We start from the raw sequence: 57,671 nt of genomic DNA, 5'->3' as shown, positions 1-57,671 counted from the left end.
CAACGTGCCTGCCTTTGCTCAACTGACCCTTTGGGAATTTATGCAGCATTGGCGTATATTTAGTCTTCCGCTGGAGTGGCAGGTTCAACTTAGTCTGCTCAGGAACAAAGGGGTTTTGGGGATTATATCCATCCCATAATATGGGGAATCAACAGGCCTGTATTTCGTACAACAATTCTCCGTAACATCCTGTTATCTAGGAAGCAAAGTTGCAATATGTACAATTTTCATGCCTATTGTACGTATGCGTGAAGCGGTAACCTTCAATACCCCCGGCGCTATAATGCCGGGGGATTTGCATGTCCTCTACGTCCGGCAATTGCCTCAACAGCCTCAGTAACCGCGTTTCCGGCGGTTCTCCCTCATATTCTCTTTTAAGTGTTCATATCTTTTATCTCCGCTTAAATTGTTTTTAATGTGACCTTAAGGTTTAAAGTACAAAATAAGAACAAGAAAACAAATAACACTTTGCCGGATGCGGCAGAGCGCGGGAGGAAAGAAAACATGGACGATAACAAAAACAATTACAATCGTGAGAACAACTTCAATCGTGATAATGAACCGGGACCGCAGCGGGAATGGGACAGTAAAGATAGCACTAACAGTAATTCATCAAACGAAGCAGGCTCTTCCTACTACTATTCCTATGGGCCGTTCAAATCCCTGAACAACGACGAGATGAATGGTGAAGATCCGCAGCACTATAACCGCCGGGAGCCGGAGCGTGTAGAGATCTCACCTCCGCAGCCGGTCAAGCCTTTACCTTACAGCACTTCGCTCCGTACCACAGGATATGACGGCAATGGCGGACGCGGCGGCAATCCTCCTGAGGGGGGCAATGGCTGGCAGTATAACCGTAAGCCGAAGAAGCCGGTTAAGGCGGTACTTATTTCTTTTCTTGCAGGAATGATTGTATTATCGGGTTCGATGTTCATGGCGGACCGGGGCAACTGGTTCACAGGCGATCAGGCAGTTACTGCTGCCGTTACGAATACAGCAGCTAAGACAGCGAACGGAAGTGCTACCATTACGCCTTCCACTTCCACAGCAGCACTGGTTACCGGATCGGGTGATGTATCCAGCGTAGTAGATGGGGTGGGACCGGCAGTTGTCAAAATTGAGACGCTGGTTAAATCAAGCAGCAGAAGCAGCAGTAATCCGAATATGAGCGATCCGTTCTCCCAATTCTTCTTCGGTGATCAGTTCGGCGGCAGCGGATCTTCCGGCTCCAATTCAGAATCCCAGCCGGAATCAAACAATTCGGATTCATCCCAGCTTACTCCTTACGGAATCGGCACAGGCTTCATTTATAATTCAGACGGTTATATTCTGACCAACCAGCATGTGGTGGATAATGCAGATGTCATTCAGGTTACGGTTGACGGCAATACCAAACCTTATGAAGCGAAATTGCTCGGCTCCAGCAAAGATCTGGACTTGGCAGTGCTCAAAATTGAAGGAACGGACTTCCCTACAGTGGCGCTTGGTGATTCCGACAGCATTAAGGTAGGTTCAGAAGTCGTAGCGATTGGTAACCCGCAGGGCTTTGACCACACCGTTACAGCAGGTGTACTGAGTGCCAAGGGCCGCAGTATTGATATTAATGAAGAAGACGGAAGCGGCACACGCAATTACAAGAACTTGCTGCAGACGGATGCTTCGATTAATCCAGGGAACTCGGGCGGACCGCTGCTTAACATGAACGGTCAGGTCATCGGGATGAATGTGGCGGTTAGCACAGACTCCCAGGGTATCGGTTTTGCTATCGCGGTCAATACCATTAAAGAAGTTGTAGAGAAACTGGAAGCCAATCAGGAAATTCCGAAAGAACCGGTACCATTCATCGGCGCTTCGCTGATGACCATTACCGATGAAGTCGCTAAGCAAATGGGCACTGACCTTAAAGAAGGCTCCGTAGTCGCCGAGATTGTCTTCAAATCTCCAGCGTATACCGCCGACCTCCGCCCTTACGATATCATCACAGGTGTGAACGGTACGAACTATGCCACCAGCCAGGATCTGATTACTTACATCCAGACGCTCAAAGTTGGCGATCAGGTGACACTGAATGTGGTTCGTGACGGTAAGAAGCTGGATCTTCCGGTAAAGATCGGCAATAAAAATGATTTTGACACGACTCAAACTCAGAAGCAATAAACACACCGGACGGTGAGCAGTACAGCGGAAGGGGAGACCCTTCCGTTTTTGCTGCATAGGCTGCGGGTAAACGGATTCATGATACAATATAGATATATGAACTGAACAATGGGGGCTGCTTGATGCGACCGAATATTCTAATTATTGATGACGATGAGAAAATTATATCCATGCTGCGCCGCGGGCTTGCCTTTGAAGGGTATGATGTCAAAACAGCCGCTAACGGGGCAGATGGGCTGCGTGCCGTTCTGAACAGCGATCCGGATGTGGTTATCCTGGATGTAATGATGCCGCAAGTGGACGGGTTTGAGGTATGCCGCCGTCTGCGTGAGGGCGGAAGCAGTGTTCCGGTACTTATGCTGACGGCCAAGGATGAGATTGAACACAGGGTCAAAGGGCTCGATCTGGGTGCGGACGATTATCTGGTGAAGCCGTTTGCTCTGGAGGAGCTGCTTGCCCGGGTAAGGGCACTGCTCCGGCGCAAAAGTGAGCAGGGCGGAGGCTCGGACCAGGCGGTTTCCTATGAGGATATCACACTGGATGTAGATTCGCGTGAAGTGACGCGTGCAGGCAAACGTCTGGAGCTGACGGCAAAGGAATTCGAACTGCTGCATCTGTTCATGCAGAACCCGAAGCGGGTGCTGTCCCGTGATCTCATCATGGATAAGATCTGGGGTTACGATTACAGCGGTGAATCCAATGTGCTTGAGGTATATATCGCAATGCTGCGCCAGAAGACGGAAGAGCATGGCGGCAAAAGGCTGATTCAAACGATCCGGGGAGCCGGCTACATCCTAAGAGGTGACTAATATGTCTATACGTTTGCGGCTGACTGCCTGGTATTCAGGGATTCTGGCCATAATGCTGCTGGCCCTGTCCGCGTTAATCTACGGGTTTGTCTATATTAATACGTACGGTGACTTGAAGGACCGTCTTAAGAATCAGGCCAATCAGATCGAACTGCAGCCGGTTACTTATTATGACGGAACTTCCAATCTGTATGTGGGCGGAAGTCTGGAAGGCCAGAATTTATTTGCACAGTTGTATATATATGATATTTCGCGGATTGTTCCCAATAATAACATGAAGACGTTTGATCTTCGGTTCAATATTCCGGAACAAGCCGCTATAGTCAGCCAACAGGGCTTTGTTAGAGAGAGCTACCAAGGAAATTCTTTCTTAATCTATCAGCGGGCTGTTGATATTCCGGGGTATGAAGGCAATCCTGCTGCAGTCCTGCAAATGGCCGCGTATACAGGTGAGCAGGATCGGCTGATGCTGAGACTGAAGAATATCCTGCTCGTTGGCTCTTTTGCGACTCTGATCGCAGCCTTCACCTTCGGGCTGTTCCTGGCCCGCAAAGCAATGAGTCCGATCGGCAAGGTTATTGAGGCGGCAAACGGGATACAGACCGGGACGGATCTGAGCTCGCGCATTGAATACGACGGACCGCAGGATGAGATCGGGCGGCTGATTGAGACGGTGAACAGTATGCTCGGGCGGATGGAAGGCTTCTATACGGGGCTGGAGGAGGCCTATGCCACGCAGCGCCGCTTCGTCTCGGATGCTTCGCATGAGCTGCGGACACCGCTTACAACGATTCGCGGAAATATTGATCTGCTGGAGAAGATATGGGAGATGGAGCCGGATGACAGCCGGATGACCGAGGCGGAAATCCGCCAGCTCTCCATTGAATCGGTGAAGGATATTGCTGATGAATCCAAGCGTATGAGCCGGCTGGTGGCGGATATGCTCTCTCTGGCCAGAGCGGATACAGGCCGGACCTTTGATATAGAGCCGGTAGCGCTGGAGCCGATGATGACCGAAGTAGCACGCCGTGCTTCCTTCCTGCCGCGTCAGGCGGAGTGGTCTGTGGGCGAAATGGGCCAGTTGAACGGCAAATATATTCTTGGCAACAAGGACTATCTGCAGCAGATGTTGTTCATCTTCATTGATAATGCTTTTAAATACACGCCTGCGGGTGAGGTTACGCTGGATGCCGTCTTTTATCAGAACCAGGTGGGAATCCGTATCTCGGATACCGGAATCGGGATGGATAAGGACGAAGTGCCGCACATCTTTGACCGTTTCTACCGTGCGGATGAATCTAGAGGAATTACCGAAGGGATCGGTCTGGGGCTGTCCATCGCCAAATGGATAATTGATGAGCACGGCGGTTCTGTAGAGGTGGTCACACGGCAGGGGGAAGGGACGACTTTTGTGATCTGGATGCCGCTTCTCTTTGCCCCGCCGCTGGAATAGGGTATAATTAAACGGTTCCTATTACAGCAGTCATTGACAGCAGAAAGCGGTGAATCATGGAAGTCATCAAAATTTCTCCCCGGGGCTATTGCTACGGCGTCGTCGATGCTATGGTAATGGCACGGCAGGCCGCACAAAATCTTGATTTGCCACGGCCGATTTATATATTGGGCATGATTGTGCATAACAGCCATGTCACGAACTCCTTTGAGGATGACGGAATCATTACGCTGGACGGGCATAACCGTCTGGATATTTTGGATAAAATAGAAAGCGGGACGGTTATTTTCACTGCTCATGGTGTGTCGCCCGAGGTACGCAAGATAGCACGGGCCAAGGGGTTAACCACAGTCGATGCCACTTGTCCCGATGTAACAAAGACTCATGACCTCATCAAGGAAAAGGTTGAAGAGGGCTACGAGGTTATCTACATCGGCAAGAAAGGTCATCCTGAGCCGGAAGGTGCGGTGGGGATTGCCCCTCAGCATGTCCATCTGATTGAGAAGGAAGATGAAATTGCCGGTCTCTCGGTCCCTTCCTCGCGTATTGTAATTACGAATCAGACCACCATGAGCCAGTGGGATATTAAGCATATTATGAAAAAACTGCTGGAGACCTTCCCGGGAGCCGAGGTCCATAATGAGATCTGTATGGCAACCCAGGTCCGCCAGGAAGCGGTAGCGGAGCAGGCCGGCCAGTGTGAGCTGGTCATTGTTGTCGGTGATCCGCGCAGTAATAACTCTAACCGTCTGGCACAGGTGTCGGAAGAAATTGCCGGTGTACCGGCTCACCGGATCTCAGATGTATCTGAGCTGAATAGGGATTGGCTGAAGGGAATTACCAAGGTAGGGGTAACCTCAGGCGCTTCTACGCCAACGCCGATTACCAAGGAAGTTATCAATTATCTGGAGCAGTATGACGAATCGAACCCCGAGACCTGGGAGATCAAACGTACGGTGAATATGGCGAAGCTTCTGCCGCCTGTGAAGAACAAGAGTACGAGTGCTACCTGACATGATAGCAATTATGAACTTATAGAATAGGTATAGCGGCAGTGTGGCCTGTAACCGGGTATGCTGCCGTTTTTCTCGTTCCTGGGCGCTAGCCGCTCCTGCGAGCATGTGCCGTGATAAAGTTAGTGAGTTATTGATTTTACCTCCGGCGGTTTTGTTATATATAGCCTATTGGGGTTGACTGGAACGGAAACTTGCGGTAAAATCACTTTAGTGCTTAAAAGCGTACACGCGTCGTAGCGAGATAGTATCAAATTTAAATTGATTGTACCCGTTTATAAGAATAAGTGTCCAAAAAGGGGAGCTATAATATGATCGTTATTACATCCAACCAAACACCGCAGGATCAGGTAAATGATATTATTGCCATAATTGAAAAAGAAGGCTTGCAGGTACATCTCTCAAGGGGAGCAGATCATACTGTGATCGGTCTTGTCGGCGGCGTGACGCCGAAGCTGGCCGAGCATCTGCGCCAGATGAAGGGCGTCGAGAACGTCGTGAAGATTACCAAGTCCTATAAGCTGGCAAGCCGTGATTTCCATCCGGAGGATACGGTTATCGATATCCGCGGGGTGAAGATCGGCGGAGAGAATCTCGTCATTATGGGCGGCCCTTGTGCCGTGGAATCCCCGGAGCAGATTGATGAAATCGCACGGCTTGTTAAGGCTTCCGGCGGCCAGGTGCTGCGCGGCGGTGCTTTCAAGCCACGTACCGGACCTTACAGCTTCCAGGGTGTGGGTGTAGAAGGTCTTACGATGATGGCTGAAGCCGGTAAACGCCACGGCCTGTTGACCATCACGGAAGTGATGACACCGGAGTATGTAGATATCTGTGCGGAGCATGCGGATATTCTGCAGGTAGGCACACGTAACATGCAGAACTTTGACCTGCTGCGCAAGCTGGGAACCTGCGGGCGTCCCGTCCTGCTGAAACGCGGGTTCAGTGCGACTTACGATGAGCTGCTGAATGCAGCAGAGTACATTCTCGCCGGAGGCAACCGTGATGTCATGTTATGTGAGCGCGGAATCCGGACTTTTGAAACCTACACACGCAATACGCTGGATCTCTCAGCTATTCCTGTGCTGCAGAACCTCAGCCATCTGCCGGTGATTTCTGATCCAAGCCATGGCACTGGACGCCGTGAGCTGGTTGCGCCTATGGCCAAGGCTTCGGTTGCTGCGGGAGCCAATGGTCTGATCATCGAGATGCACACCGACCCTGATAATTCAATGACAGGTGACGGAGTGCAGTCTCTGTTCCCGGAACAGTTCGACAGCCTGCTTAGAGATCTTGAGAAGCTGGCCCCGCTTGTCGGACGCAAGTTCTCTCCTTCACTGGAAGCAGCCCCGGTAGTTTGAATTTCAAGTGCGGATTAGCTTCTTACAGGCCCTCTTCTCCCGCTTTGGGCGGAGGAAGGGGGCTATTTTTATTGAATATAGGACAAAGGTGACATGGGAATCGGATGAACAGAGTTTTTTCACCAAAGCGTCAGAATATCTTACATTGTCGTAAGAAATACCTGACATAAGCATTGACGATGTTAGGTTTGAGATTTATAATGACGACAGCAAAAAAATAAAAACAAGAACATTTGATACTGTGAGCGGCCTAATGTTCGGAACTTGGGGAGGAATAAAGCATGTCGGTTGAAAAAGTATTGCAGACGATCAAGGAGAACAATATCGAATGGGTGGATTTCCGGTTTGTAGATTTGGGTGGACGTGCTCACCATATCTCGTTGCCAGCATCCGCAGTTGAAGAAGAAACATTTGAGAATGGTGTAGCATTTGATGGTTCTTCCATTACAGGTTTCCGTGGGATTGAAGAGTCGGATATGGTAATGATGCCTGATCCAAGCACTACATACATCGATCCTTTTACAGCTCACCCAACGCTTAACATCATGTGTGATATTTTCACACCGGATGGCGAACGTTACGAGCGTGACCCGCGCGGTATCGCTGTGAAGGCTGAAGAGTTCCTGCAATCCAGTGGTGTAGGTACAGTTGCATTCTTCGCACCTGAATCCGAGTTCTTCATCTTCGATGACGTTCGTTATGAGAGCGGAATGAACAGCTCCTCCTACTTCGTAGATTCCGAAGAAGCAGCTTGGAACACTGGCCGTAAAGACGAAGGCGGCAACCTGGCATTCAAAGTTGGCGTTAAAGGCGGATACGTGCCTGTAGCTCCAGTAGATTCCCAACAGGATATCCGCAGTGAAATGTGCCGTTTGCTTGCTGAAGCAGGCCTTGAAATCGAACGCCATCACCATGAAGTGGCGACTGCAGGCCAGGCGGAAATCAACTTCCGTTTTGACACCCTGAAGAAAACAGCTGACAATCTCCTAACTTACAAATACATTGTACAGAACACTGCACGCCAATACGGCAAGGTAGCAACCTTCATGCCTAAGCCACTGTTCGGCGATAACGGTAGCGGTATGCACGTTCACCAGTCGATCTTCAACGGCAGCGAGCCATTGTTCTACGAAAAAGGCTCTTATGCTAACCTGAGTGAATTGGCTCTGCACTACATCGGCGGTATCCTGTATCATGCTCCTGCATTGATCGCGCTGACTAACCCAAGCACCAACTCGTTCAAACGTCTGGTTCCTGGTTATGAAGCACCGGTCAACCTGGTTTACTCCAAGGGTAACCGTTCCGCTGCTGTCCGTATACCGGTAGCTGCTGTAACTCCTAAGGGCTGTCGTATTGAATTCCGTACACCGGACTCCACGGCTAACCCATACCTGGCATTCTCCGCAATGCTGATGGCGGGTCTGGACGGAATCAAGAAGAAGATCAACCCTGAAGAAATGGGTTATGGTCCACTGGACAAGAACATCTACGAATTGTCTGATGCAGACAAAGAGAAGATCCGCAGCGTTCCAGGTACACTGGACGAAGCGCTTGATGCTCTGGAAGCTGACTACGAGTTCCTTACAGAAGGCGGCGTATTCACTAAGGACTTCATCGATAACTACATCGCTCTGAAACGTTCTGAAGCGCAAGCCGTTGCGATTCGTGTTCATCCGCATGAATACTCCCTGTACTTTGATGTATAAGATAAGTTAACTTGAATAGAGCTTGATGAAGAAGCCTCCAGGATCATTTGATTCCGGGGGCTTTTTCTGTTGTGTTCGTACGGGAGTAACTGGTATGGCCACAAATGATTGTAGTATAGCGGCATTGGCGGAAACGGGCGGTTGCAAAGGCCGGGCTGCTGATCGGTCTGGGGCGGAGGATCATCAGTAATTTAACGCGGACTGAGAGGACTCTATTTCGTCAAAAAGCCTCCTAACGAGGCCCAAACAGACTGAGATTCCGTTATGTATTTCATTCGAGCCCGAAAGGAGGGGGAGATGCTTATATAAGCGAATCTGAATCCGCTTGGCAAGTGAATCCCCTGGATTTGTTCAAATAACGGATTCTCATTCCAACTCACTAACTTAGGGGATGTGGAGAGTCCAGTCTGGCATGGCCTGATGATTGGTCGCGATTTCGTAATTTTTCGTGTTATTTAATAGATTATATTCTATAAAATCTCAACTTGATTATATATAACGTTTACATTTCGCATGTATTTCAGATATGTGAAATTTCAGGCGTGTTTGTACTATATTTAGGCCAGATTTATATATAATATAAGTCTGATAACGAAAGTGGTTTCGTAATTGATGAAATACACATAAAAGGCTGTGATATCAGCTTTTATGGTAACTATTTTGCACATCAAAGAACATGAAAAAAACCTTTACAAAGATTTATAACGATGCAATAATGAAAAACGAAACCGATTTCGGAAAGTGTGATTAAAAATGCAATCTATCTTTGTATTATAGAGAGGATGAATACAGTGAATCACGATCACAAGATAAAATCAGGCTGGAGCTTCACCGGCAATAATGGGGATTTCAGATTGGAGCAGCCGGACCGGAGCAGTTTTTTATATTTTCCGCTGGTGAATGAGGGGGGCATGATGTCCTCGGTCAGCCCGAAGCTGCATGGTCAGGTGACTTCAGGTCATAATACATTCCTTACTCCGCCGCTCTCCGTGGAGGATCTGCATAATTCCCGCGCTTCCCGCAATTTCTGGGTATATATCGAAGGACAAGGCGCATGGTCAGCTACGGGAGACTCCGCCCGGCAGAATGCTGCGGTATATGGCGAGGGTGCTGACGAATCTCTGCTGGAAGCCGGGCTGTTATGGCATAAAGTGTCCCGCAACAATAAGGAGCTGGGGTTAGGAGCACAGATCACGAGCTTCGTACCCTGCGGCAATGACAAAGTAGAGCTGATGAAGGTTGTGCTGACAAACAGCGGCACGAAGGAGCTCACGCTGACTCCGACGGCAGCCATTCCGCTGTATGCGCGTTCTGCAGATGATCTGCGGGATCACCGTCATGTTACTTCGCTGCTGAACCGGACTTATACTTCCGCTTACGGTGTGGAGGTACAGCCAGCACTTTCCTTCGACGAACGCGGGCACCGTGTAAATCATACCTCTTACGGTGTGTTTGGTGCTGCGGAAGGCGGAGCACAGCCGGTTGGCTTCTTCCCGGTGCAGGAGGAATTCATCGGTGAAGGCGGAAGTCTGGACTGGCCGGAAGCGGTGGTGCGCAATCTGGCTCCGGAGATAGGTGAAGGGGGCGGAATACACAAGGAAGGGTATGAAGCGCTTGGCGGACTGCGTTTTGCAGAGGTTACACTTGCTCCGGGACAGAGCCATTCCTATGTAGTTGTACTTGCGATAGAGAATGACAGAATCGGCGTGCCGGCTTTGATGGCCAAGTACGGCTCAACCGAGGCTTTTGATACATTATTGGAGGAGAGTAAGACCTTCTGGGCGGAAAAAGTGAATACCGTAGAATTCCATACGGGAGATCATGCTGCTGATGAATGGATGAAATGGGTTACTCTGCAGCCCGTGCTGCGCAGACTGTACGGTAACTCCTTCCTGCCTTATCATGACTATGGAAGAGGCGGCCGCGGCTGGCGTGATCTCTGGCAGGACTGTCTCGCTCTGCTGATCATGGAGCCTGCTGATGTGCGTAGCCTGCTGCTGAACAATTATGCCGGTGTCAGAATCGACGGCAGTAATGCAACGATCATCGGGCAGCAGCCTGGTGAATTCATAGCAGACCGTAATAATATTCCCCGCGTCTGGATGGATCACGGCGCATGGCCATTCCTCACTACGATGCTGTACCTCGATCAGAGCGGTGATCTCGACTTCCTGCTGCAGGAGCAGACCTATTTCCGGGATTCCTTCATGAGCCGCTGCAGGGAACGCGATACGTCATGGGAGCCTGGAGCCGGCAGCAGCCTGCAGACTTCAGCAGGTGAAGTGTATACAGGCACCATTCTGGAGCATATCCTGCTGCAGAATCTGGTTCCATTCTTCAATGTGGGTGAGCATAACAATATTCTGCTTGAAGGCGCTGACTGGAATGACGGGCTGGATATGGCTGCTCAGCGGGGGGAGAGTGTAACCTTCACAGCCTTCTATGCCAGCAATCTGCTGGATCTCTCCCGGCTGCTGATCACGCTTAAGGAACGTACCGGAGGAGATACCCTGGAGCTTGCGGAAGAAATGACGCTGCTGCTGGATTCGCTTGGCGAATCCGTTAATTATGAATCTATTCCTGCCAAACACGGGCTGCTGGACCGCTACTATGGCGCAGCACCGAATAAGGTTAGCGGAATCCGTGTCCAGCTGAAGCTGGAACAGGTTGCAGCGGATCTGGCCCGCAAAGCAGAATGGATCTTCGATCACCTGCGCCGCAATGAATGGGTAGAAAGCGGGCATGGCGACGGCTGGTTCAACGGCTATTACAATAACGACGGGGAACGTGTGGAGGGTGAGTTCGCTGAAGGTACCCGCATGACGCTGACGGGGCAGGTCTTCCCGCTGCTGGGTCATGCTGCTGCACCGGAGCAGATTTCAAGCATTGTCTCGGCAGTGGAACGCAATCTGTTCGATGACAAAATCGGCTACCGTCTGAACAGCAACTTCGGCGGTATTCAGCAAAATCTAGGCCGTGCCTTCGGCTTCGCTTTTGGCCACAAAGAGAATGGAGCCATGTTCAGCCATATGACTGTAATGTATGGGAATGCGCTGTATAAACGCGGATTTGTTAAAGAAGGACGCAAGGTACTCGATTCGCTGTACAGCCTGAGCGCGAACTTTGAAGTCAGCCGGATGTACCCGGGTATCCCGGAATATATCAATGAGCAGGGTAGAGGGATGTATACGTATCTGACCGGTTCGGCAAGCTGGATGCTGCTGACGATGGTCACAGAGGTATTTGGTGTCAAAGGCAGGCTGGGCGATCTGCTGCTGCAGCCGAAGCTGGTTAAAGAACAGTTTGATGCCGAAGGCCGCGCTTCTATCAAAACTATTTTTGCCGGACGTGAGCTGAAAGTCGTCTATACGGCTTCAGGAAGCGTTGAATACGGAGAGTACCAAATACATGCCGTGAAGCTAAACGGGGCTGAGGTAACGCTTCAGCGCGTCTCAGAAGGGGCTATGATCTTACGTAGTCTGCTGAGTGCCCTCCCTGAAGGCCAAATCCATCTGCTTGAGGTTGAACTGGCGTAACGCCGGAAGATAGGAATTTAAGACGCCTGCTCTGCCGGTCCGCCGGGAGCGGGCGTTTTCATATGAGATGCCCTATATATGGTGCAGTAGCTGCTCATAAGAGTGTAACTTCAGGATAACCGCAGAAATAGCAGCCGGAAGCTTGTGTAATCACAGCCGTAACGGGTAAGCTTAGAATCCATAGGTCAAGCATAGATCGATCATAGGCCAAACATAGAAAGTGGAAAGGAAGGGCATTAAATGGCACATATTCTATCAAACGGAATACTTACAGTGGAGATCGCAGAGCCGGGAGCATATAGCGGCACCCGGTTTGATTGGAGCGGATTTATTACAGGAGTGACTCTGGAGCAGGGGGGACATTCCTTTTGTGTGCCGGAGAGTCTGGTTCCGGGACAGGGCAGCGGAGGTATAGGCCTGTGCAATGAGTTCGCCATTTCCCGGGCAATCGGCTATGAGGAAGCAGCTGCCGGGGAGTGGTTCCCGAAGCCTGGGGTCGGGCTGCTGCAGAAGCAGAGCGATGAAGCATACGATTTTTTCGGGAAGTATCCCCTCGTTCCCTTCATCATTCATGAAGAGCTCAGCAGGCATTCGGTCACTTACACCGTCCAGCCGATGGAGTGCCGGGGTTATAGTATGCGGCTGATTAAGACGATAACGCTGAATGAGGACCGGCTGGATATTACCTACGAGATTGAGAATGTAGGAGACAAGCCGCTGCGCATAGAGGAATATATTCATAACTTTGTCGGGATCAACGGTGCGGCTGTCGGCGGAGAATATGAGCTGAGACTGCCGGGCATGCTCCGGATTGCAGCACCGGAGTCCTCATATACGGACAATTTGCTGAGCCTGTCCGGTAACAATCTTACGTGGAAGGAAGAGCCGGACCGTCCGTTCTATTGTCGGCTGGAGGGCTGGGAGAACGCGGCGGCTGATTATTATTGGGAGCTCGTCCATAAGCCAAGCGGTGCCGGAATCCGGGAGAGCGGGGATTTCACGGCGGAGCGGATCATTCTATGGGGTGAAAAACATGTAATTTCTCCCGAAGTTTTTATTGACATCACCATTTTACCGCGTCACAGCAAGGGTTGGAAGCGCAGCTATCAATTTTTTGCCTCTTGAAGCGTGTCTAGCTTACCTCCTATGTGAATAATTATACTTGCTGCTGTTTAATGTTATCTGCTATCATAGCGATATCCATATTCATAGGAGAGAAAGGGTGGGAGCAATTTTGAGCAAGAGAGCATACAATTTTAATGCCGGTCCGGCAGCATTGCCGCTTACAGTATTGGAACGTGCACAAGCGGAGTTTATTGAATTCCGGGAGAGCGGAATGTCCATTATGGAGATGTCGCACCGCGGAGCTATATACGAATCCGTGCATAATGAAGCTCAGGAACGCCTGCTTTCGCTCCTCGGCAATCCACAAGGCTACAAGGTAATGTTCATTCAAGGCGGAGCAAGCACACAGTTTGCTATGGTGCCGATGAACTTCATCTCTGCAGGCCAGGTCGGCAGCTATGTCATGACAGGAAGCTGGGCTGACAAGGCCCTGAAGGAAGCCAAGCTGACAGGCGGCGGGCATGTTGCCGCATCCTCAGAGGATAAGAAGTTCCTGGCGATTCCGGAGCTTGACAGCATCAAGGCTGCGGACAATGCCGCTTATCTGCATATTACATCGAATGAAACGATTGAAGGGACACAATATGCAGAGTATCCGGATGCCGGTTCTATTCCGCTGATCGCAGATATGTCCAGTGACATACTGAGCCGTTCCTTCGACATCAACAAATTCGGTCTGATCTATGCCGGTGCGCAAAAGAATCTCGGACCTTCAGGCGTCACTGTAGTGATCGCCAAGGAAGAGCTGATTTCCAGTTCTCCTGCGAATATTCCGACGATTCTGCGGTATGATACACATTATAAGAACAACTCTCTCTACAATACGCCGCCATCCTTCTCTGTATATATGGTTAATGAAGTGTTAAAATGGATTGAGGAACAGGGCGGGCTTGCCGGTACCGAAGCCAAGAACCGTGATAAAGCAGGTCTCCTCTATGACTATATCGACGGCAGTGACGGCTTCTACCGCGGAGTTGCGGAAGAAGGCAGCCGTTCCATTATGAATGTAACGTTCCGGATGCAATCGGAGGAGCTGGAGAAGCAGTTCATCAAAGCTTCTGAAGCGGAAGGCTTTGTCGGCCTCAAGGGCCACCGTAGCGTGGGCGGCTTGCGTGCCTCCATCTATAATGCCGTTCCTCATGAGAGCGTTAAGGCGCTTGTCGATTTCATGAAGCATTTCCAGCAAACCCAAGGTTAATGAAAGAACGCTCCTGACCTTCCGCCTGGTGGCGGAGGGTCTTCTTCTTGCCCGCAGCTCAGGATTTCCGGGCTCCGCCTTGTATCTGGAGCCATCATCAAGAATTCATTACAGGGCCAAGTAAGTCTTTAGGACCCTACAGAGAGGAAGCATCCGAATTATGGCATTACACATTGTGCTGGTAGAACCGGAAATTCCGGCGAACACAGGCAATATTGCCCGCACCTGTGCGGCTACAGGAACCCATCTCCATCTCGTACGTCCCCTCGGTTTCCGTACAGATGATGCAACACTGAAACGTGCCGGACTCGATTATTGGCATGCGGTAACCATTGAGTATCATGATTCCTTCAGTGAAGTACTTGAGAAGTATAAGGAGGGCCGCTTCTTCTACGCCACGACAAAGGCGGAGAAGCGTTATACGGATTTCACCTTTCAGGATGGTGATTTCTTTGTGTTCGGCAAGGAAACCAAGGGATTGCCCGCAGATATTCTGGAAGCGGGCAAGGAAACCAGAATGCGCATGCCGATGAGCGAAGCCGTAAGGTCGCTTAATTTATCTAATTCTGCAGCGATTATTGTTTATGAAGCACTCCGGCAGATGGATTTCCCGCAACTTTTCTAAAAGTTGACATTAATTTTTATTTTTTTCAGCAGGATTCGACATTTTAGTAACGAAATAGTTAATTAGTGCCGAAATAAGTAGTATAGAACGTGAACATAAGAATGAGAGTTCTCATTCTTATGTTCACCTTATGTAGCTACTATTATCAGTTGAACAGGAGAGTGTAAGTTAGATATGAAACCTGCTGGCGTTGTACGTAAAGTAGATCAGCTGGGTAGAATTGTTCTGCCTAAGTCCCTGCGTAAAAGGTATTCAATGAATGAAGGGGACCCTGTAGAAATTCTGGTTCAGGGCGATCACATCATTCTGGAGCGTTACCGTCCTAAGTGTGTCTTTTGCGGAGGTATGGAAGGCGTAAGCGAATATAAAGACCGTTATATTTGTGCAAGCTGCCTTTCGGAAATGACTCAATTGCCAAGACACGCGTAAGTCTAAACAGCATTACTGTCTACATAGGAGAAGCGCTGAACGGCGTCCTGTAACAGGGCTGCTGTTTGGAAAAGCTTTTCTTGAAAGCCAATGGAAACGGCTTTGCCGTCCTTTGACAAGGACGGTGCCGTTTCAGCAAGAAAAAAGAGCGCCGCACATCAGTGCGGTGCTCCTTTTTTTGTAAACGCTCAGCGGACTCATAAGCCCTTGGTCTTGTCGTCGTTGTAGGAAGAAGTAAGGATGCCGGCCAGAAACAGCAGAAAAACCAGGGTCACGATCCAAAAAGTCAGGGAGAACGACATGCTGTGCACCTCCGTTAGTGACTGTTATTCGTTAATCTGATTATACGCTTTCATTCCGCAAAAATAAATGGAAATGTGATTTATGGCATTGACGAACTTCGAGTTGCTTACTTAAAGAACAGGAAGTTCGTCGGTACACGCCGCAAATTGCCGTCAGAAGGCTTATTGATTACCTTCCCCCGGAAGATCAGCGAGGAAGAACCGCCTCCATCGAGATTGTAGGCATCAATAACGCCAAGGTCATACAGCTTGTCCTGAAGCTCTGCCAGAGTAGCCCCGGAATTGCCGTTCTCGTCATAACCGTCGGCCACCAGAATGAGCAGCTGATCATCCTTGAAGTTGCCGATCACGGTGCGCGGTGCGCGCTTCGGCGTGATCTGCCATTTCTGCGGGATCACAGTCTTGGTGTGATTCTTCAGCAGAACAGGCACGAAGGTGGCGCCAAAAACGGGCTCCAGCTGATCCAGCTGTGCCCGGCTGCTGAACTTGCCTCCGATCAGCTGCCCGGACTTATTCAGGCCGACGAAGCTGAGATCTTTGTAGCTGGGTTCGAAGCCATACAAATACTGGCCGCCGACAATGGTTGTAGACAGCGGATAACGTTTGCCGTTCTGATCGGCGAACCCGCCGGCGTTAATGCCGGCGGATGCACCATAGCGGTTCACGGCCTGCATGGTGGTCTCGGATGCGCCAGTGCCGTCACCGGCCAGACTCATCTTCATGGCGGCAGGATCTTTCAGCCTGATCTTTAGCGCGTATGCTTTATAGTTTCCGGGGTTCAGCCGGTACAATTCAATGGTAATCCTGTCACTGGTAATTACATCGGCAGGTATGCCCAGCCGGGAGGTAATCCGGTTATTGTAGATCCGCTCCGGGCGGGAAGTCTGGGCTGCCGCCGTATTGACCAGCGCATTCATGGCATTCGTGGTCTGCTTGTACAGCAGGGCACTGGCACTGATCGAATTGATGGTGTAAGACGCATAGCTCTTGGCTACGGCCAGATCCTGCTTAAGCTTAGCGGTCTCACTAACAGGGCCGGAGACAGCAATAAAGGGCCCGGTATCCAGCTTGAGGTTGAGCGGCGGCTGATACAGCCACAGGCAGAGCAGCAGTCCGAACAGCGGCGCGGTCAGGAGCATGAAGAAGCGGTTTACTCTTTTGACAGGAGTCATCATTTGAGCAGATCCATCTCTTTCTTAAGCGCATCCAGCTGTTTCTTGACCTCGCTTAATTGCGTATACAGTTTGTTGCTGTTGTCCGTCTTGTTGCTGGCGTTATCTTTGGTGAAGGTCAATAATTCATTAAAGGTCTGCACGGTACTCTGCAGTTCCTTCACCTGTTCGGTCAGGACGGAGATCTTGGATTCATAATCGGTCTTCAAAACGGTAAGCTGCTGCTGGCTTTGTGATCCAAGCTCGCTCAGCACCTGATCTTTCAGATGGTTCGTGTAGCTGTACACGGCATAAACGCCGAGTGCAATCATCAAAATCCAAAACAGTAGAAACCATTTTACGGAAGGTCCGCTTCTCTCTGCGCTCCGGCGCGAGTGTACCCGGGTCGATTCCGCTAGCGGTTGCATTTCATCACCTCAAGCCATTTTTTTTCAAGTCCCCATTCTATCAGACTTTTACTATTTTCGCAAAAGTGAAAGAGCTTGTGAAAACAAGAAAAAGTAATTGCATCCAGTTAAACTACTGCGATACAATTTCTATAGATTGGAATATCTGAGGGGCGTATTCAAGGTAAAAGTAGGAAGAACAGACAAGACATCATAGTTCCTTGCTTGCGTGTTAACCGGAAACGCTTATCGCGCTTTCCATTCTGGTAAATTATATAGATAGCAGGAGGTCTGGGCATTGATGAAAGTCTGGCGGGTGGTCATCGTGGGATGTCATCCCACAAGTATGTTGGGAACAAAATTGATTCTGGAAGAAGGGGGCGAGCTGGAGGTTGCAGGTATGTATTCCACCTGGAGCGAATGCGTTTCCATGGTGCGGGATACCGGGCCGGACCTGGTACTCAGTGATTATCAAATGCCGGAGGGAACGGTAGAGGATGTTCTGCCAGAGATGAAGCAGAGCTCCCAGAGCTCCCATTTCATAATTATGACTGAAGAGAACGATAAAGAAATGTTTCAGCCACTGATTGAGCTTGGAGCCAGCGGAGTACTGTCCAAGGCGGCGACTCCGAATCAGCTGCTGCAGATGATTAGTGGAATCCGTGAAGGCTTCCTTTCCATTCCGCTTGAATGGATTGAGAAGGGGCTGCGTCCGGTGACCTCTTCCAGAGGGCTGGACGCTGTAATGCAGCTGACACAGACAGAGATGTTTATTATGGAACGCATTGTGCAAGGGATTACATACGATAAGATTGCCCTGGAAATTGAAGTCAGCCGCCGCTCGATCGATAACTATCTACGCAAGATTTATGTTAAGCTGGAAGTATCTACGAGGGCACAGGCGATCGAGAAATTCGCCCTATTCTCAAGACAGACGAAGCAAATCTACGCCTAATCCCCGTATAACGACATAATGCCGTCCGGGCTGGAATATTCTTTAACCAGGGTAAAGGGGGGAGCGTATGAAGTATGAATTTTCTGCGCGCGCACATACGTTGTTGTCATCACCACTGCTGAGTATCCGCAAACAGACGCGGCGCGGCACACTGATCTCACTGGCGGAAGAGCTGCCGGCGGAGGAATTATTCCCGTTGCCGCTATTGTCAGAAGCGGCGTCGATAGTGATTTCAGCAGATGCCGGAGCTCTGCAGTACGGCGATCCCGAGGGCTATGGCCCGCTGCGGGAGTGGCTTACCGGAGATTGGCTGGGAGGCAAAGGGGTAAATGTGGCCGAAGGCGGAGTTCTTCTGACAACGGGAAGCCAACAGGCCATCGATTTGCTGGCCAGAGTCTATATAGATCCCGGTGACCGGGTGCTGGTCGAGAATCCGACCTCTCCGGGCATTCTGCAGGCGCTACGGATGCAGGGAGCCGTGATCATTCCGGTGCAGGGGGATAAGGACGGCCTGCTGCCCGATCATCTGCGCAGCGGAATCCGCCAGCACCGGCCCAAAATGCTGTTTGCCACGCCGAGCTTTACCAATCCGAGCGGTGTGCTGTGGAGCCTTGCACGGCGCAAGGAAATCCTTGAGCTGTGCACCTCGCATAACGTGCTGATTATTGAGGATGATTCGTACGGTGATCTGCATTTCCAGCGTTATGATGAGCATCCATCTCTGAGATATCCTTCCCTCTACGCGCTGGAGAATGTCAGCGAGGGCGGGCATGTGCTGTATATCGGTTCATTCAGCAAAACGGTTGCGCCGGCGCTGCGGACGGGCTGGGCGGCGGGAAGCCGCGAACTGATCGGGATGATGACCGCTGCGAAGCAGATGGCGGACTGGCAGTCCAGCTCGCTGAACCAGCGGCTGCTGCATCATCTGCTTAGTGTAAGCGCCTTTGATCTGCGGGAGCATATCACCCTGCTGAACCGGGAATACAACACCCGCCTGAAGCTGATGGCCGAGCTTCTGAAGCGCCCGGCCTGGAAGAGCAGCGTTTATGATATGCCGGTTGGCGGGATGTTCCTCTGGGTGTCGCTGCCGGAGGGGCTGGATGCCATGGCACTGCTGCGTGTCTCATTGGCTAAAGGCGTAGCCTTTCTGCCCGGACCGCTCTGCAGTGTAAGCGGAGGCTCGGACCGGATCCGGCTTAACTTCAGCCACCCCGGCCGGGATGAGCTGCTGCTGGGCATGAATCTGATGAGTGAAGCGGTATCGGAGTTTACGGCGCGGAGCTGAGAGTGACGGGAATAACCGGAGCATGATATAGAAGAAGGATGACTGCTTGCCATGGAATGGCGGGCGGTTGTCCTTCTTTTTTTGGGCTGAGTGTCGAATGTATTTCAAACCCAAGGAACCGGAGCTGAAAGAAAATGAAAATAAACAAACCATATAGGTTGGCAGCTTGTATTGCAGTATTGCTACTGGGAGGATGCAGCAGTAATCCGCAACCACCGGATGCGGCTGTACCCACTGAAACCGCAGGACCAGCCTCTGGCACTGGTGAAACGGGCCGTTCGGCTTTAGATACTCCTGTATGTGAGGAACCGGTCAACAAGCTGCACTACAGCCGGAATCAGCTCCAGGAGATCCGGGAAGCGGCGCAAAAAGCCGGCCTGGTGAACGTATATATTCCTGAGATTGGCGGCGGTCCGGATGATTATTTTGAAGAGGCCAAGGTGGACGGAAAAAGGTTGACCCTTCATTTCATCCGGATGGCGATAACTGAGTCTATGGAGGAGCTGGAGCCCGCGGGCGGAAATAGAACGGTTAAGAAGGTGCAGCTGTCCCCGCAATTGGAAGGAAAGTGGATTAGCGAAGAGGATAGTACGGTGGAATATTTGTATGGTGAAATAGATAACACCCATTTTGAAATCTTCTCAGCCAGAATGTTTGACCGGAAGGATTTTGAGCAGACAGCCCAATCATTGATTCTGCTCCAGCAGAAATAACACACCTGTAAGTTTCCGATGAGCAGGAATGATGTAATAGAGAACATACTGGAGTGCAGCAATTTGACCAAAGGATACAGAAGGAAGGTTGCACTGGACAGTTGGAAGCGCAGATGAGCATACCCTCAGCAGAGTGAAGCGGACTCAAAAGACCTTATTTCCCGAAAAAACCCGATTCTGAGGCTTAATCGGACTGAGAATCCGCTAACTTGTTCATTTGGACTTGAAACGGGTTGTGGCAGACTCAATAACGGAATCTGAGTCCACTTAGCGAGAAAAACTGACAGATTTGGGAAAATAGCGGATTTCCAGTCCGTCTGACTAGCGAATGGTCCAGAGGGGCTATGACAAACCCCGCCAAGCACCCGCAGAGAACGTGCGAGAAGTGCTAACCGCAAACATGATTCAAAGAATCCATAGCCCCCTCCTGCAGGCAAGCCGCCTACAGCTTGCCTGCACTGATCTCCGCGATCGCCGCGTATTCGATCAGCGCTGCAGTGCCGGCGGCCGTGAGCGTGTAGCGGCCGCGTTCGACCCGTAAGAACCACGCATAGTAGTTCTTCTGCAGGTAGGCGGCGGCGCCCGGCACGCCGCTTCGCTTACGCAGCGCGGCGGGCGTCACGCCGCGCACGGCTGGGTCGGGCGCGCCGCCCAGCGGGGCGCGCCCATCTGTGAGGCCGGCCGCGCCAGCAGCGGCTTCGGCCTCCAGGGCCTGCAGCGCGGCGGCCACGCGCAGCGCCTTCTCGCGGTAGGCCGTCACTAGCTTGACGCGCGTGCTGCCGCCGGTGTTGTAGTCCCCGCTGCGCTCGCGGAACTCGTAGAGCAAGCGCTCGCGGCGGCGTACGGCGCTGCGGGCCTGCGGCGGCGCCTCGCCCGGCTCCGCGAGCACCTCGACGAGCGGGGCCTTCGTCTTGTAGAAGACGACGGTGATCAGCCCGAGTCCGAGTCGGCGGCAGAGCCCGCTGAGCTCGCCCCAGCGCTGGTTCACCGCGCCTTTCTTATCCCGTACGCGTTCCACGGCGAGATAGACATTCGGGCTAAGGCGCAGCCGCTCCACCCCCTGCAGCAGCAGGGCGAGGTTGAACGATTTTTTCATCTCCACAATCAGCGGCAGATCCTCGTCTTCCCGGATGCCGACCAGGTCGCAGGTCCGCACCTCACCCTTGATGTCATAGCCCTGCCGCTCAAAAAAACTCTTCAAAGGAGCATACAGCTCCGTTTCCTGTTTGATTGCCATTGTAGTCACTCCTGCGCTCTTAATGCAGCGTAATTATTTAAGGGAAATCATGATTCTCTATTATAGCACAGCAAAAAAGAGGTCAACTATTCCGGGCTCGCCGCATAGGTATGTAATACACTTTCTAAGCTTGGTGGAGCAAGTAGGAGCGCAAGAGGAGGCAGCGAGCCATGGATATTTTTGAGCGTATAGCTTCGTATCGGGCTGAGAACGACCGTTTGGCGTGGAGCGGCACTTTCAAGGACTATATAGAACTGCTGAGAAAAGACCCCTCTCCCGCTAAAACGGCTCATTCCCGCGTATACGACATGATCAAGTCACACGGCGTCGAGGACATCAACGGACGTAAACGGTATAAGTTTTTTGAACAGGAAATCTTTGGGCTGGACCGTGCGGTGGAGAAGCTGGTGGAGGAATATTTCCATTCCGCCGCCCGGAGGCTGGATGTGCGCAAACGGATCCTGCTGCTGATGGGACCGGTCAGTGGAGGGAAATCGACTCTCGTCACTCTGCTCAAACGCGGACTGGAGCAATATTCGCGCACGGATGCAGGTGCGGTATATGCCATTGCAGGCTGCCCGATGCACGAGGATCCATTGCATCTGATTCCGCTGGAGCTGAGGCCGGAGATCGAGCGGGAGCTGGGTGTACGCATCGAAGGCAACCTCTGCCCGTCCTGCCAGATGAGGCTGAAGAATGAGTATCACGGTGACATTGAACAGGTTGCGGTAGTCCGGGTGCTTTTGTCAGAGGAAGAACGGGTGGGGATTGGTACGTTCAGCCCATCCGATCCCAAGTCACAGGATATTGCCGACCTGACGGGCAGTATTGACTTCTCGACCATCACGGAATTCGGCTCGGAATCCGATCCGCGTGCCTACCGCTTCGACGGTGAGCTCAACAAGGCTAACCGCGGGGTAATGGAGTTCCAGGAAATGCTCAAATGCGATGAGAAATTCCTCTGGAATCTGCTGTCGCTGACCCAGGAGGGCAATTTCAAGGCCGGGCGCTTCGCGTTAATCTCGGCGGATGAGATGATTATTGCTCATACCAATGAGACCGAGTACAAATCTTTTATCTCCAATAAAAAGAACGAAGCTCTCCAGTCGCGCATGATCGTCATGCCGGTTCCTTATAATCTGCGGGTCTCAGAAGAGGAGAAAATCTACGCCAAGCTCATCGGACAGAGTGATATGAAGCATGTGCATATTGCTCCTCATGCGCTGCGTGCGGCGGCGATCTTCTCGATCCTGACCCGGCTCAAGGAGAGCAAGAAGCAGGGCATGGACCTGATCAAGAAGCTGCGCATGTACGACGGCGAAGAGGTGGAGGGCTACAAGGAAGCCGATCTTAAGGAAATGCAGACTGAGTATCTGGATGAAGGGATGTCCGGTATCGACCCGCGTTATGTCATCAACCGTATCTCCAGCGCCTTGATCAAAGGCGACCTGCAGTGCATGAACGCACTGGATGTGCTGCGGGCGATCAAGGACGGCCTGGACCAGCATCCTTCGATCACGAAGGAGGAACGCGAACGTTACCTGAACTTCATTTCCATTGCCCGCAAGGAATACGATATTCTCGCCAAGAGTGAAGTGCAGAAGGCGTTTGTGTACTCTTTTGAAGAATCCGCCAAAACACTGTTCGAGAACTATCTCGACAATATCGAAGCCTTCTGCAACTGGTCCAAAATCCGCGACCCGCTCACGGATGAGGAGATGGAGCCGGATGAGCGGCTGATGCGCTCCATTGAAGAGCAGATCGGCATTTCCGAGAATGCCAAGAAGGCCTTCCGCGAGGAGATCCTGATCCGCATTTCCGCGTACTCCCGCAAAGGCAAGAAGTTCGAGTACAACAACCATGACCGGCTGCGGGAAGCGATCGAGAAGAAGCTGTTCACCGACCTGAAGGATATCGTCAAAATCACCACCTCCTCCAAAACGCCGGATGAGAGCCAGCTGAAACGCATCAACGAAGTCAGCCGCCGCCTGATTGATGAGCACAATTACTGCCCGATCTGCGCCAATGAGCTGCTGAAATATGTCGGAAGCCTGCTGAACCGCTAAAGCTATCAGAGAATAGGATATGGACTGCCTGCTGGCGGTCCTTTTTTTAAGATATAAGATTCGCCATAAATTATTCTTCTATTTCTCGCTGAAACGGATACCCTCCTCTTAAGGACGGTATCCGTTTCCACTTGAATATGCGCCAGAATTAAAATATAGCAGTTGGATTTTCTCCACTTGCTGATGAACAACAGAGCCTTGCTAAAACAGCAGTTGGAAAAAGAGCACTTAAATAGTTTCAGATCACTCAAAGTCGCTGAAACCCCGAGCAATAGATGTCATTTTTCCAATTAATGTCCTATGAACCTCCGAAATCGAATAATTAAGACACCTTTCTCCACTTGCTTGTGGGAACAGCTGGTTTCCAGCCCTACAGCCAGCTCAGTGATCCTTCTGAAAGTCGCTGGCGGTTCTGCTAAAGCTCAGCGGAACTTTCATATACAGATACTGTTACTGAACAGATGTTGAGCGGACGAGGTATAGTCTTGAAAAAGGGCGGTAAAGCCGTTTCCAATTGAAGTATAATTTATATGCTTCACGCTTGTCCGTATGTATACCGGCGCACGGAGAATAGGGGCTGACCGCCCCCTCCTGCACTAAAAGTCAGGGGCGGATCAAACCTCCGGCCCGGTTACTCCTTGGCCTCCTGATTCTTGCCGCCAATAGTAAAGCCTAATTGTCCGTTATATTTGCCTACCTGTCCGGTAACGCCTAAGCCTGCGCCCTGACCTCCGCCGAGCTGCGCCTTGGCCTGGGCACCGAGCCCATTCTCACCGCCGAGCTGCAATTGGGTCTGGAGTCCGGCCCCTTGACTTAAGCCCAGATGACCGCCGGCCTCTGCACTCAGACCGTGTTCACCTCCGGCTTGCGCCCCTGTATGGAAATTGGCTCCCTGGCCGCCGCCCAGCTGGGTAGCTGCCTGGGCAGCAAGGCCGTATTTGCCGAAGGCCTGGGCTTCTGCATTAAGTCCAAGACCCTGGCCGCTGTCCAGATGGGTGTTACCTTGTGCCTGGATTCCATAAGAAGTGTTGCCGATATGGCCGCCTGCATGCATACCAGCGCCGGTGTATGCTACATTCCCGCCGGCATTTACACCGATGCCGTGTTTACCGCCTACTTCACCTCCGGCATCTACATGAATCCCTTGCCCGCTGCCGACATCTGCGTTCATATGCCCTTTTACGAATTCATTTTTTACACTTTGGTTTTCTGTTGCCGTAAGGGTGTGACCGGGTTCTGAGCGGACCAGATGGTAATAATGCGAGTAAGGAAAGGAAGTGTTACGCGGAGCATAAGGATAGGCGGATGGATAAGCTTGACTGTTCAGATATTCGTTCTCAAAGGTCATGAGGGTACCTCCATTATTCAATTAATTACAACAGCCTATTCATCTCACCCTTGAAGTGATACGATTCAGGGGAGTTAAAAGTGTGTTGTAATGACAGCAGCGCTGTGCTACATTATGAATGAATTAAATATTATTCACTCAGGCACGGAGGGCTTACGGATGGAAGATAAGAAGGCTGAGATTTTCAGATGCGGCAAAGAGCTGTTCAGCTCCAAAGGCTTCAAGGACACCAATATTTCCGACATCACCAAAATGTGCGGGTTCGCCGTAGGCACGTTCTACAATTATTACGCCTCGAAGGAGAAGCTGTTCATCGATATTTATCTGCAGGAGAACGAGAAGCTGAAGCGGAGCATCCTGCAGTCTTCGGTTAATCTGGACGATGAGCCTGCCAAGGTGCTCAAAGAAATCATGGCGCTTAATTACAGCGGAATCCATAGTAATCCAATCCTGAAGGAATGGTACAACAAAGCTCTATTCAGCAAGCTGGAGAAGGAATTCTATGAGCATGGCGGAATAGAGGGTATTCATGAAATGATGAACAGCGGTACGCTGGAATTAATCCGGTACTGGAAGACCAAAGGGAAGATCAGAGAGGATCTGGAGGACGGCATGATTCTTGCCTTGTTCAACTCCGTGCCGTATATTGACATCCACAAGGAAGAGATCGGGGTTAGCTATTTTCCACAGATTCTGGATTATTTGGTCGAGTTTATCATGAAAGGCTTGACGGATACACAGTCCTGACAAGAGCATCAGGCATCTTTTGGCCGGAGGCGGAATACATTATTAAATGTTCAGGGAATGTACTGGACATTTTATTTTAGCTAGTGATGAATGAATATAATTAAGTTCATTCATATTATGAATATATAGAATCGAGGCGCTATTATGAAGACAATTATTATTTACCGGTCAGGCCGCAGTATGAATACACACAGGATTGCAGCTGCTATGGCTGAAGTGCTGGGTGCAGATTTGGCCAAAGTGGAGGACGTTAAGCCGGAGATGCTGTCCGGATATGATCTGATCGGTCTAGGTTCAGGCATTTACGCCTCCAAAATCCACCGGAAGCTGACCAAGTTCATCAAGAAGATGCCGCTCCGGGATAAGAACGTCTTTATTTTCTGCACATCCGGGTCGGGGGAATTCAAGAACAAAGCACAGGTCCAGGCCAAGCTGGCAGCCAAAGGCTGCAACGTCGTCGGTGAGTTCCACTGTCCCGGGGAGTTCAGTCCGCTGGGCTTCAATCTGGATAAAAAAGGGCATCCCGATGAGCAGGATTTCGAGGATGCCCGTGCATTTGCGGCTGGTGCGTCTCTTCAAATTGTAAATAAGTCTAAAGTGGACTAGTTGGCTGCTGCAGTGCTTGCGGTTATGCTGCCTCCGGTCAGGCTGTCGATAACAATGCTATAGACAGTTGATGCCTGAAAGTCCGGCTCCACCCCGCTCAGTTGCCAGTTGGCGTATAGGCTGGGGTTCTTGCTGGTGGCAGTGCCCCCTGTAAATTCGACCAAGCGCTCCCGGTTCAATATATCTGCGTCATTGACTGCAGCGTTAAAGCCAAAGACGGTCCCTTCCTGCAATTGAAGAGGCGTCATATTAGCCAGGGGCAACCGGATCAAGTATGTGGACAGCTTGAGCGCTTCGTCCCGCAGCACCTGAACCCATTCCGATGGCTTTTGCCCGTAGCTCTGGCCGTATGCCGTTGCTGCCTGCCAGGAATACACCTCATTGCCTGCTCCGGTGTAAGCAAAACCATATTCGTAATCATCCGTGCTGTATTTGGTGGCCTTGTCGTTCAAGGGGTCGATGCTGATCTGCACATTATCTCCATCCCAGATATTCATACCCGATTTATTATTGAACTGGTAATCATCATACACCTGGGCTAGCACGTACAAGGCATCCTCATCCCATTGAGTATACATTCTGGCTGCCACATTGCTAGTCTGCCAGGCTTCGGCGGACAGGGGATCGGCAGGCGGATTGAGGTAGATGGGATAGGCTTTCTTCCAAGCCTCCAGATTGCCGTCAAAGCCTGCTGTTGTCAAGGGCTGCTCCGCCCTCACCATTACCGCAAAGCTCAAGGGCAGTATGGCGGACTTTAGCAGATTCCCCTCGGTGTCCTTCACCCGGACTGCAAACGAATATTCGTGTAGCGGTTGGTTGCGGACCGAGCTTACGGAAAAGGTCACCGCTTGAATCTCTCCGGCACTCAGGCTATAAGGTTTGCTGGCATCCATGATCCACCCTGGAGGAGGGTCAATTTCAACAGTACCGCTTAGCACATCAGTGAATAGATTGTTCAAGTTGACCGTGATACTGTCGAGCTGATCCATGGTTTGCCCACTAGGCTTCAGGCTATAACTCACCTTTTCGGCAATGTTCACGGGAATAGCTTTGGTTCGCAGTACTTCGCCGTTTGGATTCTCCAATATCAGATCAAGAGAAGAGGGGCTGCTTAATTGAAAATCAGAAGAATGAATAGTGAAGGGAATCTGCATATTTGTCCCCGGCTCAACGGATACTTCTGTTTCGGCAATGATTCGGTTTGCGCCTGATTCCACTAATTTAACCTTGGCGGACAGCGTCGCTCCTCTTGCATTGGTTACGGCAGCCTGGATCGAGGCCGATCCTCCCTCGAACAAGGACACCTTGGAGGGATAGCTGCTCAGCAGCAAGTTTGTTGGCTCTGCAGCCTCGAATTCGCTAATCTTGGCAGCCCAACGCGCCAAACGCCCGGCAGTCTGATCCCAGGCCAGCGCCATCTCCGGACGGTCAGCCTGCAAGTAGGTAGCTGCCTTCACGTTCCATTCACGGGCATGTCGCATGATCTCCTGGGCAAATGACTGACTGCCTCCAGAAATATTCTGCAGCTTGGCCTGGATCAGGCTGCTCGTATTCACAAGCTCAGCAGTGGAGGACAAGGCGGTCAGCGTCGGCTGGTTCTGTGAGTCCTGCATCAATGCCTCCAAAGGCTTCACTGCCAGATGATAGGCGTATAGCATACTCATCGCATTCTCCATGGTGAAGGTTCCCGCCTGTGCTTCCTCCACGATGCCTTGGCCCAGCAGCTCATATTGATCTGCCAAAGCCTTGATCTCGGCGTATGCACCGCTGCCGAAGCCGCTCGCGTACAGACTCTGCAATTGGCTCTGGAGAGCCGGGGCTGCGGATAAGGAGCTACCCCATTCCGCCAACCAATTCTGGTGGAGGCTTACCGCTAATACCTTCAACTGCTCCTTGGCCCAAGCCGGGTCAATTCCGGTAAAATAAACCGGAGAAGAGCCAACGGTATAGCTGTTGCCGGAGCTGTGGGATGGAAGCGGATTGCCCATGTAGTCGGTTTGCGTCAGATTGCCGGTCAAAGCAATAGATTGGCTCCCGCCTGTCAAGGACCAGGCAGTGATAACATATTCCTGTTCCTTTTTCCACAAATACGATTTCACTTGGCTTCCTGAATTCATTTCACCGACAAAGTAGGCATCTGCCAAGGCTCTGTTGAGCTGCTGAAAGGAAATCAAGGCTGGTTTGGGCATCCGGTCAATCCGCACGATGCCGAAGTTGTCTTCAGTATACGCAGGGTTGGTACCGTCATCACGCAAATCATAGATGGCGCTCTGCCTAATACCATTGGCGGAAGAGATCAGAAACTGCTTGGTCAGGTAGACGGATTGCTGCTCTTCATTGACGCCTCTGGCATCGGTAGAGGTTGGCCAGCCCACCTCAGTAATATTTTGGTCTTTCCAGGCTCCGTATTTCTTGGTTATGTCGGTATATGATTTCAGTTTGGCCTCATAGCTTGTATCCGGATCGTTAGGATAGATGTATGGATGGAAGGAAACCGCATCAATATAGGGATATACCTCCTGCAGGAACATGTCATCCAAGTACTGGGGACCGTTCTGATTGGCTACGCTGCCCGCAATGATCACCGCATCGGGATTGATTCTACGGATGGCCAGCGAAGCGGATTTCACCAGACGCGCATAGTCACTGACATTGGGCTCCGGCAGCCAGAAGCTGATGTTGGGCTCATTCCACAGCTCGAAGGTGTTGATCTTTCCCTTGTAACGGCTTACCACCTGTTCCACATAGTTGACATAGGCATCCAGCTGCTCTTGTGTGGCGGGTCCGACCTTTACATCCTGTCCGCCATTATATAGCGAATTGGAAAAGCACAGCAGTGAAACAATCTGCATACCCTTGGAGACGGCGTCATTCACCCATTTGTCGGTCTGGGTGAAATCAAAAACACCCTTTACCTTCTCCACCTTGTTCCAGGATATACCATCTCTGATATAGCGGATACCCGCCCTGTCCATCAAAAGTGTGTCTGCGGCATCCGTTTTGTTGCTCTGATCAAAGTGGGTGGCTACTCCAAACAAGGACTGATCATCGCCGAATTGCCGCTCGTAATCGGGAAACACCGCAAAGGTGGCGGAATCGAAGCTGACCACCTGGCGCTGAGCCTCCTTCACCTCTACGTGAAGGGAATGGATGCCATTTAATTGTGGAGGCAGCATGATGGTTTTCACCAAAGATTGAGAGGCCGTAACCATGATGCTTTGTTCCTCCAGCGGTCCGCCTGCAATCTGATGATAGACGCTGTAATTTACCGAATGCTCCGTATTATTGGTGAAATAGACCGAATAGGATACGGTATCCGGGCTATATACCCGGTCTGTCCGGGCCATCTTGACCTCGACAATCTCAGGCACATCGAAGCCGATAAGGCCCAGCTCCCGTTCGGTGTAGCCGATGTGGCGAAGCTGCTCGATGGAATAGTGGTCCTGCAGCACCTGCTTCACCTTGCTGCCCATGGTAGATACATCCAGCTTTACAGTGCCAAAGAAGCTATCCTTGAGGAAAAAGGCCGGTCTGATCATGTTAGTGGTTTTGGCTTCAGCACCGGAGGTTTCTCCTAGTCCACCTGATGGCACGCACAGTACAATGTTAGTGCCCACATTTTTGCCTCGTGCGGAACGAAGCCACCAGCCCCAGGCGGTCATATTATCCTTATATCCCAGTTTTGAGGCATACTGGGCATATTCGGTCTGGGACAGCAAGGCGACGCCGGCCGTCGTGGTGAAGTCTTGTGTATAGGTCGTATTAACATTGCCGCCTTCAGTCAGCCACTGATGCTGGAAGTCAATATGGTTGACGATAGCTGGCTCCAGCTTGACAGAGCTTGTGGAGCTGGGGTCAATAAAATCATGATTCAACCAGTAGGCGATATTATTGGTATCGCTTACATCAAACTTTGCAGTGTTGTCCGGATCAAAGGTGCTGGCGCCGTAATTATTTTTGGACAGCACGAAATACTGGTAAACTCCCGCCGTTACAGTACTGTCGAGCAAAACGAATTCCCGCGTGCCATCTGCCAAACGGAACAGATTGTCCGCAGGGGTCGTAGCGGTGGCTCCAGCCGGTGCAGTATATAACCGATCGATTGCCGCATAGGCGGGCAGCGCACTCATCAGAAGGAGAACTGCCGCAAGGAGCGCTGCCAGTTTTTTTGAATGATAATTTATATACTTCATGCAATGAATTCTCATGCTGTAACCCCATTTCCCTATAATAGACTGATAGTTAATAAGGCAAATTCAGAAACATGGGTGGATGTACTCCGATTTAAGCGGAGCAAGCCGCCATTCAAGCTGACCCGCTCCGCAGCTTCTGCATGAAATTATTTTAATTGGTTTTTGTTCTCCAGATACCACTCGTTGACCGTCTTCTCTACGGCATCGCCTCCCAGGCGCTTCCATTCCTTGCGGATTTCATCAATGCCGGTTTCTGCAGTCATGGAGGTCCCACCTGTCACGACCTTGGCCTCAATTTGCTGGGCAATCGGAGCGAAGGTGGCAATCAATTGGCTGACCTCCGGCTGGCTCGGACCGTAAGCGATATCCCGGCGGTACGTATTTTTCATGGCCAGTGTCAGGGAGTTGGCCTTTTCCTTGGCGTATTCCTGGGACAAGGCGTCGGAGGCCGCCATGACCGGGAACCATTCCGGCTTCTGCTCATATTGGTTGACAATAGGCAGCTCCCGGGCAAAAGTAACTTCCTTGCGGAATTTATCAGCATCAATAATCTGGGGTACACCGTCTACATCTTTGTAATGCACATTTTCCTCTCCGTACTTCAGAGGCTTCCAGCCAGTGTCGATCATCCAATCCAGAAATTTGAAGGCTGCTTCAATCTTGTCCTCTTTGAGATTGCTGTTAAATGATACGAAGATACCCGGTGATGCCTCCTGATACAAGCCGCTTTTGCCATATGGGGTGGAAAGGGATTCCAGTGCTGTCATCTTGGCCTCAGGCACATTCTTCTTCAAATCAAGGAACTCGGCTTCCATATTCCAGGACCCCAGCATAATGCCTGCCTTGCCCGTCGTCCAGAATTGCATGGATCTCTGGAAGTTTTTATCTGTGATATACTCCTTGTCAATCAGACCGCCGTCGAAAAGCTGCTTTTGGAAGGCCAGACTGTCCATATAGCGGTCGGTTACTCTGCCGTATTCCAGCTTGTCGCCGTTTACATACCACTGGCTCTCCGATGCCATAAATAATTCTCTAATAATCGGTACGCCATTGCCGTTGAACACGATCGGCACAGTATCCGCCTTGCCGTTGCCGTCCGGGTCACCATCCTTGAATTTCTTGGCTACCTCGATCAATTCGTCTACGGTTGTCGGGGTCTTGAGTCCCAGCTTTTCCAGCCAGTCCTGTCTGATCCACATGCCATGATTGGCAATGCTTTCGACGCCGCGCACACTGGCAACGGCGTACTTTTTTCCGTCAAAGGTAAGATAGGAGTCGAGCTCCGGATGCTCCTCCAAATATTTTTTGTAGGAGGTGCTGTATTTCTCTATATAAGAATCTATAGGCTGTATCGCACCCTGATTGACCAGTTGGGCAATGTAGTTGCGGTCGTACTCCCAGATGAGGTCTGGAGCGCTGCCGGAAGCAATCAGTGTATTCAGCTTGGTCTGGGCCTCGTTCCGGGGAACCGGCACCCACTTGACAGTCGCAGGAGCATTGTTATTGATCCACTTGGTCCAACGATTGCTTTCATAGTTTCCCTCCTCAGCAGGCACTTCGCCACGATCAAAGACCGAAATGCTGATCTCTTTCTTGGCTGAAGCTTGCGAGGAGGGGCTTGTCCCACCCGCTGTCGAGGCACTTGAATCCTTGTCGGAACCACAGGCTGCCAGAGCTGATACCGCCAGGCAGGCTATCACTACTGTTAAGGCGGCTTTCTTGAATGTTGCCAATTGCTTCATCCCCTTAAAAAAATTTTTTATATATCAAGAGAAGGCAGCTGTTGCAGCTCTTCTTCAATGATATCAGCCTTTAACGGAGCCAATTAATACACCTTTGACAAAATGCTTCTGGAGAAATGGATAAACGCATAGAATCGGCAGGATGGCTATAACCACGGAAGCTGCCTTGATTCCTTCCGGTGTCAGGATGACGGCGGTCGCCCCTTCACTGCCGCCTCCACTGTTCAGCAGACTCTCGTCCACCTGCTTGATCATTTGGTAAAGCTTGAGCATCAAGGTCTGGAGCTTGGAGCTGTTAATATAGAGCATGACGTTAAAATAGGAATTCCACCATCCCACAGCATAGAATAGGGACAACGCCGCGATAATTGGCTTGCATAAGGGCAACATGATCTGGATCAGGATACGCCAGTTTCCAGCTCCATCAATGGAGGCGGATTCCTCAATTTCCTCCGGCAGCCCTTCCATAAAGCTTTTCATGACGAACATGTTGTAGGTACTGATCAGCCCCGGCAACCATAAGGCCAAGTAGGAATCCATCATTCCCAAGTTCTTGATCAGAATAAAATTGGGAATAATTCCGGATATGAAGATCATGGTGAAGGTGATGAACAAGAGAATCGGTCCCCGGCCATACAGCCTTTTACGGGACAAGGGATAAGCTGCCAGAATGGTCATAAGTATGTTTAAGGCGGTGCCCACTAAGGTTACGATGACCGTATTACCCATGGCGTGGAGCAGTTGGCCATCCTCGAGCAGCCTACGGTATGCTTGTACATTGAACTCTACAGGCCAAAAGTATACCTCTCCGGCAGTAATGGCTCTGCTGCTGCTGAAGGATGCGGATATCTCATACCAGAAAGGATATAAGGTGAGGAGAGACAGCAGCCCCAGAAGCAAATAATTCAATAGGCTGCCGGCAAGAGCCAGCGGCGAGGCATCTTTCATCATTCTTTTCATCATGATTACCATAGCCCCCTTTCCCCGAACAGGCGGATCGACCGGTTCACACCAACAACAAGAATCAGACTGATCAGGGATTGGAATAAGCCCAAGGCTGTCGTATAGCTGTAGTTCATATTTTGCAGTCCTACCCGGAAAACGTAGGTACTGATGACATCAGCTACATCTAGTACAGAGTCATTTTGCAGCGAAAGGGTCTGCTCTAATCCCACATCCATCATGCTGCCCATCCGCAGAATAAGCAGGATGGCAATGGTGCTGCGGATGCCCGGTAAGGTAATATGCCAGGTTTGACGCAGCTTGTTGGCCCCATCAATCTTGGCTGCTTCATACAACTGTGTATCAATAGCGGACATGGCAGCCAGGTAAAGGATCGTTCCCCAGCCAGCTTCCCGCCAGATGGAGGAAGCAGTGTATGCCACCGGCCACCAGCTGGAACTGGCCATGAAGTAGATGGGCTCCATGCCGAATACATGCTGCAGAATCAGATTAATGACCCCTGTGCTGGGTGACAGCATAGTAATCAGGATTCCACCCAACACTGCCCAGGAAATGAAGTGCGGGATGTACAGCAGGTTTTGGATCAGGCGTTTGAAGCCTTCCAACCGAATTTCATTCAATAGGAGAGCCAGTACTATCGGGACCGGAAAGCCTACAACGAGGCTGTACACATTGAGCAGCAGAGTGTTGCGGAATACGCGCCAGAAGTCTGTGCTTTCGAACAGCATCCGAAAATGCTTGAATCCTACCCAGTCGCTTCCTACAATGCCATCGGCAAACCGGTAGTTTTTGAAGGCAATAATTTCACCGGCCATCGGTGAATATTTGAACAGCAGGTAGAAAACAATTACGGGCAGGAGCATGATGTACAGGGATTTATCATATTTAATACGCTTCCATTTGAATTTTTTTCTCGCCATGGAAGCACGCATTGTCAGGGCTTCCGGTGAAACGGAAGCCTCTATAGCAGTTAACGACTGTTGCTTTCTCATCTCTCGCATCCTCTCCAAACCACAGCATTTATATGTTTGAGGGGCCCCCTCGCAGAATTAATCTTACTGGCATGACAGGCGGCTGGATACAGATTCGTTATGACGAACGTCGCTTTTTTTGACAAATGGAAGGTTTCATTTTTCTACTATGGTATCCATTTTTGCAGTGTGCTCCTCACAAGCCTTATTCCGTAAGGCTTTTTGTGAATACAAAGAGCCCTGCCGTGATATCAGGCAGGACTCTGCGATGGCCTCTCTTACAAGAAGCGCTCCCGGTATTCCGTTGGTGTAAGACCTGTGTACTTCTTGAAGCTGCGCATGAAGCTCCGGCTGTTGGTATAGCCGACTGCCTCGGATACGTCATAAATCCGGACGGTTTTATCCTTCAAAAGCTCTTTGGCTGCGTTGATGCGGATTTCGATCAAGTAGTCGATGAAGTTGCCTTCGGCATGCTCTTTGAACTGCCGGCTAATATACGCAGGATTCAAATGGAATTCATCAGCTAGCTTGTCTAGGGACAGATCACTATCCTGATAATGTTGCCGGATATAAATCAGTATTTGGTCAATGGTATCATTTTTGCCCCTTTGCATCCGTTTCTCTTCTATAGCCCCCAACAGCCGGAGCAGCAAAGTACTTACCAATTCCTCGGTTTGCCTCCAGTTGTCAGATTTCTGAATCACCTCGTGTGCCGTGCCGATTTCCGCCTGGATCTCATTGACGTCAATGCCGATGGAGTCTATCATTTGCATGGCTCTCATGACCAGCTCAAACGATAATTGCTTGAAAAGCTCTGGCGGAGCATTGTTCTTGACCGCTGACATAAAGACATCCTGAACCAGCATTTGAAGCTTGTCCCGATCTGCCTGCTTAAGGGCTTCCAGAATGCGGTCAATTCGCTGGGGAAATTGATAATAATCCTGGCTTTGCAGGGGCTGCAAATCCTCAATGGAGATGACGGTCTGGGGTCCGGTTACCATTTTGTAGCGTAATGCAACCTTGGACTCCTCATAAGAGCGGGGAACGTTGCCCAGCTCCCGGTAGCATCTCCCTACACCTGCGGTGACCACCAGCCCGATTTGTTTGCTCATTACATCCAGAATATGCTCCAGCAGTGTGGCGGCACGCAGATGATTCTGTGCCTCGTCTCCCTCCGAGAAACTCAATAGGATAACAACCCGGCAACCTCCAAGATCAATGGCCACACCTGCGTTCTCTCTATAGATAATTTCCTCGGCCACATTGCATAGCGCATAGGCATAGAGAATTTCATCCCGTGGGGAAATTCCGCCTTCCTTGCCGAATTCCGCGGTGCACACGACAAACCATTCGGGATACAAGCGTACTCCTGTAAATTCCAGATGAGGGATCACCGTCGAATATACAGTCCGGTAACCGGTCAATATATCCATCACGGTTCGCCATTTCAGCATAGGCTTGGCATCTCTCACCTGCTGTTCCAGACCTTCCCGATCCAAAAACATTTGCTCGATGACATCGTCCAGATAGGACAATCCCTTATGGGGAGTGCCGTCAAACCGTCCAGCCTGCACAGGCCGATACTTGCCGGACAGCTTGCCAATCAATGCGTCCATAGGACGGAAAGTTCTGCGGCTGACGTAGAAAAGAATGATTAGCGCAATTGCAAACATCAGTACGCTAAAAGCAAGGAGCAAATTGCGGGTCACTGTAAGGGGGCGGTACATCTGGTCCTCCGGTACAATGCTGACAATCTTCCAGCCTGTGTAAGTCGAGGTTGTATAAAACACCATCTGCTTTTCCTGCTCCGGCTTGATGCTGAAGGAACCGGCATCCGGGCCAATCAGTACGTTTTCAAGATATGGCATATCCTTTAAGGAGCTGTGCAGCTTGGATTTATCATTATGGGTAACGACTTGACCCTGCTGGTCAATAACGAAGGTTTGCCCCTTGTTTCCATCCTGGTAAATATCCTGAATCATCTGGTAGAGCACACTTTCCTTCATATTTACTGCCAGCAGCCCGGTGCGGAAGCCCGGCTTGCTTAATGCCGGATAAGAGCGGATCAAGGTGACCACATCCTCCAAGGCCATGCCGTCGGAAATCTGGTGTGTAGGCAGCCATTTGAAGTAACCATCCATATTCAGATATTGGGTAAGCCATTGGTCCTCTGTTCCATCGTTACTGATGTAATTTTGCTGGGTGAGAATGTCACCGCTTACATGAGAGTAAACGTAAATGGATGAAAATTGCAGATTGCGGTTCATGAACGTCCCAAGCTTACTGTCCAACCCATAAAAATTGGCATATCTCTGCGCATCATCCTTATAGACGTTGTTCATGAAATAGACAAATTCAAGCTCATTGGTCAACTGCAGCAAATCCTTTTCCGTCTGCTTGAAGGAAAGTTCTAATTTTTGATTTATCTGGTTTAAAAGTGCAAAATTAGTTTCCTTCAACTGGCTGCGGAGCCCTCTGACGGTTCCCATGTAAGAGAAGAGGAAGGTCATGGATATGACCACCAGCAGAAGACCGCCGTAAATAAGGATTACCCTGCCTGTGAAACTGGATTTCATTTCAGCGCCCCCTCAAAAGTTGTAAATTCCATGATCATAAAGCGTGATGAGATGAAACGCCGATAACATTTCAAATAGATGTACCAGCGGAGCAGACTCGTATTAAATATTAACAATAGCAAAGTCGCAGGCCGGAGGGTTAAAATGAACGAAAAAAAGACTCTCTGCTGCAGCTGGTAGCCAGAGAGTCTTTCCATCCGCTGGACTGGCTCAGGCTATTACCGGGGGCTGGAAGGCGGATTCTCCACTGATTTCCGCTCAATCAGCTGAACCGGAAGGGTGATGCGTCTGCGTTCTGCTTGGGGGCTGTGAATCAACTCCATCAGGAGCAGAGCGGCTTCCTGCCCCATCTTCCGAAAGGGCTGTACGATAACAGTGGGTGGAACCCTGAACAGTTCCGGGTAGGAATAATCGTCGAATATGACCAGGGAAAGATCTTCGGGAATTCGGATGCCCAAATGTTCAGCAGCTTTCATAATCAGGGAGCCGTGTACGTTGTCGAAGGCCACCAGCCCGGTAAGGGTAGTCTGAGTCCTGAGGAAATTGATAATGCCTTCAGGTGTAGGTTCGAACAGCCGGGCAGCGTGATCCACCGGAATAAGGTTGTCGGCCAAAGCCTGCTCATAGCCGTGAAGCCGGTCCTCCAGCGAGGTTGTGCCAAGAACAGGGGACGAGATGCAGCCAATTCTCCGGTGTCCCTTGCTGATCAGGTAGGAGACTGCCTGATATGCTCCGTTCTCATTGTCTGAACAGACACAATTGGTCTCCACGCCGCGCAAATAACGGTCCAGTACAACGACAGGATATTGCTCCATGGTCAGACGAAGCACTTCCTCGTTATATGTTTCACCATGAACCGGGAACAAAATAATACCTTTGGCGCCGCTTTGGACAGCTTCCTTCAGCATAGCGAGCTCCCGTTCCCGGGATTCCCGGGCGTTCATGAACAGGACCCGGAAGCCTCCATCGGCTGCTGCTGCTTCAATGCCAAGAAGCAGCTCGGAGCATATAGAGTCCAACGTGTTTTGAATAATAAAGGCTATGAACGGGGGGGCTGATAATCTTTCTCCCGCATACTGTGGCGCTCCGGCCACTGGATGGAGCGAGAATGAGTTTATGGAGACTGGGCTGTCCATCGCCTGCATAATGCTATCCGCGCCTTCTGCCACAAAGCTTCCTTTTCCTTGAACCCGGTATACAACTCCTTCTTCGACAAGTGTCTTCAAGGCTTGCTTCACCGTAATCCGGCTCCCCTGGAACAACCGGGCCAGCTCATTCTCCGAGGGGAGCGTATCTCCCGACTTCCAGCTTCCGAGGCGGATTTGTTCAGTGATGTATTCGCGTATTTGCAGGTAGATTGGAATTCGTTTGTTTGGCTCCTTCATCTGTTTCCCTTTCACACTTTTGTATATTGGTATATACAAATATATAAGTTAAAAAAGCAGAAGTAAAGCTGAAAAATCATTACTAATTGCTTACTTACGTATGGTGCATGCATATGTATAATGTCTCGTATATATATTACTTTTTATATACAAATATACAACTTAATCTGGAGGAATCCAATATACCGTTTGCCAAAAGAATCGAACATTTTATTCAGCTAGGAGAGTAGGCTGACTGAGACAGATTTGATGGAGGAGGCCACAGGGCGCAGCATCACGATACGTGACGGCGTTTCAGCATTCAGCATAAACCCGTATAAGGTGTTCACCTTCAAGCTTGCCTCTGACCCGATCGGATAATGGGGAAATCATTAAAAAACGGAGAAGTAACATGAAAAGCAGCAAATTAGGAACAGACCCGCTGGCTGCCGGTTGTTATAATGGAATCAGCTATGTGTCATGGAAAGGCTGGTGGAGCACCTGAATTACAGCAGGGAGATCGAGCGGAGTATTGATTATATTGAGGAGCATCTGCGGGAGAACCTGACGGCGGAAGACATCGCGTCCCAGGTGGGGTATTCGCTGTATCATTTTTGCCGGATGTTCAGCCAGTGCCGGGAGATGCCGGTTATGGAATATGTGCGCAGCCGGAAGCTGTCCCTGGCAGCAGTAGAGCTGTTTAACGGGCGGCGGATTATGGATATCGCGCTGGATTATGGTTTTGAGACTCCCGGCGGTTTCGCCAAAGCCTTCCGCAAGGCCTTCGGCTATAGTCCCTCGCAGTATGCGGCACGGATGGACGGCTATCTCCGGGACAGATCGGTGTACCAAATCGGGGATTATATTAGGGAGCCCGTGATGGTGAGCAAACCGGCGTTTAAGGTGGCTGGTTATGGCATAGAGACGAACGTGGAGTCCGGGAGTTATACGCAGGATGTCGCTTCCTTCTGGTACTGCTATGACGGAGATAATCTGGAGAACAAAATGTATGCCCTGTTGAACCCGCCGAAGCACGGTGAGGTCGGTTTGTGTGTCCCGGCGCAAGGCGGCGGCAATGCCGTCTACCTGCTGGGTGTCATTGTCGATGATTTCAGCCTTGTGGCTGAGGATATGCTTACGGCTGTTGTGCCTGCTGCGCAGTATGCCGTGTTTACTACGCCTCCGGTGGATGCCACCGATGAGGCGAATCCGGACGCTTTTGCCCAGGTGGTGAAGAGTACGTGGAGACATATCTTTGAGGATTGGTTCCCGGAAAGCGGATATGAGCACGCCAAGGGCAAGCTGAACTTCGAGTTCTATGACGAGCGGTGTCATGCGCGGGTGGATACGGTGATGGAGATCTATGTTCCTGTAGTGGAGCGGCCGGGAAGCAGGGGCTGATTTTGCATGATTTTCCCCGCCTGTGTTACTGTATAACGGACAAAGGAGGGGACCTATGGAAACAATCCTGATCATTGAAGATGATGCCAAGCTTGCAGGGCTGCTGAGTGCATACCTCTCTAAATATGATTATCATACCATCATTATTGAAGACTTCACTAACGTGCTGGAAGCCTTTAAGGAAAGCGCTGCCGGTCTTGTGCTGCTGGATGTCAATCTGCCCAAGTATGACGGTTATTACTGGTGCCGCCAGATCCGCCAAATTTCGCTTTGTCCAATTCTGTTCATTTCGGCTAGAGACAGCGGGATGGACCAGGTGATGGCGCTGGAGAACGGCGGCGATGATTATATTACCAAACCGTTCCACTACGAAGTCGTTTTAGCCAAAATCCGCAGCCATTTGCGCAGAGCCTATGGTTCTTATGCACAAATTCAGGGGGAGCGTACACTACATTCAGGCGCTCTAACCCTGTTTCCTGAACGTTATACTATCCAGTATGCCGGGGAATCCATGGAATTGACCCAGAAGGAGGCCATCCTGATAGAAGCGCTGCTGCTGAAGGAGGGGCGTGTGGTCACCCGGGAGAAGCTGCTGGATCTTATGTGGGAGGACCAGCATTTCATTGATGATAATACCTTGAATGTCTATATTACACGTGTCCGCAGGAAGCTCAAGGATCTTGGCGTGGGAGATGTTGTAGAAACGGTAAGGGGCGCCGGCTATCTTCTGAATCTAACGGGGAAAGCACCATGAGATTATTCTGGAAGGACCAGCTTCCTCTGCTGCTCTTCTACCTGCTGCAAGTGCTCCTGGTTCCGGTGTTGTATTGGATCTCAGGCGAGAACAGGCCTCCCGTGATCATAGGATACGGTGTACTCCTGAGCGGCAGTATTCTTCTCCTGTACCTCGGTTACCGTTATGTTCAACACCGCAGGTTATATAAGCTGTTAAGCACTCCACGTAACTTCTCTGCGGATGATTTGACCCCCCTTGGAGATGTTGCGCTTCCCGAGGCCATTCATGAGTTACTACAGAACATGGACCGCCAGTATCAGGAGAAGATGAATGGGCATATCCGGCAGATGGACCAGCATATTGTGTTCATTAACCGCTGGGTGCATCAGATGAAGACCCCTATCTCTGTCATACAGCTCATACTGCAGGATCTGGAGGACGAAACCGCCGGCAGTATTCAGGAGGAGGTGGAGAAGTTGCGCAAAGGACTGGAAATGGTCATCCATACCTCCCGTCTGGAACGTTTTGAGAATGATTTTCAAGTAGAACTATTGTCCCTCCGCAAGACCGTCGCCAATGCGGTATCCGGGAACCGGAGATTATTTATCCGCAGGGGGGTCTCCGTGAATATTCTGGTTGATGCCGGGACCCATGTATACAGCGATGCCAAATGGCTGATGTTCATGCTGGGCCAAATTTTGACCAATGCTGTCAATTACACGGTCGGTTCCGGCAAAGCGGTGACGATCTCTGCACACCCCCGCGGCAAGGATACAGTTCTGGAGATTTCAGATCAGGGTATCGGCATTTCTCCCGAGGATTTAAAAAGGGTATTCAACCCATATTTTACCGGTGAACGCGGGCGTCAATACCATGAGTCCACCGGAATGGGACTTTATCTGGTTAAGGAAATCTGCACCAGACTGGGACATGCCGTCGAATTGGAATCCCAGCCCGGAGTAGGAACTGCGGTGCGGATTATTTTTAACGGCCAAGCCCCTGCACAGTAAACCGAACATAACCTTAAGCGATGTGTAAGATAGCCTTAAGGTAAAACCATAGCAGCGGAATAGCTCATCCTGTACATTGGAACAAGGATAAAGACCAACACACAGGTAAACACTTGTTTCCTTAAGGAAAGGATGATTTCAGTGATCGTATTGGAAGTCAAAGGACTGAATAAAGTATATCCCGGCAAAGTGAAGACCCAGGCACTTACAGATATTCATCTCAGTGTTGAGAGCGGGGAATTTGTAGGTATCATGGGACCCTCAGGCAGCGGTAAAACCACATTTCTAAATATGGTATCCACTATCGACCAGCCCACCTCCGGAGAGGTGAATATCAACGGCAATAATCCTTATAAGCTGAATAAGAAAGATCTGGCCCATTTCCGCCGCAGACAACTCGGCTTTGTCTTTCAGGATTTCAATCTGCTAGAGACATTAACCGTAGCTGAGAATATCGTGCTTCCTCTTACCCTAGACAACCGTAAGCTAAGCGAGATGGATTCTCTGCTGCAGAAGGTTGCTGAACAACTTAACATTAAGGATATCCTGAATAAACGCACCTATGAGATATCGGGCGGACAGCGGCAGCGGACTGCTCTTGCGCGCGCAATTATTACTTCTCCTGCGATGATCCTGGCTGATGAGCCAACCGGTTCCCTGGACTCTAATTCCTCACGGATCGTTATGGAATCGCTGGCGAACATTAACCGTACGCAAGGCACCACGCTATTGCTTGTTACCCATGATCCGCAGGCAGCGAGCTACTGTAACCGGATCATCTTCATTAAGGACGGCAAGCTGGCTGCCGAAATTCACCGTGGCGATAACCGTCAGGCCTTTTTCCAGAAAATTATCGACACACTATCGTTTTGGGGAGGGAATAGTCATGAGCTTTCCTCAATTCGCGTTTAATAATGTACGGCGTAACGCCCGGGCTTATATTGCTTATTTCCTGAGCAGTTCTTTTATGGTCATGGTGTTTTTTGCTTATTCCGTATTCATTTATCATCCCGGGATTGCGAGTCAGGATATGGGTCCCATGGCGGTAACGAGTATGCAGGTCGCAGCCTACATTGTGTATGTATTCGCTTTTTTCTTCGTACTGTATTCCATCGGAACGTTTTTGAAATCACGTAATCTGGAGTTTGGGATTCTAACCATCCTGGGTGCCCGGCCAAACCAGATTAACCGGCTAATCTTCCTTGAGAATATGCTGATCGGCATTGTTGCCATTGTAACCGGAATCGCAGGGGGGATGCTTCTCTCCAAATTATTTCTGCTGCTCAGCACGAGGACAATTGGAATTGAGGATTTACCTTTCTACTGGCCTGTCCAAGCAATGCGGGTCACCTCCCTGTCCTTCGTCTCCTTGTTTCTGTTTATTTCCATCTTTACGTTGCTGCTTATCCGCAATAACAAAGTACTGGATCTGCTTCAGGGAAATGTTAAACCGAAAAAACAGCCAAAAGCCTCCGTCCTTCTGTCCTTAATTGGCGTAGTGCTGCTGATTATCGGATTTTATGCCCTGCGGATTGAACTCAGTCCCTCTGCTATTATTTCGGCCGCTATTGCGGGAATTACCGGCACCTATTTGTTCTACTCCCAGCTGTCTGTTGTTTTCATTCGTCTGCTTAAGCGCAGCCGCAGGTCTACCTGGCGTGGTACGCGGCTGTTGTGGACTTCAGAAATGAGCTATAAACTGCGGGACAACTCGCGGATGTTATTTATGATTACAGTAGTCACAGCCTTGGCTAGTATGGGGGCAGGGTATGTTCTGTCCATCATTCAGGCCGGAAGAGAAGAGTACAACGGGAAACCTTTTGCCATCACCCAAACGTATTACCGGACCACATCGGCAGATCCGGACCGGAGCAAAATTCACCAGGAGCTTAAGGCAGCGGGTGTGGAGTACACGGAGAAGAGAACCGACTTGCTCTCTGCCTCGGTCCAGGATGAGGGGGGGCGTGAGAACGGCTTGTATCTGATCGGGCTTGCCCAATATAATGAGCTTGCGCCTTTGGCTGGTCTCCCGGTCGTAACCAGACTGGGCTCAAATGAAGTAGTTCTTCTGGCGTCGCCAGAGGTTGAGAAGAATGATTATATCCGTGACCAAATGGTGACCTTGGCTGAACAGCCCGCCGTATCCCTCTATGTCAAGGAGAGCGTTACTACAGAATCGATTGGGTTCATCAGTTCATTTGCTCCTGTGCTGATTGTGCCGGAGAAGTGGATGGAGGTGGTAAGAGTAGCCCGATCGGCTGAAGAGGGAAAGGAGGTCAGACCTTATATCAGTTATCACTATAAGGTTCCGGCATGGGATACAGGTTCACTGCCTTCCATCGACAGTCAGGAGAACATCGTAGGCACCGAGCTGAGACAATGGAATACCGGGATGGAAGGGGAAAGTGATGAGGTGTTCGATTTAACTTCACGCGCCGCTAATTATTGGCTCCTTAAACAAAGTACAGCCATGCTCAGTTTCGTCAGTGTTTTTGTTGCTTTGATTTTTTCGGTTGCATCGGCCAGTTTTTTATACTTCAAGCTGCATAGTGATCTGGCTGCAGATATTCGTATGTACCGTGCGTTATCCAAGATCGGGCTAAGCACAAGTGAAATGTCAGCATCGGCAACCAAACAGATTGCGATACTCTTCTATATACCCATTGTGGTGGCTGCCGTTCAGAGTCTGGTTGTCATCAGCCCTATCCTGGAGACGGGAATAATGAATGTGCTCAAGCCGGTACTGATCACATTTGCCGGGTATCTGATTCTGCAAAGCGTCTTTTTCATCATTGTGAAATCACGATATATACGCAGTCTGAAGAAAATGATGGTTTGAACAGGAAGATTTGGTGGCGCATCTGAATTACAGCAGGGAGATCGAACGAAGTATTGATTATTTTGAGCAGCTTCTAAGAGAGAACCTGACGGCAGAGGAGATTGCTGAGATTGCGCTGGAGTATATTTCGAGACCCCCGGCGGCGCAGTGTCAGAGGAGGATGAAGGTTAGACTAGAGGGTTACATGAAACCACTTAGCAGGTGATTGTAAGATGTGGTACAATGTGCCCGTCAGTTCAGTTTAACAATATACATCCCGCAAAGGAGTTAACCATGGCTAAACAACGCAAGATTCTTCTAACCATAACCGTATTGTATACCTTGCTTGTTCTTTATTTTATGTTCTTCGCCTTCGGCAGAGGAGAATCGTATGACCACTCGCTTGGCTACACCTTTATTTTTATGCCTGACAACTTCATTAAGCTGCCGTCTCCAGCTGATCTTCTGCATCCCAGCCTAATGAGTATGGTGGGTTTCGGGAACACTATTGCTTTTATTCCTTTCGGTATATTGATTCCATGGCTGTACCGGGTCAGCTTCGTCCGGTTCATCACCTTATTCTTCATAGGGATTCTTGTGCTGGAAACAATCCAGGCCCTTACGTTCCTGGGCAGCTTCGATATCAACGACGCGCTTCAGAATACGATTGGAGCAGCCCTCGGTTTTGGGGCCTACAAGCTTGGTTTTCGTTCCCGCAGCCTCGGGCGCAATCTGGTGGCAACGGCTATATCGGGGTTGGTTCTCTTTATAGCTTTATGGGGATTAGGGGCGGTGGTAGACAAAATAATAACTAAAGTAGAGGGTCCGTTTACGGCGATCACTGAATGGACGGACAGTTCGGGCAATTCATCCGCTAAACCGGACAGTATTCAAATCAACGGACAGAAGATACCGCTCCGCTATAACCTATATGGCGCTGAAGACGGAGATTCCAGAACGTTCACGTACAAGTCTGAGGGACAGACGATTTTCTCCTTCAATTACGGAAACCCTGAACCCACAGATTATTCCGGAAGCATCAGTATGACCCTGGATGGCAGGGAGATCCTGACCGGTTCTGGAGAATATCAGCGGAGTAATCCGGAAGTGTACCCGTCTCCATTCTGGATACCCCTCGAGCCGGGGAACGAGTTGAAGCTCACGATTAAGGGCGAATTGAAAATATGGGATGTCGGGTATAAGAAGATGCAATATTTCTGGAACTAAGTTCATAGCCCAGGCTTACAGCTGAACTCTTATATTCGGAGCAGGATAGCGTGCAGTCGAATGTGTTTAAGGATTTTCAGATACCGCTTGGTAGACGGTTTGACTTCGAAGTCTAATACGACAAGTAGAAACGGCTTCGCCGTCCTCATAAAGGACGGTACCCATTCAGCGAGAAATAGAAGGATAAGTTATCATTTGCAACGTATAAATTCTTATATTTTCAAACAAGCCGCAGAGTAATTGCATTTCGCAATCAGCCTGCGGCTTGTTAGTCGAGCATATACACGTTACCTACATAAACTTCCGCTGCACCTTTTTGCCGTCATAGGTAAAAAGGGCTTTTTTGTCTTCCACGACGGTCTGGAGATGTACGGTGCGGCCCCAGAGGGCGTAGATATGCGGGAGCGTGCGCTCCAGATATTTCAGATCCAGCTCGATGCTCTCATAGTGGTGGGCGATCAGCAGTTCCCCGTTGCGCTCATAGTCGGCATCCTGGACGACGAGGTACGGGGAGCCGCCGTTAACCCGGGCCAGCACAAGCTGATCACGCACATTTTCCCAGGCTTTGTCGGTGATTTTCCATTCCGGACCTTTCTTCTCGAAGACATAGAGGTCGAGATCACTCACCAGCTCCTTCGACAGATAGCTGCGGATAAAAGAGGTGTCCGAATCCAGTTCACGGACCTCGAATATTTTGTCGCGGTCCCAGCGGCGTTCGATGTCCTCGAAGATCTTCAGTCCCAGGTAATACGGGTTCAGACTCTGGCGTGAGGGCTGTACTACAGATGAGTTGAGCTTGGCGTACTCGATGGTCTCTTCGGCTGTCAGATCCAGCTCACGCATAATTCGCTGATGCCAGTAGGAAGCCCAGCCTTCGTTCATGATCTTGGTCTCCATCTGCGGCCAGAAATAGAGCATTTCGTCATGCAGCATGGTCATGATGTCGCGCTGCCAATCCTCCAGAGCGGTGGAATACTGCTGGATGAACCAGACAATATCCTTTTCCGGCTCGGGCGGGAAGGTGCGTTTGCCGGCGGTTTCCGGCGCGGGGGTATCGGCATCCGGGCTTTTTTCCAGATCCCACAGCTCGCTGTAGGCATGTGCCGGTCCGGGACCGCCGGGCGGGAAGTCCTTGCGCTCCTTCATTTTGGCTTCGAGCAGATGGGTCTTGCCGAGCTTGCGCGGCTGGATCAGGCTGGGATCGATATGCTCCTGGACCGCCAGCACCGAATCAATGAAGCTCTCTACCGCATCCGTTCCATAGGTGACGGAATAATCGTTGATCCGGTCGGCGGTGGCCGCCATGCTCTCGACCATATCCCGGTTGGACATCGAGAATCGCATATTGTTCTTGAAGAAATCGCAGTGCGCCAGCACATGGGCTACGATTAGCTTGTTCTGCACCAGGGAGTTGCCGTCGAGCAGGAAGGCGTAGCACGGGTTCGAGTTAATGACGAGCTCGTAAATTTTGCTCAGGCCGAAATCGTATTGCGACTTCATTTTATGAAAAGTCTTACCGAAGCTCCAATGTCCGAACCGGGTGGGCATCCCGTAGGCACCGAAGGTATAAATGATATCCGCAGGACATATCTCATAACGCATCGGATAAAAATCGAGGCCGAAGCCGGTAGCAATCTCCGTAATCTCGGCAATCGCCCGTTCCAGCGCTTTAATCTCATCACCGGGCATGCATCCATCTCTCCTTCCAGCTTGTGAACCGTTCTTCTTATGTATATGGGCGGAGGGGAGGGAGTATGATGGGGAAGAGTGAGGCATGAGAGGGCAGATGAGTTATTGTACAAAAAATAGCCTATCCCACAGCGAATACGCAAAGAGGTTAGGCTATTTATTCGTTCTGGGTCTTGTTCAGTAACTGGGCAAACTCCTCTTCGCTGTCACTGTATGTGGAAATTCCATCTCTGCGATCCTTTTGAGCTTGTTGAAGTATCTCAACCTTCAGTTCATCATTTGCGGTATGTGACACAATCACGCCGTCCGGTATGTGATGCAAGGATTTGCAGCTTGACGTATTGATTGGGATAAATCTTCCGAACCTCTTCCCATTGCATGGCTGGCACCTCGAATTTGGTTTGTCCTTATATTGTATCAGAATATTATCCATAAAAAAGCTCTCCAAAACGATGTACATCGTTCATGGAGAGCCTTTTGCGTAAACCCCTTGGAGATTCGAAGCCAGCCTAAATATTTATTATTCTACCTCGGTGTAGAATATTTTAAGTAGCATATTTTGTGAATAATTTCCAAAGTGCTCCCCGAAAATAGTAAGTCCACCTTTGTTCTTAGAATGATCATCAATACTAATCCTCAGCTTGATGAAGGGGGAATCTTCGATCTTTAAATGGGCAAGGGTAACCGATGATATTTTTTGACCGTCTATTCCAGTATCTTTCTTGGTGACTCTTAAATGCTTTAAAAGGCCGTACTGGCTTAGTTCATTATCCCACCAGGCTGGTGTTAATTTCCCGCGCACATCTGAAAAATTACCTGGAGCCGTCCAGGTGCCTAAAAAAACATCGTTGATATAAAAAGCGATATCACTTGGCCAATTATTGTTGGAACCAGGAAACTCTGAAGAGAGCTCTAAGGATAACTCTAATAATTCTGCAGTGAAATTGTGGTTGAACTCATTCGGAATCATATATTCAACGAAGCCCTCGGCAAACCAAAGTAAGGAAGCATCGATCCGGTCATTGGATACGAAGGTCCGTTGATCATCTAACTTTCCGATTACTTTGGCGGGGCTGGCTAATCCGCATGTAGGGGTGACCGAAAAATTAGAATAGTATCCGAGCTTAATTTCATTAGTAATTACATTAAAAGGAAGATGGAGCTTCTTCGGTAAGTTGAGGGCAATATGATCAACAGCAAGAATGAAATTCTTCTTTCGGCTATCAGTAACCTCTAAGTTGTCCTGGAGCTTGATGATCTTGGCGTCCTCCAGTAACCGGATATGGCGTGAAACGATAGCTTTGCTTAAGTTTAGCTTTTTGGCGAGCTCACTGACCGTAAGTGGTGTATGTAACAATAGTTTGAGAATGGAAGCTCTTGTGTCAGAGGCCAGTGCTTTCAAAACAGAAATACCATTCTCATCGAGTTCTAAGAACATAAGTACCTCCTCATCGGGATCAATATAGCTTCTATATAAGACGCACTTAAGTATTGAACTTGAAGCTTCGTCGTCACTGCGGTGAACCTTTGGACTTCCGGCCGCTGTTGTCCCCAGATTTCTTCATCCAATCCGCTGTTCGTGGTGGAAATCCGGTGACTGGGTATGCTTCCGTAGCGAGCTTTCCTGCGGAAAGCTTTCAGGCGGTCGCTACCGCTCCTACAGTTCCAAATTTCCCCTCCGCTTCTTTTGCTTTTTGTTAATTTCTTTAGTGAGTCTTATTTAGCGGATATTGAACATTATAACTTATTGTTAACTTTTTTGTTAACAATATTAGGTTCAGTTGAGCGGTAATTTTATTTTGTATACCACAAAGTTGAAAATCACGAATAACGTTGATACAAGCTTGAAAGAACGCTTTCATCATGATAGTATTTGCTTGCTTGTGAGGAAGGGTTACTGTTGAACTCGCACAAAAGTTAACTATTATTGTTTCGGGACTAATAGGATAGGAGATGAAGCTAGATGTCACATCGGATGGAATACCCGCGTCCACAGTTAGTTAGAGACGCATGGCTAAACTTAAATGGAGCATGGCAATTTGAATTTGATGACAAGAATGTTGGAGCTGCACAGCGATGGTATGATCCAAGCCAGAATTTTAGTCAGACCATTCAAGTTCCCTTTGCTTTTCAAACCCCTGCAAGTGGAATACACGATACCTCTTTTCATGACTATGTCTGGTATAAGCGTAATTTCACACTTGATCCAGGTTGGGTTAAGAAGCGTGTTGTCTTACATTTTGGAGCGGTAGATTATAGAGCCTGGGTGTATGTGAATGGTCATTATATCGGCATGCATGAGGGAGGGCACACTCCATTTTCCTTTGATATTACGCATGCTTTAACCGGACAGGAGGAACAGGTGACTGTTCATGTGGAGGACCCTTCACAGGATGAGACTATACCCCGGGGCAAACAGTTCTGGCTTGAGAAGCCCGATAGCATCTGGTATACCCGCACGACAGGGATTTGGCAGACCGTGTGGCTGGAGGCGGTGAACCCTGTTTATATTCATCAGGTGAAGTTCCACCCCGATGTAGATCAAGGGAGCATTGGCATCGAGGCTGAATGTGGGGGATACGGATCAGAAGAATTAGATTTGGATATCCGTATTTCTTTTCGGGGAGTGCCTGTGGTTCAGGATCGGGTACGATTGTTGCAGCCCATAACGCGCAGAACGGTAGATCTCTTTGGTTTGAAGATATTCCGGACTAACTTTCATCATGCCGGCTGGACCTGGACTCCGGAAACTCCTAATTTGTTTGATGTTGAAATGAAGCTTTACGATCATGGGGTTGAGGTGGATGGTATACAGTCGTATTTCGGCATGCGGAAAGTTCATACAGAGAACGGTATGGTCTATCTGAATAACAAACCTTATTATCAAAAGCTTGTACTCGATCAGGGTTACTGGCAGGAAGGATTACTTACTGCGCCAACGGATGAACACCTGAAGACAGATATTGAATTAGCCAAAGAATTAGGGTTCAACGGCTGCCGTAAGCATCAAAAGGTAGAGGACCCGCGGTTTCTGTACTGGGCGGACCGGCTAGGGTTCCTGGTATGGGGAGAATGTGCTGCCAGCCCTTCTTACAATAGTGATGCTGTGGCCCGTTTAACCAAAGAATGGATTGAAATTATTGATCGTGACTTCAATCATCCCTCGATTGTTGCCTGGGTTCCGCTTAACGAAAGCTGGGGAATTCCGAGGGTGAAATCGGATAAGCAGCAGCAGTATCACAGCTTAGCCATGTATAGTCTTATTCATTCCCTGGATGATACCCGGTTAGTGATATCGAATGATGGATGGGAAATGACACGGACTGACATATGTGCGGTACACAATTATCAGCATGGCCGGGCAGATGAGCCTAATAAGTATGAAGAGTATAAGCGGATGCTGTCTACGAAGGAGACGATGCTTGCTTCAACTCCATCGGCCCGCAGTATATATGCAGACGGTTATGAGCATCGGGGAGAGCCGATCTTGTTAACTGAATTTGGCGGGATAAGCTATAAGGCAGGCGCTGACGATGGTTGGGGATATACCAGTGCACAATCTTCCGAGGATCTTGTTCTGGAATATGAGAGAATCATGAAGGCTGTATACGCTTCTAAGATTATTTATGGTTACTGTTATACGCAGTTGACCGATGTGGAGCAAGAAATTAACGGTCTATTGGCCTATGATCGAACACCCAAATGCGATATGACGTTAATTAAAGAAATTAATAGTCAATGGCATCTGCGGACCATTTAGCCTGAACATATTGAATGACAAGGAGCTTAGGAATCCATGACAAATGAAAACCTGCTTCAAAAAATTGGGCTGGTAGTAGATAAGCTTATGAATCTGGGCGGCAGCGACTATGAAAAGGATAAAACCGTGGTTCAGGCCGATACAAAGTTAGGGATTGTGCAACGGGATTTCGGAATTGAAGAATGGGACTGGCCGCAGGGCGTCGGTCTGTATGGTCTTTACAAGCTGCAGAAGGTTTACGGCGATGAACGCTATATTGAATTTTTACAGAATTGGTATTCCCGTAATCTGGAGGTTGGACTGCCTTCCAAAAACATTAATACGACAGCTCCTTATTTGGCTCTGGTTCTGCTCCTGGATCAGCTTGAGCCTTCCAGCCAACTGGAAGAGCTATGCCGGGAACATGCGGATTGGCTCCTTCATGAGTTGCCCAAAACCAAAGAAGGAGGCTTTCAGCATACGGTCACTGCCATTGGCAACCGGGATGAAATTCACTTGCACAATGGACAGTTATGGATTGATACGCTCTTTATGGCGGTTCTGTTTCTGAACCAGGCCGGGAGCAAGTTCAACCGGCCGGAGTGGCAGCATGAAGCTGAACACCAGATTCTGCTCCATATCAAGTATCTGTTCGACAAGCATACCGGCCTGTTCTTCCACGGCTGGAGCTTCGAACGCAATGATAATTTCGGCAGTATCTTCTGGTGCCGCGGTAATTCCTGGTTCACTTATGGCATCGTCGATTACCTGGAAGCTTGCCAGGATACGATTAGCCCGGGTATCCGGAAATTTCTGGTGGATACGTATAAAGCTCAGGTCAATGCCTTGGTATCCCTTCAGGCAGCTTCCGGCCTGTGGCATACAGTTCTGCAGGACCCCACCAGCTATGAAGAGGTATCCGGTTCGGCTGCAATTGCCGCAGGTATCCTAAAAGGCATTAAAGCCGGTATTCTCGATTCCTCCTATCAGGCTGCGGCAGATAAGGCTATTCAGTCGGTATGTCACAATATTAGCGGAGATGGAACTGTGCTGAATGTGTCGGCCGGAACCGGGATGGGAATGGATAAGGATCATTACAAGAACATTACCCTCATGCCGATGGCATACGGACAGTCCCTGACTCTTATTGCCTTGTATGAAGCTCTAAAATAAACTCAGCGTAAGCTCATAGATTTATTCATCTCTTCTTGGATACAAACAGCCTAATCCTTGAGCAGTTACGCCAAAGGATTAGGCTGTTGTATCTTCTGTATCCGGTTACTCGTACACCCGCACCTCAATAATCTCCGCGTACTCGCTGCCGTTCGTCTCCAGAACGATAACGCGCAGGCGGTCTGCTACGACAGCTTCGCTCAGCAGGTGCACATGCTTGCGCTTGTGATTGTCACTTCCTGCGGCGACTGCCGTCCAGTTGCCGTTCACGTAAGCTTCAATACGATAATCCTTGACGAGCGTTGGCAGGACTTCATATGGCGTAATATGATGATGCAGGTTAATCAGATCCTCGTTGACATCGTCATTGAAGGTAACGTGCACCTCACGGAGGGTTACGGGTGCGCTCCAGGCCAGCTCATGCCATTCCGGGCGGCCGGAGTTCATTCGGTCAGAGGACCACAGATGCGGGCCGCCGTAAGGACGCAGGTATCCGTCCACTGCCTTGTCTGCGGCGAAGGCTTGGGTTTGCCCAGACAGGCGGATGCATGGGGCCGTGTGATCGAATTTCTTTTTGTCCCACAGGACTACAGGCTGTGCGGGCTGATTCTGGAAATCCAAGGATACTACCGGTGTGTTGCTATGCCCATAGGCGAGCATCCCCGAAGTCGGCTGATCTGCCATATGCAGGGTGATTGCCGCATTAGCCTTGATGATCAGAAAGGCATTGCACGGCGTCTCCGGCTGCCAGTGCAGGTCGAGCTTCACCCATTGCTGCGTACCGGAGATGACAGAAGCCGATGCGGATTGCAGAAGCGCATAGGGAACATAATTCTCGGGACGTCCGGTCTCCCATAGCTGAACGGTCAGCTCCGCTGCTTCACTTGCGTCGATCAGCAGCTCCATTCCGTCCAGCAGAGGATCGACCGGAAGGGTGACGCCGATGTCAGCTGTAAGAGGGACGCTGAATGCCGGATGCTCCACTGCGAAGCGGTTCCGTTCGCTGGAGGCGCTGACGGCAGCCTGGAGTGCCAGGTCGGCAGCGTCTTCATTGTTCAGACCCAGGATAGAGGCATCCTGGCGGAGCATCGTCTGCTGCAGCTCCTTCAGGTGGTTCGCATGCAGTTCGCGCGGCGTTACTCCCTTGGCAGCGCAGAGCGCAGCGCCGGTGCCGGCCGCTTCGCCGATGACCGCGCAGGTAGCCATAACGCGGGTCGTCCCGAACGCCACATGCGAGGCGCTGATGTCACGGCCGGCCATTAGCAGGTTGTTCACATTCACGGAATACAGTGAACGGAACGGAATGTGGTAGCTGCCGTCAGAATACATATGCTTCGAGCCGGATTCGGTAGCATAGACACCCTGCGGCGGGTGCAGATCGATCGACCAGCCGCCGAAGCCAATGCGGTCCGCGAATTCACGCTGCGCAAGGATATCGTTCTGGTTCAAGATATAGTCGCCTACGAAGCGGCGGTATTCGCGTTTGCCCGGAAGCGAACCGACCCATTCCAGCGTCATATTCCCGGCATCGAAATTCCCGGAGTTCTTAATATAGTCCCAAATCCCGTAAATGATCGACCACAGCTCGTTGCGAATGGCCTCATTGTCATGAACCGTATCCTGTTCGCCGCCGAACTCAATCCACCAGTAGGCGCAGCCATTATCGCCGCTGCGGATGATGCGGTTCTCGGTGATGGATGTCTTTGTAATATCTATGGCCATTGAAGGAGCTATATATTTGACCGGATGGCCGGCATCCTTGGTATAGAAGAGCAGGGTGCTGCCGAGGGTAATATCATCTGCAACCAGCGGTGCCCATTCTTCACCCAGTTCATCATGCGCTTCGCGGCCCATCCGGTATTCTGCACCCGCCAGGAACCCGACCAGCCCGTCTCCGGTGCAGTCCAGATAGACCGGGCTCTCAAAGCGGATGCTCCGCTCTGACCCCATCATCCACCCGGTAACCGAGCGGATACGCCGCCCGCCGCCTTCTTCCTCATCGGCCTCGGCTTCATGCACATCCGTGTTCAGGAACAGCTGAATATTCGGTTCAGCCTGCACGGCTTCCAGCACAACCATATCCCACAGGTACGGATTCCCGTCCTTGTTGCGGTACTGGTTCTCTACAAATAGTTCCCCCATAATCCCCGTCTCCCGGGCATACCGGTGAATGCCATGCGAGGTGGCGCCGCACACCCATACCCGCACTTCACTGCTGGAGTTGCCGCCAAGTACTGGACGGTTATTGACCAGTGAGACACTCTGCCCTAGACGGGCCGCTGCAATCGCCGCACATACTCCCGCCAGACCTCCGCCTATAACGGTGACATCCGTTTGGACCGTTTCTTTGCGCATTATTGAACCTCTCCTCTGACTTATGATAATATATCCGTAGTTTCATGATAAAATAATATATCATCAAATAACATGCATATAATTTCTGAGAGTATATACTTTATTTCATTTCGTTATTGCTTGGAGGGAGAGCTGTGCATGCGAAATAATTGGTCAGTTCATCCAGTAGCCTATCTCTATTGGGAGCAGAAAAAGCAGTTCCTGCTGGAGCATGATACCTATCCCGTGTGGACGATTTTTGCGGTTGAACAAGGACAGTTTGTGTACCGGTTCGGAGATCACGAAGGGGAAGGCGGATTCGGGGACATTATTGTATGTCCGCCCGGTACAGCCTTTTACCGGAGAACGCTCACCCCTCTAACCTTTCACTTCATTCAATTCGTATGGGAGGCAGAGGTGGAGCCGGAAGATGTGGCAACGCTTAGCGGAAGGTGGGTCGTCAGAGATGTGGAGCGCTTAAGTTCAACGTACCGCTACATGCGGAGCATCGGAAGAGGGATTCAAGAGGAGCCCATGCTGGGCCGGATTAAGCATCTGCTTGAGGATGTATGGAGGCTGCTGGAAATCGAGCGCAGTATTGCAGCGGAACAAATCTATTCTGAAGGAACGAATCCCGGTCCGCAGATGCAGCAGGCCAGACAATGGATGGTTGAGCATGCCTGCACACCGGTGACCATGCAGGAGCTGGCCGTTACCTTGAACATTACGCCGGTACAATTAACGCGGCGGTTCCGTGCAGCCTATGGGGTCACCCCTTCAGAATTCGTGACTGGACTCAGGCTGCGGCGGGCATGTCAGCTTCTGGAGGATTCCGCGCAGCCCATCGAGCGGATCGCCCAGCAGTGCGGTTATGAGAACGGCTTCTATCTGAGCCGGGTATTCACCGCGAAGCTGGGGGTAACGCCATCAAAATACCGTAAGCTGCACCGCGTATAACATAAGAGTTCACAGGGAGCTATTTGGGATAGAACTGACAAATTTTTGAATAAAGGCAGAGATAGATAATGTGACAAAGTGTGTTAATATATGGATATATCGAGAATATTCCACATGTAACTGTTCATACAGAGGAGTCAGCTCATGTGGCCGGATTAATAAAGAATTATTAATAGGATGGATTGATGATAAATGCCGGCCGGTCTCTTGCATTGCAAGCGCTTCCCGGTTAAGAGCGTGGATATGGGTAGTACCATACTAAGCGGCATTGTATGAAGCCTGTAAACTTAGATCGGAGGAACCCCGATGGAATCATTGGAACAATATATGAAGCAATTGACGGCTTCCGCAGTGCAGAGCGCTGCCTTCCGTGAGGACATTCCTTACGGAGAGTGGCGGGCAAAGCTTGCTGCAAGCTTTACCGGGCGGCTTGGGAGATTTCCTGATAAACGGGCGGCGCTTGCACCCGTGCTGCTTGAACGGGTAGCCTGTAACGGATATATACGTGAGCGTGTAGAGATCACCACATATGATGGACTTAGAATGGCTATGTATCTTCTGATTCCCGGGCAGCCGTTATCCTCTCCCTGCCCGGCTGTTCTGGCTATTCATGGGCATGGCTACGGCAGCCGTGAGATTACCGGCCTCAACCCGGACGGCTCGCAGCGACAGGGTGACCCGGGGCTTCATAAGGATTTTGCCGTCTCGCTGGTGAAGCAGGGCTTTGTGGTCGCAGCGCCCGAGGTGCTCGGATTCGGTGACAGACGGCTGGCAGAGGATCTGGAGAGCGGCGAGCCCGGGCGCAATTCCTGCTTCCGCCTATCCTCCGCGCTATTGATGGCGGGGCAGACGATGGCAGGCTACCGGATCTATGAAAGTATGCGTGCGCTAGATTATATGCAGATGCGGGAAGAGGTAAACGGTGAACGATTAGGCATTATGGGGATTTCCGGCGGCGGGCTGGTAGCCGGCTTCACAGCTGCACTGGATCAGCGGATCAGCTGTGCTGTCGTCAGCGGATATGCCAATACGTTTGCGGATAGCATCCTTACCCGAAATCATTGTCTGGACAATTATATTCCGGGCATTCTGCTGGAAGCAGAAATGCCGGATTTGCTTGGTTTGATTGCCCCGCGCGGCTTGTTCCTGGAGTCGGGAGATACCGATCCTTTGTTTGGTCCGGCTGGCGCGGAGCAAGCTCTGGACGGGCTGGAGGCGATCTATAACGCAGCGGGGCATGGCGGACAGATAGAGGCGGATTTTTTTGCCGGAGGGCATGAAATACACGGGGAGCCGGCGTACGCCTGGTTGCGGAAGCGGCTTGCCGGTGCCAGCTCGGATAAACACCCGTGAATTGAACGCAGTCAGGTAGAATCGCAGCCGATCCCGGTCCGCCTTTTGTGATAGTATAGGATATTGGATACTTCTAATAGAGGACATGCGGAGGAAGCTATGAATCAGGAATTGCATAGAATAGCCGGGTGGATTAACGGTCAGGCAGAGAGAGTGATCGTGGGGATTTCGGGTCACGGGGCATCGGGAAAGACGACGTTTGCCCATCATCTGATCAGTCTTGTGGGGCAAGAGAATGTGAATGTTCTGAATACTGACCCTTACATTATCGGTTCTGATCTTAGGCGGTACGCAAGGATTGACTACGAATATAACAATGAACCATATCGTGATAAAATGACTGCCTGTCACCCTGCTGCCCATAACGTAGCTGCTTTGGAGAGAGACATCCGTATGCTGCGGGACGGCTTGGATCTGTATACCATCGGTACGCATTATAGCAAGAGTACGCTGTTATCTTCTGACAACAAGATTAATATTGTAGAAGGCATGAGCGTTGCTTTTACGGACCCAAGTCTGTATGATCTCAAAGTCTACTTATATACGGATGGGGAGACCGAGCTGAGGCGGAGGGGATTCCGTGATGTGGCTGAGCGGGGGACGGATCTTCAGTATTTAATGAAATCCCACGAACAGCGCAGAATTCAGTATGAATTATTCATGCATCCGTATCATGAGAAGTTCGATATTGTGATCAGGAATCAAGATTAAGCTTAGTTTCGGCGAAAAGAGAGTCATACACAGCTGCGGCCCCAGCCTTCCGGTGACATGGAGGATTGGGGCTGCAGCTGTTTAAATTGAATGGCTGTAACTGATAAAACATACTTCTCGATTTGCTGCTTATGATGCTTGTCGTGTGGAATGAAATCTCTCAGGTGTTCGCGAATGCTGAATTTATTGCCGTCTCCAATACGAATTGCCCGATCGCTTCCTGCTTGGTCACTGTCCTGGCGTATAGAACCGCATTGGCATTGAATTCATTAAAGTCCTGATGAACTGCCGTCAGCGGCTGGCCTTCCTTCACTTTGACAAAGGCCTCATCATAAAAGTATTTGTCCCACAGCATAATGTGGCAGAGCACGTAAGGGCCATTCCTTAAAAGAATCTTAACAGGCAGTAGCTGCGGGAATGTGCAAGTAACTATAGGAAGAGAAATGCTGCATCCATACAACAATTTCGGATTATGGCCGCCTTTAGGA

At 50.3% G+C, this 57,671-nt stretch carries 43 protein-coding genes (1 of these 43 running past the window's edge); 29 read left to right on the top strand and 14 right to left on the bottom strand.

Translation table 11 applies throughout. The features are described from left to right. The 12 genes from MKZ24_RS28360 to MKZ24_RS28305 all read left to right on the top strand — a co-directional run. Nucleotides 1–139, top strand: partial view of an IS4 family transposase gene (locus tag MKZ24_RS28360; protein ID WP_340782655.1) — the 3' end only. It extends 992 nt beyond the left edge of the window; 139 of the gene's 1,131 nt are visible here — the last part of the coding sequence; its start codon lies off the left edge, out of view; its stop codon occupies nucleotides 137–139. Nucleotides 140–504: 365 nt separating this feature from the next. Beyond that, entirely contained in the window at nucleotides 505–2,157 is a 1,653-nt protein-coding gene (locus tag MKZ24_RS28355) for a S1C family serine protease (RefSeq protein ID WP_042234232.1), read from the top strand. Nucleotides 2,158–2,279: 122 nt separating this feature from the next. Next, entirely contained in the window at nucleotides 2,280–2,966 is a 687-nt protein-coding gene (locus tag MKZ24_RS28350) for a response regulator transcription factor (protein WP_042135165.1), read from the top strand. Between the two features lies 1 nt (nucleotide 2,967). Next, entirely contained in the window at nucleotides 2,968–4,419 is a 1,452-nt protein-coding gene (locus MKZ24_RS28345; RefSeq protein ID WP_042234233.1) for a sensor histidine kinase, read from the top strand. Between the two features lie 56 nt (nucleotides 4,420–4,475). Further along, nucleotides 4,476–5,432 carry a 4-hydroxy-3-methylbut-2-enyl diphosphate reductase gene (locus MKZ24_RS28340; protein WP_042234234.1) on the top strand — a complete coding sequence of 319 codons (957 nt, stop codon included), beginning with the start codon at nucleotides 4,476–4,478 and terminating at the stop codon, nucleotides 5,430–5,432. 311 nt (nucleotides 5,433–5,743) lie between these two features. Then, a complete protein-coding gene (aroF, locus tag MKZ24_RS28335; RefSeq protein WP_042234235.1) occupies nucleotides 5,744–6,790 on the top strand; it encodes a 3-deoxy-7-phosphoheptulonate synthase in 1,047 nt (348 codons plus the stop codon). Nucleotides 6,791–7,071: 281 nt separating this feature from the next. Then, entirely contained in the window at nucleotides 7,072–8,496 is a 1,425-nt protein-coding gene (gene glnA / locus MKZ24_RS28330) for a type I glutamate--ammonia ligase (protein ID WP_340788982.1), read from the top strand. Between the two features lie 791 nt (nucleotides 8,497–9,287). After that, nucleotides 9,288–12,032, top strand: a complete 2,745-nt coding sequence (locus MKZ24_RS28325) for a GH36-type glycosyl hydrolase domain-containing protein (RefSeq protein ID WP_340788981.1) — start codon at nucleotides 9,288–9,290, stop codon at nucleotides 12,030–12,032. Between the two features lie 240 nt (nucleotides 12,033–12,272). After that, a complete protein-coding gene (locus tag MKZ24_RS28320) occupies nucleotides 12,273–13,157 on the top strand; it encodes a hypothetical protein (RefSeq protein ID WP_340788978.1) in 885 nt (294 codons plus the stop codon). Nucleotides 13,158–13,263: 106 nt separating this feature from the next. Beyond that, nucleotides 13,264–14,355 carry a 3-phosphoserine/phosphohydroxythreonine transaminase gene (gene serC, locus MKZ24_RS28315; protein ID WP_042241976.1) on the top strand — a complete coding sequence of 364 codons (1,092 nt, stop codon included), beginning with the start codon at nucleotides 13,264–13,266 and terminating at the stop codon, nucleotides 14,353–14,355. 160 nt (nucleotides 14,356–14,515) lie between these two features. Beyond that, a complete protein-coding gene (gene trmL / locus MKZ24_RS28310) occupies nucleotides 14,516–14,980 on the top strand; it encodes a tRNA (uridine(34)/cytosine(34)/5-carboxymethylaminomethyluridine(34)-2'-O)-methyltransferase TrmL (protein WP_039303379.1) in 465 nt (154 codons plus the stop codon). A 174-nt stretch (nucleotides 14,981–15,154) separates the two neighbouring features. Continuing rightward, entirely contained in the window at nucleotides 15,155–15,409 is a 255-nt protein-coding gene (locus tag MKZ24_RS28305; protein ID WP_039303382.1) for an AbrB/MazE/SpoVT family DNA-binding domain-containing protein, read from the top strand. A gap of 409 nt (nucleotides 15,410–15,818) precedes the next feature. On the opposite strand, the gene MKZ24_RS28300 is transcribed toward MKZ24_RS28305, so the two are convergent. Together MKZ24_RS28300 and MKZ24_RS28295 are read right to left on the bottom strand one after the other, a co-directional pair. Then, nucleotides 15,819–16,886, bottom strand: a complete 1,068-nt coding sequence (locus tag MKZ24_RS28300) for a phosphodiester glycosidase family protein (RefSeq protein WP_042234238.1) — start codon at nucleotides 16,884–16,886, stop codon at nucleotides 15,819–15,821. Continuing rightward, nucleotides 16,883–17,290 carry a hypothetical protein gene (locus tag MKZ24_RS28295; protein ID WP_042234240.1) on the bottom strand — a complete coding sequence of 136 codons (408 nt, stop codon included), beginning with the start codon at nucleotides 17,288–17,290 and terminating at the stop codon, nucleotides 16,883–16,885. The genes MKZ24_RS28300 and MKZ24_RS28295 overlap by 4 nt, the downstream gene beginning before the upstream one ends. 277 nt (nucleotides 17,291–17,567) lie before the next feature. On the opposite strand from MKZ24_RS28295, the gene MKZ24_RS28290 reads away from it, so the two are divergent. The 3 genes from MKZ24_RS28290 to MKZ24_RS28280 all read left to right on the top strand — a co-directional run bounded on the left by MKZ24_RS28290 (nucleotide 17,568) and on the right by MKZ24_RS28280 (nucleotide 20,222). Continuing rightward, nucleotides 17,568–18,224: a response regulator transcription factor gene (locus MKZ24_RS28290; protein ID WP_340788969.1), complete on the top strand. Its 657-nt coding sequence runs from the start codon at nucleotides 17,568–17,570 to the stop codon at nucleotides 18,222–18,224. A 67-nt stretch (nucleotides 18,225–18,291) separates the two neighbouring features. Then, complete coding sequence (locus tag MKZ24_RS28285; protein WP_042234243.1) at nucleotides 18,292–19,509, top strand: aminotransferase-like domain-containing protein; 1,218 nt, start codon at nucleotides 18,292–18,294, stop codon at nucleotides 19,507–19,509. A gap of 134 nt (nucleotides 19,510–19,643) precedes the next feature. Further along, nucleotides 19,644–20,222 (top strand): hypothetical protein, encoded by a 579-nt coding sequence (locus MKZ24_RS28280; RefSeq protein ID WP_197073058.1) that lies wholly within the window; start codon nucleotides 19,644–19,646, stop codon nucleotides 20,220–20,222. A 442-nt stretch (nucleotides 20,223–20,664) separates the two neighbouring features. On the opposite strand, the gene MKZ24_RS28275 is transcribed toward MKZ24_RS28280, so the two are convergent. After that, nucleotides 20,665–21,459 carry a DUF2161 family putative PD-(D/E)XK-type phosphodiesterase gene (locus MKZ24_RS28275; RefSeq protein WP_340788965.1) on the bottom strand — a complete coding sequence of 265 codons (795 nt, stop codon included), beginning with the start codon at nucleotides 21,457–21,459 and terminating at the stop codon, nucleotides 20,665–20,667. A gap of 170 nt (nucleotides 21,460–21,629) precedes the next feature. Here MKZ24_RS28275 and MKZ24_RS28270 point away from each other — a divergent pair, with 170 nt between their 5' ends. Beyond that, on the top strand, nucleotides 21,630–23,525 hold the full coding sequence (locus MKZ24_RS28270; protein ID WP_042234249.1) for a PrkA family serine protein kinase: 1,896 nt from the start codon (nucleotides 21,630–21,632) through the stop codon (nucleotides 23,523–23,525). A 631-nt stretch (nucleotides 23,526–24,156) separates the two neighbouring features. Here the strand turns inward: MKZ24_RS28270 and MKZ24_RS28265 are convergent. Beyond that, the gene (locus tag MKZ24_RS28265) at nucleotides 24,157–24,873 is read right to left on the bottom strand and encodes a hypothetical protein (RefSeq protein ID WP_340788962.1); all 717 of its coding nucleotides are present in this window, start codon (nucleotides 24,871–24,873) and stop codon (nucleotides 24,157–24,159) included. Nucleotides 24,874–25,032: 159 nt separating this feature from the next. Here MKZ24_RS28265 and MKZ24_RS28260 point away from each other — a divergent pair, with 159 nt between their 5' ends. After that, nucleotides 25,033–25,620: a TetR/AcrR family transcriptional regulator gene (locus tag MKZ24_RS28260; RefSeq protein WP_042241978.1), complete on the top strand. Its 588-nt coding sequence runs from the start codon at nucleotides 25,033–25,035 to the stop codon at nucleotides 25,618–25,620. A 144-nt stretch (nucleotides 25,621–25,764) separates the two neighbouring features. Further along, nucleotides 25,765–26,226, top strand: a complete 462-nt coding sequence (locus MKZ24_RS28255; RefSeq protein WP_042234254.1) for a flavodoxin domain-containing protein — start codon at nucleotides 25,765–25,767, stop codon at nucleotides 26,224–26,226. On the opposite strand, the gene MKZ24_RS28250 is transcribed toward MKZ24_RS28255, so the two are convergent. From MKZ24_RS28250 to MKZ24_RS28225, 6 genes are all read right to left on the bottom strand, one after another. Then, nucleotides 26,223–30,419: a sugar-binding protein gene (locus MKZ24_RS28250; RefSeq protein WP_340788960.1), complete on the bottom strand. Its 4,197-nt coding sequence runs from the start codon at nucleotides 30,417–30,419 to the stop codon at nucleotides 26,223–26,225. The genes MKZ24_RS28255 and MKZ24_RS28250 overlap by 4 nt on opposite strands. Nucleotides 30,420–30,565: 146 nt before the next feature. Further along, nucleotides 30,566–32,152, bottom strand: a complete 1,587-nt coding sequence (locus tag MKZ24_RS28245; protein ID WP_442950507.1) for an extracellular solute-binding protein — start codon at nucleotides 32,150–32,152, stop codon at nucleotides 30,566–30,568. Nucleotides 32,153–32,224: 72 nt separating this feature from the next. Continuing rightward, nucleotides 32,225–33,124, bottom strand: coding sequence for a carbohydrate ABC transporter permease (locus tag MKZ24_RS28240; RefSeq protein WP_231637813.1), 900 nt, complete (start codon nucleotides 33,122–33,124; stop codon nucleotides 32,225–32,227). A gap of 2 nt (nucleotides 33,125–33,126) precedes the next feature. Next, the gene (locus tag MKZ24_RS28235; RefSeq protein WP_331281909.1) at nucleotides 33,127–34,116 is read right to left on the bottom strand and encodes an ABC transporter permease; all 990 of its coding nucleotides are present in this window, start codon (nucleotides 34,114–34,116) and stop codon (nucleotides 33,127–33,129) included. A gap of 257 nt (nucleotides 34,117–34,373) precedes the next feature. Beyond that, a complete protein-coding gene (locus tag MKZ24_RS28230; protein ID WP_042234260.1) occupies nucleotides 34,374–36,671 on the bottom strand; it encodes a helix-turn-helix domain-containing protein in 2,298 nt (765 codons plus the stop codon). A 218-nt stretch (nucleotides 36,672–36,889) separates the two neighbouring features. Beyond that, complete coding sequence (locus MKZ24_RS28225) at nucleotides 36,890–38,056, bottom strand: GntR family transcriptional regulator (protein ID WP_042234262.1); 1,167 nt, start codon at nucleotides 38,054–38,056, stop codon at nucleotides 36,890–36,892. Nucleotides 38,057–38,515: 459 nt separating this feature from the next. Here MKZ24_RS28225 and MKZ24_RS28220 point away from each other — a divergent pair, with 459 nt between their 5' ends. From MKZ24_RS28220 to MKZ24_RS28195, 6 genes are all read left to right on the top strand, one after another. Beyond that, nucleotides 38,516–39,436: an AraC family transcriptional regulator gene (locus tag MKZ24_RS28220; protein WP_231637814.1), complete on the top strand. Its 921-nt coding sequence runs from the start codon at nucleotides 38,516–38,518 to the stop codon at nucleotides 39,434–39,436. Nucleotides 39,437–39,491: 55 nt separating this feature from the next. Further along, nucleotides 39,492–40,190 carry a response regulator transcription factor gene (locus tag MKZ24_RS28215; protein WP_042234264.1) on the top strand — a complete coding sequence of 233 codons (699 nt, stop codon included), beginning with the start codon at nucleotides 39,492–39,494 and terminating at the stop codon, nucleotides 40,188–40,190. Further along, nucleotides 40,187–41,182: a sensor histidine kinase gene (locus MKZ24_RS28210; RefSeq protein WP_042234266.1), complete on the top strand. Its 996-nt coding sequence runs from the start codon at nucleotides 40,187–40,189 to the stop codon at nucleotides 41,180–41,182. The genes MKZ24_RS28215 and MKZ24_RS28210 overlap by 4 nt, the downstream gene beginning before the upstream one ends. Before the next feature lie 141 nt (nucleotides 41,183–41,323). Further along, a complete protein-coding gene (locus MKZ24_RS28205) occupies nucleotides 41,324–42,094 on the top strand; it encodes an ABC transporter ATP-binding protein (RefSeq protein ID WP_042234268.1) in 771 nt (256 codons plus the stop codon). Continuing rightward, on the top strand, nucleotides 42,069–44,021 hold the full coding sequence (locus MKZ24_RS28200) for an ABC transporter permease (protein WP_042234270.1): 1,953 nt from the start codon (nucleotides 42,069–42,071) through the stop codon (nucleotides 44,019–44,021). Before MKZ24_RS28205 ends, MKZ24_RS28200 begins: the two co-directional genes overlap by 26 nt. A 273-nt stretch (nucleotides 44,022–44,294) precedes the next feature. Next, nucleotides 44,295–45,227, top strand: a complete 933-nt coding sequence (locus tag MKZ24_RS28195) for a VanZ family protein (protein WP_042234274.1) — start codon at nucleotides 44,295–44,297, stop codon at nucleotides 45,225–45,227. 291 nt (nucleotides 45,228–45,518) lie between these two features. On the opposite strand, the gene MKZ24_RS28190 is transcribed toward MKZ24_RS28195, so the two are convergent. Together MKZ24_RS28190 and MKZ24_RS28185 are read right to left on the bottom strand one after the other, a co-directional pair. Continuing rightward, complete coding sequence (locus MKZ24_RS28190; protein ID WP_340788949.1) at nucleotides 45,519–46,916, bottom strand: SpoVR family protein; 1,398 nt, start codon at nucleotides 46,914–46,916, stop codon at nucleotides 45,519–45,521. A 520-nt stretch (nucleotides 46,917–47,436) separates the two neighbouring features. Then, nucleotides 47,437–48,354, bottom strand: a complete 918-nt coding sequence (locus tag MKZ24_RS28185) for an ArsR/SmtB family transcription factor (RefSeq protein ID WP_340788947.1) — start codon at nucleotides 48,352–48,354, stop codon at nucleotides 47,437–47,439. A 537-nt stretch (nucleotides 48,355–48,891) separates the two neighbouring features. Between MKZ24_RS28185 and MKZ24_RS28180 the strand changes: the two genes are divergently transcribed. Both MKZ24_RS28180 and MKZ24_RS28175 read left to right on the top strand, forming a co-directional pair. Beyond that, nucleotides 48,892–50,676 carry a glycoside hydrolase family 2 protein gene (locus MKZ24_RS28180; protein ID WP_331281910.1) on the top strand — a complete coding sequence of 595 codons (1,785 nt, stop codon included), beginning with the start codon at nucleotides 48,892–48,894 and terminating at the stop codon, nucleotides 50,674–50,676. A gap of 36 nt (nucleotides 50,677–50,712) precedes the next feature. Then, a complete protein-coding gene (locus MKZ24_RS28175; RefSeq protein WP_340788941.1) occupies nucleotides 50,713–51,828 on the top strand; it encodes a glycoside hydrolase family 88/105 protein in 1,116 nt (371 codons plus the stop codon). A gap of 105 nt (nucleotides 51,829–51,933) precedes the next feature. On the opposite strand, the gene MKZ24_RS28170 is transcribed toward MKZ24_RS28175, so the two are convergent. Then, nucleotides 51,934–54,183: an FAD-dependent oxidoreductase gene (locus MKZ24_RS28170; protein WP_340788938.1), complete on the bottom strand. Its 2,250-nt coding sequence runs from the start codon at nucleotides 54,181–54,183 to the stop codon at nucleotides 51,934–51,936. A gap of 138 nt (nucleotides 54,184–54,321) precedes the next feature. On the opposite strand from MKZ24_RS28170, the gene MKZ24_RS28165 reads away from it, so the two are divergent. The 3 genes from MKZ24_RS28165 (at nucleotide 54,322) to MKZ24_RS28155 (ending at nucleotide 57,183) form a co-directional block, all read left to right on the top strand. Then, a complete protein-coding gene (locus tag MKZ24_RS28165; RefSeq protein WP_340788935.1) occupies nucleotides 54,322–55,119 on the top strand; it encodes an AraC family transcriptional regulator in 798 nt (265 codons plus the stop codon). Between the two features lie 306 nt (nucleotides 55,120–55,425). Next, nucleotides 55,426–56,472, top strand: a complete 1,047-nt coding sequence (locus MKZ24_RS28160; RefSeq protein WP_340788932.1) for a dienelactone hydrolase family protein — start codon at nucleotides 55,426–55,428, stop codon at nucleotides 56,470–56,472. A 99-nt stretch (nucleotides 56,473–56,571) separates the two neighbouring features. Beyond that, entirely contained in the window at nucleotides 56,572–57,183 is a 612-nt protein-coding gene (locus MKZ24_RS28155) for a uridine kinase family protein (protein ID WP_340788929.1), read from the top strand. Between the two features lie 160 nt (nucleotides 57,184–57,343). On the opposite strand, the gene MKZ24_RS28150 is transcribed toward MKZ24_RS28155, so the two are convergent. Beyond that, complete coding sequence (locus MKZ24_RS28150) at nucleotides 57,344–57,553, bottom strand: hypothetical protein (protein WP_042234372.1); 210 nt, start codon at nucleotides 57,551–57,553, stop codon at nucleotides 57,344–57,346. Nucleotides 57,554–57,671 lie beyond the last annotated feature (118 nt).

Source organism: Paenibacillus sp. FSL R7-0297 (assembly GCF_038009025.1).
Taxonomy (GTDB): domain Bacteria; phylum Bacillota; class Bacilli; order Paenibacillales; family Paenibacillaceae; genus Paenibacillus_AQ.
Note: the sequence above shows the minus strand (reverse complement) of the source record. Positions and strands in the feature narration are given on the sequence as shown.

Bases quoted from the DNA above. Each gene is read 5' to 3' on its own strand.
- glnA (WP_340788982.1), top strand. From the start codon at position 7,072: ATGTCGGTTGAAAAAGTATTGCAGACGATCAAGGAGAACAATATCGAA.
- MKZ24_RS28215 (WP_042234264.1), top strand. From the start codon at position 39,492: ATGGAAACAATCCTGATCATTGAAGATGATGCCAAGCTTGCAGGGCTG.
- MKZ24_RS28285 (WP_042234243.1), top strand. From the start codon at position 18,292: ATGAAGTATGAATTTTCTGCGCGCGCACATACGTTGTTGTCATCACCA.
- MKZ24_RS28175 (WP_340788941.1), top strand. From the start codon at position 50,713: ATGACAAATGAAAACCTGCTTCAAAAAATTGGGCTGGTAGTAGATAAG.
- MKZ24_RS28320 (WP_340788978.1), top strand. From the start codon at position 12,273: ATGGCACATATTCTATCAAACGGAATACTTACAGTGGAGATCGCAGAG.
- MKZ24_RS28240 (WP_231637813.1), bottom strand. From the start codon at position 33,124: ATGATGAAAAGAATGATGAAAGATGCCTCGCCGCTGGCTCTTGCCGGC.
- MKZ24_RS28210 (WP_042234266.1), top strand. From the start codon at position 40,187: ATGAGATTATTCTGGAAGGACCAGCTTCCTCTGCTGCTCTTCTACCTG.
- MKZ24_RS28265 (WP_340788962.1), bottom strand. From the start codon at position 24,873: ATGACCTTTGAGAACGAATATCTGAACAGTCAAGCTTATCCATCCGCC.
- MKZ24_RS28185 (WP_340788947.1), bottom strand. From the start codon at position 48,354: ATGTTCTTAGAACTCGATGAGAATGGTATTTCTGTTTTGAAAGCACTG.
- MKZ24_RS28275 (WP_340788965.1), bottom strand. From the start codon at position 21,459: ATGGCAATCAAACAGGAAACGGAGCTGTATGCTCCTTTGAAGAGTTTT.
- MKZ24_RS28235 (WP_331281909.1), bottom strand. From the start codon at position 34,116: ATGAGAAAGCAACAGTCGTTAACTGCTATAGAGGCTTCCGTTTCACCG.
- MKZ24_RS28220 (WP_231637814.1), top strand. From the start codon at position 38,516: ATGGAAAGGCTGGTGGAGCACCTGAATTACAGCAGGGAGATCGAGCGG.
- MKZ24_RS28350 (WP_042135165.1), top strand. From the start codon at position 2,280: ATGCGACCGAATATTCTAATTATTGATGACGATGAGAAAATTATATCC.
- MKZ24_RS28340 (WP_042234234.1), top strand. From the start codon at position 4,476: ATGGAAGTCATCAAAATTTCTCCCCGGGGCTATTGCTACGGCGTCGTC.
- MKZ24_RS28200 (WP_042234270.1), top strand. From the start codon at position 42,069: ATGAGCTTTCCTCAATTCGCGTTTAATAATGTACGGCGTAACGCCCGG.
- MKZ24_RS28305 (WP_039303382.1), top strand. From the start codon at position 15,155: ATGAAACCTGCTGGCGTTGTACGTAAAGTAGATCAGCTGGGTAGAATT.
- MKZ24_RS28295 (WP_042234240.1), bottom strand. From the start codon at position 17,290: ATGCAACCGCTAGCGGAATCGACCCGGGTACACTCGCGCCGGAGCGCA.
- MKZ24_RS28270 (WP_042234249.1), top strand. From the start codon at position 21,630: ATGGATATTTTTGAGCGTATAGCTTCGTATCGGGCTGAGAACGACCGT.
- MKZ24_RS28180 (WP_331281910.1), top strand. From the start codon at position 48,892: ATGGAATACCCGCGTCCACAGTTAGTTAGAGACGCATGGCTAAACTTA.
- MKZ24_RS28165 (WP_340788935.1), top strand. From the start codon at position 54,322: ATGCGAAATAATTGGTCAGTTCATCCAGTAGCCTATCTCTATTGGGAG.
- MKZ24_RS28280 (WP_197073058.1), top strand. From the start codon at position 19,644: ATGAAAATAAACAAACCATATAGGTTGGCAGCTTGTATTGCAGTATTG.
- trmL (WP_039303379.1), top strand. From the start codon at position 14,516: ATGGCATTACACATTGTGCTGGTAGAACCGGAAATTCCGGCGAACACA.
- MKZ24_RS28355 (WP_042234232.1), top strand. From the start codon at position 505: ATGGACGATAACAAAAACAATTACAATCGTGAGAACAACTTCAATCGT.
- MKZ24_RS28155 (WP_340788929.1), top strand. From the start codon at position 56,572: ATGAATCAGGAATTGCATAGAATAGCCGGGTGGATTAACGGTCAGGCA.
- MKZ24_RS28160 (WP_340788932.1), top strand. From the start codon at position 55,426: ATGGAATCATTGGAACAATATATGAAGCAATTGACGGCTTCCGCAGTG.
- MKZ24_RS28170 (WP_340788938.1), bottom strand. From the start codon at position 54,183: ATGCGCAAAGAAACGGTCCAAACGGATGTCACCGTTATAGGCGGAGGT.
- MKZ24_RS28190 (WP_340788949.1), bottom strand. From the start codon at position 46,916: ATGCCCGGTGATGAGATTAAAGCGCTGGAACGGGCGATTGCCGAGATT.
- MKZ24_RS28260 (WP_042241978.1), top strand. From the start codon at position 25,033: ATGGAAGATAAGAAGGCTGAGATTTTCAGATGCGGCAAAGAGCTGTTC.
- MKZ24_RS28345 (WP_042234233.1), top strand. From the start codon at position 2,968: ATGTCTATACGTTTGCGGCTGACTGCCTGGTATTCAGGGATTCTGGCC.
- MKZ24_RS28195 (WP_042234274.1), top strand. From the start codon at position 44,295: ATGGCTAAACAACGCAAGATTCTTCTAACCATAACCGTATTGTATACC.
- MKZ24_RS28225 (WP_042234262.1), bottom strand. From the start codon at position 38,056: ATGAAGGAGCCAAACAAACGAATTCCAATCTACCTGCAAATACGCGAA.
- MKZ24_RS28250 (WP_340788960.1), bottom strand. From the start codon at position 30,419: ATGAAGTATATAAATTATCATTCAAAAAAACTGGCAGCGCTCCTTGCG.
- MKZ24_RS28255 (WP_042234254.1), top strand. From the start codon at position 25,765: ATGAAGACAATTATTATTTACCGGTCAGGCCGCAGTATGAATACACAC.
- MKZ24_RS28230 (WP_042234260.1), bottom strand. From the start codon at position 36,671: ATGAAATCCAGTTTCACAGGCAGGGTAATCCTTATTTACGGCGGTCTT.
- aroF (WP_042234235.1), top strand. From the start codon at position 5,744: ATGATCGTTATTACATCCAACCAAACACCGCAGGATCAGGTAAATGAT.
- MKZ24_RS28300 (WP_042234238.1), bottom strand. From the start codon at position 16,886: ATGATGACTCCTGTCAAAAGAGTAAACCGCTTCTTCATGCTCCTGACC.